Consider the following 55,877-nt stretch of genomic DNA (forward strand, 5'->3'; position numbering starts at 1 on the left):
GTGCCCCGGCCGGCGCGCTGGTGCGCATGAGCCAGGGCCTGCTGCTGATCAACGCCATCGGCTCGGCGCTCAGCCCTCCGCTGGTCTCGCCGGTAATGAGCCTGTTGGGCGATGCCGGTCTGTTCTGGGCGTTCGGCGCCATGGGGCTGTTCCTGCTGGCCTTCTTCGGCTGGCGACGCAGCGTGCGTCCGGCGCCGGTGCCGGTGGCGCCCTTCTCGCCCAGCACGCCGATGTCGGCGGCGGGAGCGGAGCTCGCGGTCACCGATGAGTGGCTGCAGGGTGCCATCGAGCACGAGCACGTCGAAGACCTCTCCGGGGTCGTGCCCGAGGTGGCGGTGGCTGAACCGCTGGTGGGGCCGCCACCGCCCAACGAGGCACACATCGCCTACTACGAGGATGGGTCGACCTCCGTCGCGGTCTCGCCGGATGACGAATCGTGTCCTCGCGATAGTCGCTAAAGGCCCAGGCGCCCGCCAACCCCAGGCGGGCGTCTTCGCGTCGACTTAGGGCTAATGGTTAACGAAAAGTAGGGAATCTACTATCGTGGCCTTATTTGACCCTGAGGTGATCCATGACGCCCTACGCTGCCCCCGTCCGCGATGTTCGCTTCGTGCTGGAGGAGATGCTCGAGCACGGCTCGCTGGCTCTGCCCGGTTTCGAGGAGTCCAGCCCCGACCTGGTCGAGGCCGTGCTGGAAGAGGCCGCCAGGCTCTCCGGCGAGGTCTGGGCGCCACTCAATGCCAGCGGTGACCATCAGGGCTGCAGCCGTCAGGACGACGGCAGCGTGACCCTTCCCGACGGTTTTGCCGAGGCCTACCAGGCCTACGCCGAGGGTGGCTGGAACGGCATCGGTGTCGCCGAGTCGCTGGGCGGCCAGGGGCTGCCCGAGGTAGTGGCCAGTGCCGTCCAGGAGATGCTTCACGGCGCCAACATGGCCCTGGGCCTGTGCCCCATGCTCACCGCCGGGGCCATCGAGGCCCTGGCCCACCACGGCAGCGAAGAGCAGCAGGCCATCTATCTGCCGAAGCTGGTGGAGGGCACCTGGACCGGCACCATGAACCTCACCGAGTCGCAGGCCGGCTCGGACCTTTCCAAGGTGCGCACCCGTGCCGTGCCGTGTCCTGAGGAAGAGGGCAATCACTATCGTCTGTTCGGCCAGAAGATCTATATCACCTGGGGCGAACACGATGCCGCCGAGAACATCATTCATCTGGTGCTGGCGCGCAAGCCGGACGCACCCGAGGGCAACAAGGGCATCTCGCTGTTCCTGGTGCCCAAGTTCCTGGTCAACGCCGACGGCAGCCTGGGCGAGCGCAATGACGTCACCTGCGCCTCCCTCGAGCACAAGATGGGCATCCATGGCTCGCCTACCTGCACCTTGAGCTTCGGTGAAGGGAAAGGCGCCATCGGCTATCTGGTGGGCAAGGAGGGCCGTGGCCTCAACCACATGTTCACCATGATGAACGAGGCGCGCCACAAGGTGGGCATCCAGGGCATCGGGGTGGCCGAGCGGGCCTGCCAGCAGGCCTTCGCCTACGCCCTGGACCGCATGCAGGGGCGCAGCCCACGCTCCGGCCGCAGCGACTGCCCCATCAGCGACCATCTCGACGTGCGTCGCATGCTGCTCTCCATGCGTGCCCGCACCGACGCCCTGCGCGCCCTGGCACTTGCCTGCGCCGCCCAGCTTGACCAGGCCCGTCATGCCAGCGATGCCAGCGAGCGTGCGGCCGCGCAGGCGCGAGTCGATGTGTTGATTCCGGTGGTCAAGGCCTTCTCCACCGACCAGGCGGTGGAGATTGCCTCGCTGGGCATTCAGGTACACGGCGGCATGGGCTTCATCGAGGAGGGCGGTGCCGCCCAGCTGCTGCGCGACGCGCGCATTGCCCCCATCTATGAAGGCACCAATGGAATCCAGGCCCTGGACCTGGCGGGGCGCAAGCTGCAGCGCGACGGCGGAGCGGCTCTGGCCGGCCTGATCGGCGACGTCGAGGCCACCGCGGCGGCGCTCGAGCAGACCCCTGAGCTGGCAGCGCTGGGCGAGAGCCTGGCGGCGGGCGCCGGTGACCTGCGCACCGCCATGGCCGAGGTGCTCAAGGCGGGCAGCGATGCCGAGCACGGCGCCGATGCCGTCCAGGCCTATGCGACCCCTTTCCTCAACCTGGCCGGCCACGTGCTGTGTGCCTGGCAGATGGGCGAGGCGGCCCTCAAGGCCAATGCCGCGATAGCCGAAGGCCGCGAGGGACCCGGAGGGCCGGACCCCTTCTACCAGGCCAAGCTGCAGAGCGCCGACTACGCCATTCGCCAATGGCTACCGGTGGGCCGCGCCCAGCGGGCGGTGATCGAGGCCGGCATGGCGAGTCTTGCCGCCTTCGACGCGGCCAGCCAGTGATCTTCCCGCCGCCGGCCTCGCGCCGGCGGCGTGCTTTCCAGACCACGCTACGGAGTCAACCATGAGCCAGAGCATCTTCGAGCAGGGCCTTCCCCGGACCCCCGCCAACTTCGTGGCGCTCTCGCCACTGACCTTCATCGAGCGCACCGCCTCGGTCTATCCGGACTATCCGGCAGTGGTCTACGGCGCGACCCGCCGCGACTGGGGCACCACCTGGGAGCGCTGCCGGCGGCTCGCCTCGGCACTGGAGCAGCGCGGTATCAAGCCGGGGGAAACGGTGGCCGCCATGCTGCCCAACGTGCCGGCCATGTTCGAGGCCCACTTCGGCGTGCCGCTGGCCGGCTGCGTGCTCAACACCCTCAACATCCGCCTGGATGCCGACGCTATCGCCTACATGCTCGAGCATGGCGAAGCGAAGGCGGTCCTCGTCGACCCCGAGTTCAGCGACGTCATCGAGGCCGCGGTGGCCAAGCTCGAGACCCCGCCCCTGATCATCGACGTGGCCGACGCGCAGTTCGTGCCCGACGGTCGCGCCATCGGTGAGCTCGAGTACGAGGCGCTGCTGGCGGAGGGCGATCCCGCCTATCCCTATCGGCTACCCGAGGACGAGTGGCAGGCGATCTCCCTCAACTACACCTCCGGCACGACCGGCAAGCCCAAGGGGGTGGTCTACCACCATCGCGGCGCCCATCTGAATGCCACCAGCAATATTCTGGTGTGGGCCATGCCCCACCATCCGATCTACCTCTGGACCCTGCCGATGTTCCACTGCAACGGCTGGTGCTTCCCCTGGACCATCGCCGCGGCCGCCGGCACCAACATCTGCCTGCGCAAGGTCGAGCCGAAGAAGGTCATGGACCTGATCGCCGACGAAGGGGTCACCCACTTCAGCGGTGCGCCCATCGTGCTCAATGGCCTGGTCAATCTGCCGAACGACGAGAAGCGCGACTTCGACCATCCGGTCAAGGTCACCACTGCCGGTGCCGCGCCGCCCGCCTCGGTGATCGCCGGGGTCGAGCAACTGGGCATCGACGTGACTCACGTCTACGGGCTCACCGAGGTCTACGGCCCGGTGACCTCCTGTGCCTGGCGCGAGGCCTGGGATGAGCTGCCGATGGAAGAGCGTGCCAAGCTGAAGTCCCGGCAGGGGGTTCGCTACCACATGCTCGAGGCGCTCTGCGTGGCCGACCCCAATACTCTGGAGCCGGTGCCCAAGGATGGCCAGACCATCGGCGAAATCCTGATGCGTGGCAACAACGTGATGAAGGGCTACCTGAAGAACGAGGTGGCCACCGAGCAGGCCCTCGAGGGTGGCTGGTACCATACCGGCGACCTCGCCGTGTGGCACCCGGACGGCTATATCGAGATCAAGGACCGCTCCAAGGACATCATCATTTCCGGCGGCGAGAATATCTCCACCATCGAGGTGGAAGACACCATCTACTCGCACCCGGCGGTGGAAGAGGCTGCGGTGGTGGCCAGACCCGACGAAAAATGGGGCGAGACGCCCTGCGCCTTCGTCAAGTTGAAGGTCGGCTACGATGAGGTCACCGAGCAGGAGATCATCGATCACTGCCGTAAGCACCTGGCGCACTTCAAGGCGCCGAAGACGGTGGTCTTCAGTGAGCTGCCCAAGACCTCCACCGGCAAGATCCAGAAGTTCGTGCTGCGCGACGAGGCCCGCAAGCAGTAACCCGACCAGCCTTTACCCCAATACGTAAAGGCTGCAGCGAGCGGCTGCAGCCCCATCAATGACATGAAGGAGAGGATGTAATGAGTGAGCAAGCGATCGGCGTGGTCGGCGCCGGCACCATGGGGCAGGGCATCGCCCAGGTCCTGGTCACCAGCGGTTTCGCCGTCAAGCTCTACGACGTGGCCGACGAGCAGCTGGAACGCGCGCGTGGCGCCATCGACAAGGGCCTTGGCAAGCTGGTGGCCAAGGAGAAGCTCAGCGACGACGACCGCAAGGCGGCCCTGTCGCGCCTGGATACCGCCACCGCGCTGGAGGCCCTGCGTGACTGCGAGGTGATCATCGAGGCGGCCCCCGAGCAGCCCGAGCTCAAGGAGAAGCTGTTTCGCGACCTGAGCCAGCTGACCAACGAGGCGATCCTGGCCTCCAACACCTCCTCACTGTCGCTGACACGACTCGCCGCCGTCTGCGAGCGCCCCGAGCGGGTGGTGGGCATGCACTTCTTCAACCCGGTGCCGGTGCTCAAGCTGGTCGAGGTGATTCGCGCCGAGCAGACCAGTGACGCCACCGTGGCGCGCATCGAGCAGCTGGCCGCCGACCTCGGCAAGACCGCAGTGCCGGTAGGCGACTCGCCCGGCTTCGCGGTCAATCGCCTGCTGGTGCCGATGATCAATGAGGCGGCTTTCCTGGTGCAGGAGGGCGCCGCCACCCCCGAAGCCGTGGACGAGGCCATGAAGCTGGGCGCCGCCCACCCCCTGGGCCCGCTGGCGCTGGCCGACCTGATCGGCCTGGACGTCTGCCTGGCGATCATGGAGGTGCTGCAGGAGGGCTTCGGCGACCCGAAATACCGCCCCTGCCCGCTGCTCAAGCGCATGGTCGATGCCGGCTACCTGGGTCGGAAGACCGGCCGCGGCTTTCACGTCTACTCCTAGGGCGTGCCGGTATCTTCTGTAGGAGTGCAGATTTTCTGCGCGAAGGCGCCGTCAGGCGCCCCCGCAGCAGATGCCTGGTCGGCAGGAATCCACCAAGGAAGCATTGCTGCCCAACCAAGCGTTCGCTAGGGTTGGGCGATACTGTCTTGCCTTCCTCAACGCAACAACAAGTCCCAGGAGCCCCCATGAGTGAAAAACTGATCGAGGTGGTCGAGAACGCCGGTATCGTGCGTCTGACCATCAGTCGTCCCAAGGCGCTGAATGCGCTGAACAGTGACGTGCTGGCCGAGCTGGGCAGTGTGCTGTCCGACCTGGAAGCGCGTGACGACCTGCGTGCCGTGCTGATCACCGGCGCCGGCGACAAGTCCTTCGTGGCCGGTGCCGACATCGGTGAGATGCGCGACAAGACCCCGGAAGAGGCGCGCGCCTTCGCCCGCCAGGCGCTGGCGACCTTCAAGCGTCTGGAGACCCTGCCGGTGCCCACCGTGGCGCTGGTCAACGGCTTCTGCCTGGGCGGCGGCTGCGAGCTGGCGCTGGCCTGTGACTGGGCAGTGGCCAGCGACAATGCCATCTTCGGCCAGCCGGAAGTGCTGCTCGGCGTGATTCCCGGCTTCGGCGGTACCCAGCGTCTGCCGCGCCGGGTGGGCCCCGCCATGGCCATCGACCTGGTCGCCACGGGACGCAAGATCGACGCCAGCGAGGCGTTGCGCATCGGTCTGGTCAACCGCGTGATGGCCCCCGCTGAACTCGAGGCCTATACCGAGGAGCTCACCAAGCAGCTTTCCGGCAATGGCCCCGAGGCCGTGCGCGGTGCCAAGCAGGCGGTGCACGATGGCCTGGATCAGGACCTCGAAAGCGCCCTGTCGCTGGAAACCAGCCTGTTCGCGCTGTGCTTCGCCGGCAAGGAGCAGAAGGAGGGCATGAGCGCCTTCGTCGAGAAGCGCAAGCCCAACTTCTGAGGGCAGCCAGCGTGTGACGCCAACGGCCGTGGCGGAAACGCCACGGCCGTTGGCGTCTGCGCATCAGCGCAGCGGGTCGACGCCCTGTCCGGAGAGCTCCGGGAAATCGTCGTGCATCGTCAGCGGCTCGATGTTGCCGCGCGTGGCCAGGAAGTCCGGCCGCCGTGAGGGGGCCGCATAGGGCTCGTCGAGCGCGTTGTCCACGCTGTTGTAGACGAAGAACAGGTTGGAGCGCGGCCAGGGCGACATGTTCTCGTTCGAGGCATGCAGCGTGTTGCACTCGAACAGCAGCAGCGAGCCGGCCGGCCCCTTGGGGGCCTGGATGCCGCCACGTTCGGCCAGGTCGGCCAGCGCCTGCTGGTCGGGCACGCCCAGCTTCTGGGCCTTCAGCGACTCCTGCCAATTCGCCTCGGGGGTCTCGCCCATGCAGGGTACGAACTGGCGGTGGGAGCCGGGAATCAGCATCAGCGGGCCATTGAACTCGCTGTTGTCGGTGAGCATCAGCGAAGCGCTCACCGCCCGCATGCGCGGCATGCCATCCTCGGCGTGCCAGGTTTCGAAGTCCGAATGCCAGTCGAAGCCGCTGCCCTGGAAGCCGAACTTGTCGTTGATACGCGACTGGTGGATATACACCTCGCTGCCCAGCAGCTGCCGCACCATGCCCAGAATGCGCGGGTCGCGGGTCAGGCGATCGAAGTGCTCCGAGAGCTGGTGCATGCCGAACACGGAACGAATGGCACCACTGTTCGGATCCTTGATGACCTGCTCGGAGTCCATCAGCGAATCGTCGTTGGCCATCTCCTTGAGCTCTTCGAAGAATGGCTCGATGCGGTCGCGCGAGAAGAAGCCGTCGAACCACAGGAAACCGTCTCGCTCGTAACGCGAGAGGGCCACCTCATCCAGCGGGCCCTCCCAGCGACGCTGGTTGCGGGCGTGCACCACCGGGTCCTTGCGGGGGAGTGGTGCGCGGTACTGGGTGAGACGCGTGGGGTAGGGGTCGTGACGGTCCACCATAGAGAAATTGCCTCCTGATCGCTGTCAAGTGACTCTCGTATGCAGTTACCCTCTGGTCGAGATCGCTGGAGTTCAACCCCTTCTCTCATCTGCACGGGTGGAACGGCCCTGCTCTGCCGGTTGCGCCAGTGTCTTGCGCAGCTGCGCCACCCGCTCCTCCATGCGCGCGACATGGCTGCCGTGCCAGTAGAGCTTGCCGCAGGCCTCGCACTGCAGAAAGTCGTCCACGTACTGACGCGTCAGCGGCTCGAGCCGGTCGATCACGGACGCCTTGTCGACGGTAACCAGGCGGCCATTGCAGTCCGTACAGCGGGTAAAGGGCGCGAACATCGGGGCGAGGTTGAACTCCCTGCACACCTCCTCGACCTGCTGCCAGGGTGCGTCGGCGCGAACGTAGTAGGCAAGCTGGATGCGCTTGCGCCTGAGCAGCAGGCGGTCGCGGGTCAATACCACGCGCTGCTGCTGCTCGGCCTGGGCCGCCAGCTTGGCGTCGCCGATGTCATTGTCGTACCGGCAGTCGAAGCCGAGCAGGCGCAGGTAGCGAGCCAGGCGGCCCAGTTGGGCATCCGCCAGGAAGCGCGGACAAGCGGGTGGGCGAGGGCGCAGGTGGCGAGCGGCCCTTGGGGCCGTCGTCCAGGGGTAGACCGCCACCCGCTCGCCGCCGCCGAGCATGTGCTCGAAGCCGACCGAGGCACCGTCGACCAGAATGACGTCCACCTCGGTATGCGGGACTCCCAGCGACTCAATGACGTCCTTGATGGCGGCCCGGCGTGAGGCGTCATGGGTCAGGGGCGTTCCGCGCGACGCTGGCGGCAGGAAATCGTTGAGCCGGTCATGGAACCGGAATTCGGCATGGGGCATGGCACTCCCCTTCGAGGACACTCTGCGACCAGTCTAGGCCATCCGACGGCGGCGTTGTCCGATCATGCGGGTGGCGATAGCGGTGCCGGTCAGGGTGATCGCCATGCCGGCGATGATCTGCAGGCTGAGGCTTTCGCCCAGCAGCAGGTAGCCCCATATCAGGGCGCTCACCGGCACCAGGAAGGTTACCGTGGAAGTGGCCGTGGCCCCGGCGCTGGCGATCAACCCGAAGTAGAGCAGAAAGGCCACCGTCGTGCTGAGCACGGCCAGCGCCAGAGCATTGGCCCAGGCCAGGCCGCTGATCGGCGCCTCGGGCCACAGCATCAGCCCCGGGACGAGCAGGATCAGCGCCGACATGGCGGTGCTGCCGGCAGCCAACACCCGCACCGGCAGGTGCGCGAGATAGGTCTTCGAGTAGTTGCCTGCCACCCCGTAGCAGAAGGTCGCGCCCAGTACCGCGAGGATGAACCAGCCGTCGCCGCCCAGGGCGAAGTCGAGGCGGTCGGCCGAGAGCACGTAGACGCCGAACAGCGCCATGGCGAGTCCCAGGTACTGCTGGCGCTGGATGGGCGTGGCGAAGAACAGCGCGCCGAGCAGGGCCGTGAAGATCGGCGTGGTGGCGTTGATCAGCGACGTGAAGCCCGCCTCCAGGCGAGTGGTGGCGAGCGCCAGCAGCGAAAAGGGCAGCACATGGTTGATCAACCCCAGCAGGAAGAGTCTGCCGGCATTCTCGCGGACCAGCGTTAAGTAGCGAACGCTCAGCAGCAGCGGCACCAGTAATGCCGCGCCCACCCCCATGCGCACCAGCACCAGCGAGACGGGCCCGAACTCGGGCGAGGCCACCCGCATGAAGATGAACGACAGGCCCCACAGCGAGGAGAGCAGGACCAGGCGCAGGGTATCGGCGGGTGACATTCGGTGTCCTTGAGGTAACGAAAGAAGGCGTAGCGCACGAAACAAGAGCAGGGAAACAGCAGGTTACGGTGATTGCGTGCAAAGAGGAAGTGACCCTGACCGCGCTGTTGCCCGACCGCCCGGGTGTGGGACCCGCGCCGGGACCGCCTCGATGTAACGTGCAGCAGGCGTGATATCTGCGTCATCTTACCTCGTGTTCAGGGCCCTGGCCGGGGGGTACCATGTTCCGGTCAAATGGAATCATTTTTCAGATCATCCTCCCGCCGGGTCGATGCCGGGTGCGGACGAGGCGTTTCCCGCGCGATGGCGTTGCCTGGCCCGATGAGTGCCCAACCCCTCTCTCAGCGAATGGTGTGACACGAGTGATCGACGCTTTCCTGCAACTTGATCCCGTCCTGCAAGCGCTTCTCGCCACCTTCTTCACCTGGGGCGTCACCGCGGCAGGTGCGGCCCTTGTGTTTTTCACCAGTGCTGTGAACCAACGGTTCATGGATTCGATGCTCGGCTTCGCCGCCGGTGTGATGATTGCCGCCAGCTTCTGGTCGCTGCTCGCTCCCGGTATCCAGATGGCCGAGAATCTGGGGCACATCCCTTGGCTCACCGCCGTCGTCGGCTTCATGGGCGGGGGGATCTTTATGAGGCTGACCGACAGGTTCCTGCCACACCTTCATCCCGGACTCGGCATGGATAAGAGCGAAGGGGTAAAGACGACATGGCAACGCAGCACCCTGCTGGTCCTGGCGATCACACTGCACAACATTCCCGAAGGCCTGGCCGTGGGCGTAGCCTTCGGAGCGGTGGCGGCGGATCTTCCCTCTGCCACGATCGGTGGAGCCGTGGCGTTGGCCATCGGTATCGGCATCCAGAACTTCCCCGAAGGCACGGCGGTGGCCATGCCCCTGCGGCGCGAGGGGATGAGCCGGCGGAAGAGCTTCTTCATGGGTCAGGCGTCGGGCTTTGTCGAGCCGATCGCCGGCGTCATCGGCGCGCTGTTCGTCCTGAAGATGCAGAGCGTCCTGCCCTATGCGCTCTGTTTCGCCGCCGGCGCCATGATCTTCGTGGTGGTGGAAGAACTCATTCCGGAATCCCAGGGCAGATATGAAAATATCGATCTGGTGACCATGGCCACCATGGGCGGCTTCTCGATCATGATGATCCTGGATGTGTCCCTCGGGTGAGGCCGCGTCGGCCAGTGGATGTTGCGCCCCTTGCTGGTACACTTCCGACATGACTGAGGTAGACGGAGAGACGATGGAAACGGAACTGAGTGAGTTCGAACAGCAGATGCGCCGCGAGATCAACGCCTTCATGGACAGCGAGCAGGAGACGCGGCGCAAGGCGGCGACGTCACCTCCCGAGTGGCCCGTGGAAGAGGGTGGCGAGCCCAAGACCAAGGCACCGCGCAGCAAGCCCGCCGGTGCCCCCAGGACCGGCCATCTGGTAAAGCTGGCGGTGCGCACCAAGCAACTCGAGATGGATAGCGTCTTCGAGCATGTCTCCTCCAGCATTTCCAAGGTCGAGGCCCAGCTGGAAGCCGAGAAGGCCGCCCGAAAGGCGGGCTATCCGATCATCGGCTACGTGGTCGAGACCCGCCGGCTCTAATACGACGCCAGCCCAGCCGTCATTCGGCGACCGCTCCGCACCCGCGAAAGGAAGCGACGATGGCCGAGATCCTTCGCGAATCGATCCTCACCTGCCCCGAGTGCGGGCACCGCAAGTCCGAGATCATGCCCACCGATGCCTGCCAGATCTTCTATGAGTGCGAGGCATGCCATCGCCTGCTCAGACCCAGACCCGAGGGTTGCTGTGTGTTCTGCTCCTGCGTCAGCGTGCCATGCCCGCCAGTGCAGCAGGGGGAAGCTTGCCCATAAGGGCGTCCGACCCGAGAACAGGAGCGTCATGTGAAGATCACCCAGCTCAATATCTATCCAGTCAAGTCGCTGGGTGGTATCTCCCTCGAACAGGCCGAGCTGGACGTTCGCGGCCTTGCCCACGACCGTCAATGGATGGTGGTCGACGACATCGGGCGTTTCGTCACCCAGCGACAGCTGCCGCAGATGGCGCAGGTGACGGTACGACTCGATGAGGACGCCCTGGTGCTGGAGCATCCGGCGACATCCGCCCTGCGGCTTCCGCTGCAGCGCGAGGACCAGCCCCGGCTGCCGGTGTATGTCTGGGACGACCAGTGCCAGGCCCTCGACGAGGGGGCTGCCGCCGCCGCCTGGCTTGTCGACGTGCTGGGCGACTTCAAGGGCAGCGGCTTGCGGCTGGTGCGCTTCGCACCCGACCAGCGGCGAGCGGTAGAGCCGCACTTCCTGTCGCCCGGTGAAATGGCGCACACGGGTTTCGCCGATGGCTATCCCTTCCTGGTGGTCAACGAGGCCTCGCTTGCCGAAGTGAACCGTCGGCTGGTGGCCAAGGGCGTGGATCCGGTGCCGATGAGCCGTTTTCGCCCCAGCATCGTGGTGGAGGGAGATACGCCTTTCGCCGAGGACGGCTGGAGCGCGATAGCCGCTTTCGACAAGCGCTGGCGGCTGGGGCTGCGCAAGCCGTGTCAGCGCTGCAAGATCACTACCGTGGATCAGCAGAGCGGCGAGATCGCCGTTCCCGGCGAACCGCTGCGCACCCTGGTGGAGATGAATACCCGCCTGGCCCCCGGGGGCTATTTCGGCCAGAACGCCATCCTGCTGGAGGGGGCGGGCCACGGGCTGCGCCTCGGCGATATCGTGACCGCGTGCTGAAACGGGCGGGAAGTCGCGTCGCGATAAATATGGAATAATTTTCCATTAAATTGTTGCTGCGATATCATGGCAGGACCCTTTGCTTTCCTTCAGGAGTCTGTAATGAGCTTTCACGTCTATCTCTCCGGCGAGATCCACACTGACTGGCGCGACGCGATCCGGCGCGGTGCTGAGGATGCGGGCCTCGACGTGGTCTTCACTGCGCCGGTGACCGACCACGACGCCAGCGATGCCGCCGGCGACCACCTTGGCGAGACGCCAAGTCCCTTCTGGCGCGACCACCAGTCCTCGAAGATCAACGCCATTCGCACCCGCACCCTGATCGCGAAGAGCGACCTGGTGGTGGTGCGCTTCGGCGACAAGTACAAGCAGTGGAATGCCGCCTTCGATGCCGGCTACTGCGCCGCGCTGGGCAAGCCCTACGTGACCCTGCATAGCGAGGACATCGTCCACCCGCTCAAGGAGGTCGACGCCGAGGCGCAGGCCTGGTGCACCAGCACCGATCAGGTCGTGGAGATCCTGCGTTACGTGCTCAAGGCCTGAACCGGGTTGGCTACACTGGGGGCGTATTCTCTGCCGGGAGCGCTGCCATGACCGTCAAGCCTTCCATGACCATCAAGCTGAAACGCGCCTTCGAGACACCCGAACGCAAAGATGGCTACCGGGTGCTGGTCGACCGGCTGTGGCCCCGCGGGGTGTCGAAGGCCGAGGCGCGGATCGACGCGTGGCCCAAGGAGGTGGCCCCCAGTGATGAGCTGCGCAAAGCGTTCCATGATGGGGAACTGGGCTGGGATGCGTTTCGTCGGCGCTACCTGGCCGAGCTCAAAGCGCATCGCGAGACCTTGCGGCCGCTGGCCGAGCGCGCCAGCCGCGACACCGTGACGCTTGTCTTCGCCGCGAAGGACGCGCACCACAACAATGCGGTAGTGCTCAGCCAGTACCTGAAGATGTTGCGGCCATAAGCGTCGGTGAGTCTGACCCCAAATCCGATCAGCAGAAGCTCAGCTTCCGCCATGAATGCAGGCCATCTCATCATGGTGGCCGCCGATCAATGACTGGAAGCAGGGCGATGCCTCGAGCAGCCGCCCGCCGACCTGGCGGAGGTCATCCACCTGCTGGGCAGGCAGGTCGAAGGTTGTCGGGATAGTGAGGTAGTGGTTGCGTGCCGCCTCGTCGGTCAACTGATCGAAACCGACATAGATGCGGTAAAGCTCGACCTGATGCATCGCCTCGCCGGCCGGTTCCCGCTCCCGGGATTCCCGCTGCGCATCGGCTCGTGTCCTCATGGTCTGCCTGAGCAGTTCGACGCTGTCGAAGGAATAATTGGCCATGGGCGTCGTGGCGATGCTGCTCACCACCGAACCCAGCCCCGGGGCTTGGGGGGAGCGGTCGAATGCCGAGACTTCCTGGTTCCTGGCATCGACGACGATGACCACGAGCTTGTCGATCTGTTCGAGGGCCATCTTGCGCGCCACGCTCCAGGCCAGGTCGTTGGAGCGCAGGGCGGTCAATGGCAGGCGAAGCCCGATGTTGTCGGCGACCCCACCATCGAGCAGATGCACATAGTCGCGCTGGGGCTCCTGGTAGGTTCTCAGGCTCTGCGCCCGATAGTAGCGCCGCGGATTGGCATCGAGGTCCCGTAAGCCGTTGGCAACCCAGCGCGGCTCCTGGAAGTCGCACTGACCGGGATAGCTGTTCAGGGTCAGCGGGGTGAAGGCCACCGGAAAGTTCGAGGAGGCTGCCACGGCGCGGGACAGGGTCACGCTCTCGAGGTCGGCACACAGGGGATCGAACTGGGACTGGATGAAGGTGAAGGTCGAGCCCTTGACCATGTCGGTGGCATTGATCAACAGGAAGGGCTTGCGGCCATGGGCGGCCAGGTCAGCAAAGCTGGCCTGATCGAAGAGCAACCCCTGGTAAACCTCATCGGCGAGGTCGATACGGCCGAAGGTCGGCGACATCAGGCGCGTCCAGTTGTAGGGGTTGAACAGTTGGCCCTTGAGCACGGCCTCGACGTCGCGGTAGAGGAAGTTGTTCTGAAAGCGGCCATTGGGCGCGAAGATGGCATCGCCATGCAGACCATAAAAGGCCGCCGTGAAGCTCCCGCCCGACACGGAAGAGATGACGTCGACCTCCTCGAGCAGATTGCGGCGCTCCCCGTCGATCTCGACCCAGCTGTCCCGCAATGTCTCCAGTACGCCATAGGAGAGTGCTGCGGCACGGGTGCCCCCACCGGAGAAGGTGAGGATCACGAACAGATCTTCGCCATTGCGGCCCTCATTCAGGTTGGCGTAGCGATACCCCGCTGAGGCGTCGACCTGCTCGAGGGGGCGGGTTTCCGGAAAGCTGGCGCAGCCGGCAAGCATCACGGCCAGCAGCGCGGCCGCGCCCCATGAGAGGACCCGGGACGAGCTCATGTGGGGGTGTCCGCGCGGGTGAATTCCAGCACCAGGGGGTCAGAGGGCAGCGTACCGGTCACCAGGAGATCATAGTATTCAGGCGAGAAGTTTCGTTTTCTGGCACCCAGGGCGATGGTGTGATGGCCCGTTTCGACCTGGCAGACACGATTCGTCCACGCCGATGCCACGCCATCGATCCAGACGAGTCGCCGGGTGGGGAAGACGACCTTGAGGTACTGATCCATGGCGATGCTCCCAGTCGGATCACCGTGACATTCGCTGTCAGGAGGTTGGAGATTCCAGCGCGAAGTCCAGAATGCGGGTCTTGCCCAGCCACACCTTGCCTAGATAGACCCCGGGCTCAACCTCGCGAATCTCGTCGCGTACGGCGCGAAAGAAGAAGGAGGTGGTCGAGTAGTCGATGACGATGGTCTCCCGCTCGTCCATCCAGCTCGGTGCGCGGTAGACCTTGGCGACCACGAAGGAGAGGCTTAGCGGGGTCACCTTGTTGACCAGCACCCCGGCCGAGCCATCCTCGGCGAACATGTCGAAGACCTTGCCCTGCCAGGCGAACAGGCGGGCGAAGCGGGCGTAGGCGCGCGCCAGGGAGCTGCCGGCGACGATGGGCGTGCCGCGGGTGTCGCCGTGGGGGATCTTGCCCGGTTCGGCCTGCCGATAGAGCTCGTCGAGCTGCTCGCGGGACATCGCCAGCCATTGTTGAACGGTGGGGCTCATCGCAGGGTTTCCTTTGCCGGTCAGGGCGTCTCGGTATCCGAGAGCGTCGCATTGTGGGTGGTGCGGTGTTCACCCGCGGCCTGATAGATGTCACGCCGCACGCGGTTGATGCCGCCCAGGGGGCGATGGGCCGGATGGGTGTTCCAGGGGTTGAAGGCCAGGGCGTCACAGCGCGCCAGGGCCTGTGGCGTGTCGATCGTCTGGGGTGGCAGTGTCAGCCGTGCCACCGGTCGGAAAGGCGAGGCCTCCTCATCCCAGACCACCGAGGCGTCCTCGATGGGCATGGCCTCGGGGTCGGTCTGGAACTGCACCTGGAATGACAGGCAGGCCTCGTCCTCGGCCAATTGGGCGGCCATGGCGTGACGCAGGTAGTCGGGATCGTCGTCGCGGATGCCTTCCGCCGCCTCCCCGTCGCGGCCGTCACACGGGCGCACGGCATATTTCACCGCCGAGGTCGCGTCGTCGCCGTAGCGATAGGGGGTCGTGCTGTAGTAGCTGACGGCGAGGGGGCTATCGGGCTGGCTGCGGGCGCGCAGCGCGATCCACAGCGACTTGGGCTGAGGTGCCAGGGGGTTGAGGAAGTACCACCAGCGCCGGCCGTCGGCCACTGCCGAGACGAAGCGGGAGAAGTCTTCCGGGGTACCGGCGAACAGCGCCGGATAGCTGTTGAACAGAAAGTCCTGTCGGCCGCTGGGGCCGTCGACGCTCTGGGCACCGTCCACGCCGGTGAGGCGTACCGACAGGCCGCGCAGGTCCTTCTCGCGGTCATCCTGCTGAGTGGCATTGGCGAAACGCAGGATCGCCTCATAGTCGCCGGGTTCGGCGAACAGCCCGCGAGACAACTCGCCCGTATGGCGCGGCACCGTGAAGGTGGCGCGGGCACAGGCGACCGTCTTGGGCTGGTTGAAACGTGGGATGGCCTCGCCCGCCGCCTGATGGCGCCGGCTGATCTCGAGAATGCGTGCCGTCATGGCGTCGGCCAGCTCGGCTTCGTTGGCGGCGATGTGCTCTTCGCCAAGCCCCAGCTTCGGGGTGTCGTCACCACAGCCGGCGAGCAGTACGACGCCAAAGGCGGCGACCAGCCTGCCAGCGGCGCGGTTATTGATCGAAGGCCGCATCGCTCTCGGCTCTCGGGCGCGGTGTCCAGTCCAGCGAGTAGTAGTCGCCACGGTCCCGGGCCCACGGGTCGAAGACATTGACCACTGGGTCGAGCTCGTCGGCGAGTTCCGGCATCGCGCGTTGCAGCACTCGCTTCATCGGCGACACCGGTTGCTCGTGTCCGTTACTGGTACGGGTCTCCATCACTACACCGTCGGGACCATTGTTCATTATCCAGTCGTGGCCCAGTTGCGTGTAGAACTCGGGACGGAAGCTCGAGGTGAAGAAGCGGTCGCTGAACAGCCGGCGCGAGGCGTTGAGGATGAACACCACGAACTGCGTCTCGGAGATGGCGTAGCCGTGGGGACGGACCGGCTCGGCGAGCCAGCCGACCACGGCATCGACGTCCTCGATGTTGTCCACCCGAGTACCGTCGGGATGGCCCAGGCAGTCATTCGGATAGTTCCCCGCGGCGTCACGCTGGGCGTGAGAGATGATCTTGCTGGCATCGCACACATGCTGGCCGTAGATCTCGCGCATCTTCGCGACCAGTGCCTCCTGGCGCTGACGTTCGGCGGAATCCGCCGGCAGGCTGCTATCGATGAAGTCATCGAAGCTGGTCAGCTGCTTGAGGCCATATTGGCGGCGAAACTCATTGAAGCGGGGCACGCCGCGTTCACGGTCGCGGATGATGTCCAGCGCGGCGATATCCAGGCGGCCCGATTCGCTGCCCAGGTGGCCCATCGCCAGGTTCTGCAAGAAGCGGCCGTGGTTGCCCAGGGTCAGCAGGCCCAGACGCTGGCGCCCCATGCTCAGCGCCCAGTCGCTGAGCCCTTCCTCGTGCAGCAGGTCGCTGGCGCCGGCGCGGAAGCCTTCCAGTGCCGGCACTTTCTTGACGACCTCGTTGGGGGCTTCGAGCTCGCGCACCTCCAGTAGGTCGGGGACCAGCGGATGGAGACGGTAGACGGTGATGAACTCCTCGGGGAAGTTGAACGGCGAACCGAAGTGGTTGGTGCCGCCGTTGACGTGCTCCGGTTTCTCCAGCGACCAGATGTCCTCGCGGCCGTTCAGCAACGTCGAGAACAGAGAGCGATCCGCGTAACGCTCGCTGCCCAGGCCGAAGATGCCGGGGCCGGCCGCCAGCACCGAGTACCAGGCGTTGGCATGGCGGTCATCGTCGGAATCGCGCAGCCGGTCGAGTACCCGCGACAGCGCGCCTTCGACCAATGCATGTTCGTGGAAGAGCCCGCTCCAGTTGGAATTCATGCCGCGGTAGAGCGGTTCGTCGTAAAGCAGCTGAGGGGTCCACTCGATGGTGTGAATCTTGGCGATCATCGCCGCGACCACCAGGCGCGCGGCCTCGTAGAGCTCGTCGTCGGTGACGTCGGCATAGCGGATGACCTGTTGCGGTGCGGCGGGGTCACGTAGCCCGGAGTCGGCGTCTGGCGTCGCCGCCGCCTGCTGGCGGAAGGTGTCGACGAAGGCGTTGTGCTCGCGGGCGAAGACGTTGTGGTAGAAGGCCGTGCCCACGGTCCAGTTGTCGGGGAAGGCGGTCGCCTCCTGGCCGCTCCAGGCCGGATGGATGCGGTCACAGGTGGCATCGCTGGTGGTCGTCTCGCAGGGCGGGCCAAAGCGGGGCAGATAGCCCGAGCCGCGGCCGTCATTCTTGACCAGTTGCAGCCGGGCGGGGTCCTCGGGGTCGCGCTTGACGCGGCTCGCGCTGGTCTCGTCGTAACCGTAGAGCTGCGAGGCATCCCACCAGGCGGTGACGTGGTTGTCGAAGGTGCGGTGGGCCCGTGTCAGGTAGGTCTCGCCCTGATGCTCGAAGGTCTCGGGTGGCGTATTCCTGGCGACCAGGCTGGGCTGGAAGGCGTCATCCGGGCGGCAGCCGACCTCCTCGGCCGGGTCGTCGTTGAGGTCGCAGCCCGCTGAGCGCAACGTCGAGGCGTCGTTGGCGCCTTCGTCCAGGTGAGAGAACCAGTCGTGGGTCATGAACTGGATCCAGAAGGCCGCCAGCACGTTGAAGAAGGGGGCCTCGTGGTAGTCGCAGTGGGCCTCGGCCGAGTGACCGGGCAGCCCGCGGCCCTCGTTGCAACGCTCGGGTTGCGATTGTTCTCGAGTGAACAGCGCCTGGCTGATGCGCTGAGGATCGGGCGTCATCAGGTCGAGTCGGTCGCCGTGGCGGGCCCGTGTCAGCGCGGTATGGCCCGCATCGGGGAAGGTCTCGTCCAGTTCGACATTGCGGGCGAACTCGGTGCCGGTGGCACCCATCAGCGGGTTGCGCAGATCGTTGCAAATGCCCGTCAGGGTGCGATGGCGGATCAGCTCGCCCTGGCACAGTTGCTCGTCGTCGCCGCCCACCGCCTGGTACTCGGGATGCTCGGGTGGCAGCCGCATCTCGTCCCAGCGGGTCAGGGTGGTGCCGGGGGCGCCGTCGCGACCCAGCACATAGTCGCGGTAGGTGTAATTATCGAAGAGGTTGAACTTGATCAGCTCGACCCGCTGGAATTCCAGGTCCATCAGGGCGCCATCGATACCGCGGTCGTTGGGGTTGAGATGCACCCACTCGCTGAGGCCGCCGACCAGATGGCGAATCCAGCCGCTGTCGTAGTTGGCGTTGCGCGATGCACCGTCACCGGTGGCCCAGTAGTACTGCCAGTCGACCCAGGGGGTGTCGCGACGTTGCGCCTCCACCGCGCGCTGGCCGCCGCGGCACCGGGCGGTATGCTCCTGCACCTTGCCGAGGAAGCGGTCGGCCCGGTCATCGGGTACCTCGCGCAGGCCGTCGCTTATCAGGCGCTTGCAGGCCCGCAGCGATGACCAGGTCTCCAGCCAAGAGGGCCTATCCGCCTCGGGGGAGAGGGCGATGGCGTCATCGTCAGCAACGACGGCGGCGGGCGTGGTCAGCAGAGCCAGCAAGGCGACGACGGCGAGCCCCTCTCGGCGATGCCAGCGTCGACGAGGCTGCTGTCGATGGTGGGGGGGCAGGGAATTAGTCGCTGAACTCATGACGGCGAGCCGCGTTCCCGGAAGCACAGTTGACATGCCGGCAAACCTCCCTGGGGAAGCGCGTCGGAGCGCGGGGCTCCCGGTGCGATTCCACGTTGATCGGCGATGGTTCGCAGCAAGTATAGTCAACGGATTTCTTACGCTGCCATCTCGACCCTTGACTAGACTGCGACGAAGCAAGGGGAGTGACCGGCATCGGACGCGCCAGCGACCCGCACCGCAGCGCCAAAACGTCGATGCACGGAGCGCATAGGCCGACAAGTCGCCGCACGTTTTCGCACAGAGCCAGAGGAGGGAGCGATGATCACCCAGTCAGCCCTCAACCTGGTCATGACCGTGAGACCCGGCCATGAGGCGTTGCTGCAGGCCCAGCTCGAGCGGCTGCGTGAGGACCCTGGCGGCAACGCCGTATTGCCTTTCGCCCGCCTCGAGGGGGTGCATTTCGCTCGGCTGGTGCTGCTGCCCGAGGCCCACCGCCGCGGCGGACTCCGCTATCCGCCGAAACTGGTGCTGACGACCAATGTCGACGGTGACCTCGACACCCACCTGCACGAACTTGTCGCGGTCGGCGGAGCCGGGCTGCGCGAGCTGCTTAGCCACTGCCGTGATTTTCCCGACGACGCGTCCGAGGCGCAGGTTCGCACCTTTCTTGCCGACCATCGCCAGCGGGTGGGGGCCTTCTATGTCAATACGCTGGGTCGCAGCCTGGCCCAGGTGAGCCTCGAGGCCCGCCTGCACGAAGCCCTGCAGCGCCACCTGGACGAGGGCGAGTGGCAGGGTCGCTCCGCCGAGCAGGTTCGCCGCGCCTTGATTAGCTTCGTCGACGAGCGCAGCGAGCTGCGTGAGGCACTGACCCCGGCGTCTGGCCCCGATCGCTGGCGCTGGCTCGGGGGCTGGCTGTTGCTGGGTGCTATCGCCCTGGCGGGGCTGGTGCTCGCGGTGCTGCTGTTGCCGTTGACCCTGCTGGCACTGTTGGTGCTGCGCCTGCACGAGATGGCCAATCCCCCCCACAACCGCCGCCCGCGGGACGCGCATGTGCGCCGACTCGAGGCCGACGAAGACCGCGGCGTGCACAACCAGCTCGCCGCCGTGGGTCATATCCAGGCGGGCCCCTTCCGGCGCCTGGTGTTGCACGTTGCCCTCTGGCTGCTGAACCTGGCCGCCTCGCGGGTCTTCTACCGCGGCAAGCTGGCCGAGATCGACACCATCCACTTCGCCCGCTGGGTGATCATCGACAAGGGCGAGCGGGTGTACTTCTTCAGCAACTTCGATGGCAGCCCCGAGAGCTATCAGGACGACTTCATCGAACGCGTCGCCTTCGGTCTCAACCTGGTGTTCAGCAACGGTGAGGGCTGGCCACGCACGCGCTTTTTGCTGTTCGGCGGGGCCTCCGACGAGCAGGCCTTCAAGGCCTACTACCGTGACCACCAGGTGCCCACGACGGTGTGGTACCGGGCGCCGGCGCTGGCCGGTTTGACGGCGGTCAACCTGGCCAACAACGCCGCTATCCGCGCCGGGCTCTCCGGCGCCATGAGCGAGGCGCAATGCCGCGCCTGGCTGCAGAGGTTCTAGGCCCATGTCACGCAACGACAGCGAGCTGGAGCTCGGCGATATCCAAGGCATTCTGGCCAGCGGCTATGGCGAGCTGCCCCACGCCAGCTTCTTGCTGCTGGCCTTTGACGACCCGGGAAGGGCCCGCGCCTGGGTGGGCGAAACGGCTAGGGGTATCGAGAGCGCCGCAGCGGGGCGTCCGCGAGGCGGCCAACGCCTGCACCTCGCCTTCACCTGGGCGGGGTTGGAACACTTGGAGCTCTCCTGGCAGGCGCTCAAGGGCTTCTCTCGCGAGTTTCGCGAGGGCATCGCCGGTTCGCCCCGGCGCAGCCGCATCCTGGGTGATACCGGCGAGAGTGCACCCGAGCACTGGCAGTGGGGGGGAACCGAGGGCGCGACACTCCATGCCGTGCTTATGGTGTACGCCGCGACCCCTCACGCACTCGAGGAACTTCTGGAGGCGCAGCGCCAGACCCTCGCCGAGGCCGGCATCACGGTGGTGAAGACCTTGGGGAGCCGCTCCCTGGCCGATGGCCGTGAGCATTTCGGTTTTCGCGACGGTATCTCCCAGCCCAAGCTGGCCGGCCTCAGCACCAGCCGCGACCCGCGGCACAGGGTGGCGTCCGGGGAGTTCATTCTCGGTTACCCCAACGCGCGTAATCAATTCACGATGGGGCCGCTGGTCGATCCCCTCGAGGATCCCGAGAACCTCCTGCCGGAGGTGACCCAGGACAGTGACCTGCACGACCTGGGGCGTAATGGCAGCTACCTGGTGTTTCGCCAGCTCGGCCAGGATGTCCACCGCTTCTGGTCGTGGCTCGATGACGCCACGCCCGATCGCCAGGCACGGCTGGCGCTGGCGGCCAGGATGGTTGGCCGTTGGCCCGATGGCGAGCCGCTGGTCAAGGCACCCGAGCGCCCAGCGGGGGAGGGCACCGACAACGACTTCGGCTACCACCATGAGGACGCCGAGGGACTCAAGTGCCCCCTGGGCGCCCATATCCGGCGCACCAACCCCCGCGACATGCTGCCACCCAAGCCGGGCAGCGAGGATTCCCTCGCCATCAACCATCGCCACCGACTGCTGCGGCGTGGCCGTGTTTATGGGCCGCCGCTGGCGGAGAGCCTGATGCCGGACGACCTGCTCGCCGCCGGCGACGACGGCCTCGAGCGTGGTTTGCACTTCCTGTGCCTGAATGCCGATATCAGTCGCCAGTTCGAGTTCGTCCAGCACACCTGGGCCGAGAACCCCAACTTCGCCGGCCTGCATGCCGACACCGACCCCCTGATCGGCGCGCGGGGTAACGGCCGGGCCACCTTCACCGTGCCGGACGAACCGGTGCGCCAGCGCTACCATGACCTGCCGCGTTTTGTGCGGGTGCTGGGCGGAGGCTACTTCTTTCTGCCGGGCCTGCGTGCGCTGCGCTACCTGGCCGTGCCACCGCCACGGCTGACCAGCGCCATCAGTGCCCCTGCCGCGCCGGCCACGCTGCTGCCGGATACCTGGTGGCTGCGCAGCGGACGCAGCCTCAATCGCGCGCTGGAGAACGGCATTGCCCTGGCGCGGCGCGCCACGCGATTGCGCAACGGTCTCGACCGCCTGCTCCAGCAGCCGGCCACCGACGCCCTGCAGAGTTGGATCCTGTGGCGTCGCCGCCGGCATGGCATCGACGCCGACCTGGCCATTGCCGAGGAGCGGCGGCTACCCGGCGAGGATGAGGTGACCCGACGCATCACCGAGCAGATGAGCGACTTCCTGCTGCGCACCTACCGCCACGGCACCGCCGAGCGCGCCGGCAACACCAAGACCTACGGCCTGCTCGCCGCCGAGTTCGAGGTGCTGGAACTGCCCGAGAAGCTACGCTGTGGCCTGTTCGCCGCGCCGCGCCGCTTCGAGGCCTGGGTGCGCTTCGGCGGCCCGGGGCCCAGGGTGACGCCGGACATCCGCAACAACGGCGTGCTCAGCCTGGGCGTGAAGGTGCTCGGCGTGCCCGGGGAGACCCTGCTCGAGGATGAGTCGCATACCCAGGACTTCTCGGCCATCAGCTCGCCGACCTTCACCACCCCGGACGTCTACGAGAACGCCAAGCTGCAGCGGCTGATCGGCGCCGGCATGCCGGTGTGGCACTTCCTCAACCCTTTCGATTCCCACTACCTCGACATGCTGCTGCAGGGCCTCTACGCCAAGGCGCACGGCAGCCCCTTCGAGGCCAGCTATTGGAGCTGCGTGCCCTACCTGTTCGGCAAGGGCCGAGCGATCAAGTACCGCTTCGTGCCATTAGGCGAGCGCCGCACCAAGGTGCCGCTGCCGGCTCCGGACAACTACCTGCGCCAGGCCATGGTGAGCACCCTGGCGGAAGAGGACGAGGTGGTCTTCGAACTGCGCCTACAGTTCCAGGAAGACCCGGTGACCATGCCCATCGAGGACGCCTCGGTGATCTGGACCTCCGAGGAAATTCCGGTGGCGCGGCTGCGTATCCCGCGTCAGGCATTCGACACCCCGGAGCGCGACCAACTCGCTCGCGAACTCACCATCAACCCCTGGCACGCCCTGCCCGAACATCGCCCGCTGGGCAACCAGAACCGCGCCCGTAAGTTGATCTACTACGAGACCTCGCGGGTGCGCCAGCGCATCAACGATGAAAAGCACTTCACGCCCTGAGTAGAGGCCGTTTGGGCATGCGCACCACATGTCTACGACTTTTTCACGAGGCCCCGGTTACGCAACCCAAAGAAATCCTTGGTAGTGTGGATGTTACCGGATGTTTCAGCGGGGATGCGTATTGCCGCCAAAGGACGGCTTTTCTATTCCGCAACGCCAGGAAGGCGTGACCCCGCGGGCCCGCCTAGCGGTAGCGTGCCCCAAGATCGGCCCGAGCACACCCCGAGCCGGGGAAGGTTTTTTTTGTAGAAGCGCTGCTTGCAGCGCGATAGAAGAAGGCGAAAAGATACGAAATCGCCGAAAATCCACGTCGCTGGTGCGCATGCACAGGTGGTGGGGAAGTGGTTGTCGATGCTGTCGACACCGGTGATCTTAAAGCGCTGCCGCATAGTACTGTCTGGGCGAATGGCGATATCCGCTATATTGCCATGCAGGTCAGTGGGTTAGATGCATTCCAGGGTCGGCCTCACGGATTCAGGTAGAGGGGAGGGTCAGTCGAATTACACTATACTGTTGTACAGCAGGTATAAAAGGTTTGTCCGGATGATTCTTGCGGGGCTGCTATTAGGAGCAGGTCATGAACAAAACGAAAATCATTGGTGCCATTTTGTTGACGCTGGGTTTGACGGGCAATGCCCTCGCAGAGAATGGCTTCTATGGTGGAGCGGGCATCGGGCAGGCAACCATCGATGCGTGTGATGGTGTCACCAGTTGCGACGATAATGATACCAGCTGGAAGATCTTCGGCGGTTGGGAGATGAATGCGAATATCGCCTTCGAGGCCGCTTGGATCGATTTTGGTGAGATCAGTGGATCCGTAGGCGGTTCGGCAGTCAGCGCTGAAGCGGACGGCTGGACACTCGCTGCGAAAGGCATTCTGCCGCTCAACGATCAGGTCGGCGTGTTCGGCAAGTTCGGCACGATTATCTGGGATGTTAAAGGGGGCGGTGCTGCTTCCGGTACTGACGACGATGGCACTGACCTCATGTATGGCCTCGGCGGTCAATATATGTTCACTGACCAGCTCGGCATTGTCGGTGAGTGGGAGTGGTATGATATTGACAATGACATTGATCTATTTTCCATCGGTGCATTGTTCAAGTTCTAAACTGCTCGATCACGCACCGAGTGGGAGGGGGTTGCCTCCCCCTTCCTCTCACATCACCGGGCAAGATTGACATCTGAAATCTGCACCTGTCATTTCCGGTGCCGGGTTCTGGTACACTTTTACTGTCGCCTTGTCACGCAATGAAGTTGGCAGTCCTTGATCCAATACTTCCAGAAGTCAGCTCACATCATTTCTCTTTAAATCGACACGTCCTTACGACGCCCGGTGGCTCAATCGTATATCAAATTTTATCAATCTTGCGCTTCTGGCCGATACGAGAATTTGAGGCTATGCTGATGAAAAGCTTCGTTAACCATCGATCCTAAGCTAGCTTTCCGGTAAAGACCGTATGCTCGTTCATCCAATGTCATAGCGTCTAATCTGATCACTGTTTGGCGCGAAGATGCTAGATCGAGGGCCGTATGGAGGCACTAAACTTCGTAAAATTATTGAGCTATGGGGCGATCGGTCTAGGCTGCATCTTGGCTATATTAGCATATCTTCTCCTCCGGGAGGAGCAGAGGCAGACCAGTCCAAGAAAGTCCATCCTGAATTCTATTTACGTTTTCATGGGCTTTTCGCTGGCCTTGAGCATCTTCGGTTTTGGCGCCGAATTTTGGAAAGACTCTCAGCTTACGTCGATCAGTGAGGTTCAGGAAGATCTAGACAATTCCAGAGAGACGATTGAGCGCCTTAGCGGGGAGTTGGACGAGGCGAATCAGGAGCTATCTCGAATCGATAGCAAATTATCTTCGTTGCGAGACGTGGTTAATGCTCTGATGGAGCAGAAAGAGGGTAAAGTGGCGCGCTTGAAAGAGCTGCAACCCGGAACTTCTGGCTATAGTGAACTCGTGGCGGAAATCCAAATGGATCTCGCGAGGATCGATGAAGGGATTCGAGACGCCATTAACGAATGATCGTGACACTTTTCCCTGAGGCGTCCGCTGAGCCAACCCTTGACCCTGACCGGTATGAGCGGCCGGGTTTTGCCATGACATCGAGCAGCGCAATGCCCGGGTGCGCGTTGAGGTATTTGCCAGGCTGTTTGGGGGGTGCATGGCGCGAGCTTCGCAAGGGTGCCTTGCGCCTGTCGAGGATGGTGCCTGTTAACCTCCATCAGCGCGGTGGCGAAGGGCTCACGTCGTCGAGCAAGGCGAGAATACCCCCTAACACCTCTCGATCGCGAAAATAGGCCTTATGGGTCACGCCCGTGAGTCGGTCGGCCAGCGGCGCTTCGCGTTCCAATCGATGGCTTTGCCGCAGCGGGTTCGGCCGGTCTGCCTCGAGCATTGCCGAGCACATCCAGTCCTGCTCGGAATAATAGTCATGCCACGCTGTTACCACCAGGCTGGCGATAGCGCGCTCGAGCGTCTTGCTCACCCAGCGCGAACGATAAGCGAGTACCCGTGCTGGCGAGCCCAGCGTGATTACCTGCAACTGTCTATCCTCGTGAGGCGATAACTCCGCGATCAGGTCGGCGGCAATCACGGTCCCAAAACTGTGCGCGACGATCACGGTTCGGTCGTAGCCTTGTGCATCGGTCTGTCTCAGCACGCGTTGCACACGGGCGCGGATGGCGTCGCGGATGCCTGTCTCGTTGGCACGGGACATGTTCGTCAAATAGCGCCGGGTGAAGCCGGCAATCGCCACCAGGGCATTGACCGGCAGCAGCGCGAGCACACCGGCCAGCGCCACCCAGATCGCATGACCGCCGACCGTATCGGCGAATGCCCGGGCGTGTTCGCTCAGCGCCCCGAGGCTGCCGTCGGCGCCGATCGCGGCCAGTCCCGCGGTCAGAATGCCGACATACCACAGCAGCAGCAGTGACGACAGCACCAGGCTCAAGGCGAGAAAGCGCGACTGCGTGAACGCCGGCCGGAGGCTGGGATGAAGCCAGTAGGCCAGCAGTTGAAAGCCTTCGAGGATGGCCCGCGCGGGCGTGTGTTGTTCGGGCCGCTCGACCAGATCTCCCCACCACGCCTCATAAACATGCAGCGTGGTCGTCTGCTCGCTCCCTTCTTCGACATGCAGACCGTCGACGTGCAGACCGTCGACGTGCAGAGAGACTACCCGCTCGCCGGGCACGCCGGCATCGCCGCGCTCGAGAACGCGGACCGTCTCTTCGACCGTGACGAGATTGCGCACGAGCACGTCACGGTAATGATCTTGCTGTGCCGGGTCGAGGCCGGGGATAAGGATCAGTGCGCACTTCATTGTCGGTTTCCGGTTTGGCGACAGTGGCGACAGTGGCGACTACGCGAATGGCGAAAGACACGGGGTGATTGCCGCGCCCCTTTCAAGGATAGGCAACAGATCGGTTGAGGGCATCTCTCTTGCCGGTCAGGAGCCTGAACGCACCACCGCATGCGTCATGCAGATGCGATGCACCCTCCCGCAACAAAAAGGGCCCGCGATCACTCGCGGGCCCTTCTGTTGCGGTGGCACGTGCCGTCTAATTAGGCACTGGCCTCCGTCTGGAAATTCTCACAGGCATAGTGATAGAGCACGCCTGCGTAGCCGTTGCGCTGCATGATCTTGAGGATCTTCGCCGGGTCGCCGGCATCCAGGGCCTTGTGCAGTTTCGCTCGCTGCTCGTCATCAAGATCTTCGTACCAGTGATAGGGCTCACCCTGAGCGTCGCCATCTTCGGCATTGCGCATCAGGTCGATCTCGACGCGTCCACCGTGGCGATACAGGATGTCATAGCCCTCCTGCAGTTCGACCTTCGGTACATCGCTCGGCTTCTCGAGGCCTTCCAGTACGTTGTAGTAATAGTAGCTCAGCGGCTGCATTTTGGCTCCTCCGGGGGTATGCCATGGATCCGTCCTTGGCGTGCTCTCCTGTTTTCATCCTGCCTGAGCCAGGGCGACGAGCTCAACTGAAAAATTGTTGCGCTTTGCGCACCCGCTCGAACCCTGGCGAAGGCCGATTTCGGCTAACCTTGTGCCCGCCTGATGCAGCAGCCCCATTAGGCGGGCTTACTCCGCGAAGATGTCCGGCCAGTGCTCATCCGCCGCCTCGATATAGCCGGGAATGTCGCGCTCCCAGCGCCATTGGATCCAGCGGCTGTAGTTCAGATAGAGCTTGTCGTCGACGATCTTCCACGCCTCGGGCACGGTCGAGGCGGCCTCGCCGCGGGCCGCTGCCCAGGCGCACCAGCCACCATACTGGGGGGCATAGGCCTCGGGGTTTGCCTCGAACCGCTGGCGATGCTCCGCCGAGGCGAAGTGCCAGGTGGCATTGCGCCACTCCAACTGATGTTCAGGTGAGCCCTCTACCGGCTCGCCCTGTGTGAAGTAGGCCACCGGGTCCGTGCCGCCGATGGCCAGGCCATCGCGAGTGAAGATACGTCCCTCGGCGGCCGCGCCCAGGGACCAGGCCAGGCTTACTACCAGGGCGACTGCCATCCATCCACGCCTGGGTGTCATGGTTCACCTCCTTTCGACCTTGCGGTCTTTCGTCTCGACATGATGGTGATGAGCTTCTGTCGAGAAACGGCCGCTGGCCTTACTCGGCCTTTTCCGCCGCTGCCTGGGAATCGGCAATCTCGGCAAGGAAGTCGTGCAGCACGCGCAGGGTCTTCTCGGGATGGCTGCGGGTCACCCAGTGGGAGCCGGGCAGGCGGGCGGTGCGCAGGTCGGTGGCGTAGTCGCCGAGGTTGGCATAGCCGGCCTCTGAGACGAAGGGGTCGCGCTCGGCGATGATCAGCTGCACCGGGCAGGTCACGCTGCCTTGCGCTGGCAGCGGTGGCGGATGGAGCACGTTCTGGCGGTAGAGCGCCATGGGGCCGAGCGCCATGTTGAGCACCTGCGCGCGGCTTTCCTCGAGCAGGGCGTCGCCCGCAGGGACGCCGGCAAAGCGCAGCACAGCTCGCCAGGCGTTCACACCACCGAGGCGCCATAGCGCCTCGCCCAGCGGCCAGATCAGCAGGGGCAGGGTGTAGCTGGCACGAAGCAGCTGGGCGATTACCGGCCAGGCGCGGCGCGGGTCGAGGCTTCTCAGCTCGTCGAGGCCCCATTGTCGCCAGATCGCCAGGTGGGGGCCGGAGATGAAGCTCCAGCTGAGTACCCGCTTGCCATATTCGGGGTGAGTGACATAGGACCAGCCGATGCTAGCCCCCCAGTCGTGGCCGACCAAATGCAGGCGTTGTGCTCCCAGCGCCTCGATGACCGCCTCGATGTCGCCGAGCAGGGCGTCGATCCGGTAACGGCGCGCTGGCTGGCGGGGCTCTCCCGCCGGCACGCCGGGCCAGTCCAGGCTAGCCACCCGGTAGCGGTCGGCCAGCGCCATCATGGTCGCCTGCCACATGCGCTGGCTGTCCGGGTAGCCGTGCAGGAAGAGCACCAGGGGGTGCTCGGGGTCGCCGCCATGGCGCACGCGAAGTCGGTAGCCGGAGCGCTCGACCCAGCGTTCGGCGAGCTCACTCATGGCGGTGCCGGCAGGGCGAAGGCGACGATGGCATCGCCGGGATCGGAGAACACGTGTCCGCCCGCGGCCACCACCAGGAACTGGCGCCGGTCGGGGCCGAGTCGGTAGGTCAGCGGGGTGGCGTGGGCGGCGTAGGGCAGATCGGCGCGCCATAGGGTTTCGCCGCTCGCCAGGTCGAAGGCCCGCAGGTAGCGGTCCGGGGTGGCGCCGATGAAGGCCAGGCCGCTGGCAGTGACGATGGGGCCGCCGATGTTGGGCACCCCCCACTCCAGCCAGAAGGGCCAGGGGGCCAGGCCCCGAGTGGAGCCGAGCGGGACTTCCCAGCGAATCTCGCCGTCGTCGAGGTCGACGGCGGTCAGCGTTCCCCAGGGCGGCGCGCTGCATGGCATGCCCAGTGGCGAACTCAACAGCTCCACGCTGACCGCATAGGGGGTGCCGCGCATCTCGCTGTAGAGCCGGTTGTTGCCGGCCAGGCCGCCGGCGTCGGTGCGGGTTTCCTCCTCGGGCAGGGCAGCGTACTCGTCGCGGGGAATCAGGCGCACGCCGGTGGGCACGCGCGACTGGTTGACCACCATCAGATTGCGGTGCGGATCGATGGCCCCGCTGCCCCAGTTGATGCCCCCGGTGGCGGCGGGAAAGACCACTGTGCCCTGCAGGCTGGGCGGCGTGAAGATGCCTTCGGCGCGTCGCGATTCGATCTGGCGACGGCAGCGGCCGCGATCCCAGAAGGTCAGGCCCCAGGCATCGTCCGGGGTCAGCTGTGGCGGGAAGAGCGTGGGCGGTGTGACCGGGAAGGGTTGCGTGGCGGAGAGCGTGTCGCCTGGTGCCGGATTGCCGGGAACCGGACGCTCCTCGACCGGGTGCAGCGGCTCGCCGCTCTCGCGGTGGAGCACGAACACGTGGCCGGTCTTGGTCGAGACCACCACCGCGGGTGCCGGGCCCGCCTCGGTGTTCAGCTCGATCAGCGACGGCTGGGCGCCCACGTCATAGTCCCAGAGGTCGTGGTGGACGGTCTGGAAGTGCCAGGCAACGCTGCCGGCCTGCTCGCCGCGGGTGTGCAGGGCGACGACCGAGGAGGCGTAGTAGTCGAGGCCGTTCCGCTGACCGCCGAAGTAGTCCGGCGGTGCGTTGCCGGTGGGCACGAACAGCAGGCCACGTTCGGCATCGGCGGCCATTGGCGCCCAGACATTGGCGGTGGAGCGGCGATAGGGGCCCTCGGTCGGGGTGTCGGGCTGGTCGGGCGGAACGGGATCCCAGGCCCAGGCCAGTTCGCCGCTGCGGGCATCGAAGGCACGTACCACCCCCGGCGGGGCGTTGGTGCGCACGTTGTCAGCCACCAAGGCGCCGATGATGACCAGATCGTCGACCACCAGTGGTGCCGAGGTGGGGTAGTACTCCCAGGCCGGGACATCCTCGCCGAGGGCGTCGCGCAGCGCCAGCCGACCGGCCTCGCCGAACCCGGGGCAGGGCCGGCCGGTGGCGGCGTCCAGGGCGATCAGTTCGGCGTCCTGGGTGCCGGTGAAGACCCGCTCCCGGCATTCGCGGGCCTCGCCGTCATCGGCCTCGGCGTTTTGCCAGTAGGCGACGCCTCGGCAGATCATCGGATAGGCACCATGCAATCGGCGCAGCTGCAGCTCGGGGTCGAACTGCCAGAGCTCCTCACCGGTTTCCGGATCCAGGGCGATCACGCGGTTGTAGGGCGTGCAGAAGATCAGCCGCTCGCCCACCACGATGGGCGTGACCTGCAGCGAGGTGCGGGTCTGGTTCTCGTCGCCGAGGGAGAAGTCGCCGCTCTGGTAGCGCCACACCTCCTCGAGGTGGCCGACGTTGTCGGGGGAGATCTGGTTCAGCGGCGAGTAGCGCAGGCCATCGAGACCTTGACCGTAGTGGGGCCAGTCGCCCGTTGGGCCGCGCATCTCGAGAGGCGGGGGAGAATCGTCGCAGCCGGCCACGCCGAGCAGTACGGTGGCGAGTACGCCTCGGGCAATCCAGTTCGCGCGCATGGGCGGCGTCTCCCGGCAGAGGCCTTGGGTATCCCTGTTTTGAAGCTAGTCCATGGCGATGTCATCAGCGAGCGAGGGGGCGGCAGGGTTGGGCTATGCTGAACGGGATAAGGCATCGATCATCTGCTATCCGTCGGTGCCCGGGAGGAGCCATGGCCATTACCCTGTCTGCGGCACTGCGCCGAGAATACGATCAGCTCTTCGACACCTGCCGCGTGCGTCCCGAGCGGCGGGACGATGTGGAGTGGGTGGTCGACAAGCTGGCCGCCAACCGATCCCGCTACGCGGCCGTCACCGAACGGCGAGGGGTGCCCTGGGCCTTCGTGGCGCTGGTACACCAGATGGAGAGCGGGTGTGACTTTGCGTCCCATCTGCACAATGGCGACCCGCTCGACGCCCGAACCGTCCGCGTGCCCGCCGGCCGCCCGCGTGGCGGCTCGCCGCCTTTCAGCTGGGAGGAGAGCGCGGCCGATGCCATGGCTCTCAAGCGCTTGAGTAGCAGCACCGACTGGAGCCTGGCTGGCATGCTCTATCAGCTCGAGCGCTACAACGGCTGGGGATATCGCAAGTATCACCCCGAGGTGCTGTCGCCTTACCTGTGGAGCTTTTCCGAGCATTACACCGCCGGCAAGTACGTCGCGGACGGTCGCTGGTCGGACACGGCAGTCTCACGACAGTGCGGGGCGGCGGTGGTATTGCGGCGGATGGCCGAGAATGGCCTGGTGGATTTCATCGATCGCCCGGGCGCCACCCCGGACACCGACACCGCGGATGAACCGCGCACACAGGAGCCGCTGGTTTCGCGGCATGCCATGCGGCGTGCCGCGCAAGCCGCAGAGGCACAGCGGGCCGAGGAATTGCAGCGCTGGCTGAACACCTTTCCTGGCATCTTCCTGCGCGCCGACGGCATTCCCGGCGACCGGACCTCGGATGCCTTTCGCCGTGTCACCGGTAGCTACCTGCCAGGCGACCCGCGCATCGCCTGATCGGGTGTCGAACCTGAGGCTTCAACGCCAGCAGCGGAGGGCGTCATGACCACGAGTCGCCTCAACCCGATCATTTACGTGCGTGGCTTTGCCATGCGCGAAGACGAGATCGAGGACACCATCAACACGCCCTACATGGGCTTCAACCTGGGGTCGACGCGAATCCGTCAGGATCCGGACCGCTCCTTCACCCGCTACATCTTCGAGTCGCCGTTGATCCGGCTGATGAAGGAGTATGGCTACCAGGACGTCTATCATCAGGGGGCAGTCAACCAGGCGCGGCTGCCGCGAAAGAGTGTCGTCATCCATCGCTACTACGAGCAGGAGAGTGGCGAAGGGCGGCGTCCCTCGCTCATCGAAGCGGCCGAGGAACTCGGGTCGCTGATCCTGTGGCTGCGCGATCGGGTATGCGGTGACGACGACCAGGCCCGGGCGGACTTCAAGGTCTACCTGGTGGCGCACTCCATGGGCGGGCTGGTGGTCCGTTGTCTGTTGCAGAACATGGCCGTGGCCACCAAGCAGGTGCGGGACTGTGTCGACAAGGTGTTCACCTACGGCACGCCTCATAACGGCATCGAGATGGGCGGCTTCAATGTGCCACGCGCCCTCGGCATCTGGGACATCAACAACTTCAATCGCGAGAACATCGCCAAGACTCTGGACCTGGCGCCCCGGAACGGCCGGGTCAACCACCTCGATGGGCACTTTCCTCCTGAGCGTTTCATGTCGTTGGTGGGCACCAATCACAAGGACTACAACCTGACGCGCTATGCCGTGGGCAGCATGAGCGACGGCCTGGTGAAGATCGAGAACGCCTACATCGAGAGCGGGCCGCGGGTCTATTGCTACCTGAGCCACAGCGGCTACTACGGGATGGTCAACGCCGAAGAGGGCTATCAGAACCTGACCCGTTTCCTGTTTGGCGATACCCGGGTGACCGGCCGGATGGTGGTGGAGGCGTTACCGCTGCCACCTTCGGTGGCCAAGGCCCGCAAGAAGGGACAGACCATCGAGGGCTCCTACCTCTTCGAGTGTACGGTGACCCCGCGCATGCATCCGCCGATTCCGTTGTCGGACCGGCGCGCCGAGCACGGCTCGGCGATCTTCCGGCGCTTCGATGAGATGTTCCACCCCGACCGCACCGGTCATGCCCATGCTCGCCATCCGGTGCTCTTCTCGGTGTTTCTCGATACCCGCAAGATCCAGACGGGACGCACCATGGTGTTCGTGGCGGATGTCGCGGTGCGCAGTACCGAGTTCAAGGTCGACGGCCTGTGGTTCCTCGACCAGCGCATCCCCGACGAGAACCTCTACCGCGACAAGCTGGTGCTGAGGGCGACCCGCGGCACCAATGGCTGGACGCTGCGCTACGTCTCGGCCGACGAGCGCTGGGGGGAGAACCGCGGTAGTGAGCTCGAGCAGGACGACCAGGGCCGATACGTACCGCTCGACAGCCCCAAGGGCTTTCGGGCCAAGCTGTACCTGGACGTCACGGCCTGGGAGTAGGCGCTCAGCGCTTGCATGGGGTTACCCCAGTGGTATGCCATGGCCCGTTCGCCCGTGACGGTGCGGCTTTCCCGCCGTCATGGCTGGAGCGGAGGTGGCGAGCGCAAGGGTGAGGGCCGAGCGCGCGTTCATCTTTACCGCGCCGGGTCCACCAGGCCACCCAGCGAGGCATTACGCCGGAACCAGCCGGCGATGCTGGCTCGCGGCAGGCGGGTGGCCAGCACCTCATGGGGCACGCTCTCGGAGAGAAAGCAGGCGAAGGTGCCGGCCTCGGGGTGTACCCGGGCCAGCTCTCGTTCGGGCGCGTCGGTGTCGAAGATCACCATCTCGCCGCCGCCGTCGGCGGGCCAGTCGGGGTTGAGGTAACCCACCGTGGAAACCACCCGGTTGGCGCGGCCGCGGAAGCTGTCGAGATGTTGCCGGTAGAAGGCGCCGGGCGGGTAGTGGGCGAAGTGCGCCTCGTACTCGAAGAGCCCCAGAAAGAGCGCCCGGTTGAGTTCCTGCTGCAATTCACCCATGGCCTCCAGGTAGCGGCGCCGGGCTCGGCTCTCGCGGTCCAGCCAGCGAATGGCATCGCCACGAACATCCCGGCGCAGTGCGTGGGCCTGGCCGCGGCCGATGCCGGCAGCCTCCAGGGCCTCATGGTCGGCCATGGCGGTCACTTCCTGGTAGAGCTCGGCGCACAGATCGGCGGGAAGGAAGCCCTTGCCGACATACCAGCCCTGTTCCACCAGGGCATCGACCAGCTCGGCCAATCGTTCGCGGGGCAGGGCGGTGTCGCAGAGCGGAGTGGTCGTCATCATGGGTTGGAAACCCGACTCTCGGGGCGGTAGAGCAGTTCGCCCGGCGGGCGCTCGAAGAGGCTGATGGGCATGGCGAAGCCTTCGGCGAGCAGTTCCACCAGCATCATCGCGGAGAGTCCCCAGATCACGTGGCCGTCGGTGCGGTAGCTGGGCACGTAATAGTCACGCCCGTCCACCCGAATCACGTCGGTGTGGGTGCGCTGGTCCTCGAGGAAGTGCGACAGCGGCACCTCGAAGATGGCATCGAGCTCGCTGGGGTCGGGGACAAGTGGCAGGTCGGGCGGGATCAGCCCCACCCAGGGGGTAACGCGCAGCCCATGCAGGGAAACCACGTCGGAAAGCCGACCGAGCAGTTCCACGCGCTCCGGTGGCAGCGCGATTTCTTCCTGTGACTCGCGCAGTGCCGTGCCCAGCAGGTCGGCGTCCTGGGTCTCGCGCTTGCCGCCGGGGAACGCCACCTGCCCGCTGTGGGTGTTGAGGTGGGCAGCGCGGCGAGTGAACAGCAGGGTGGGCTCGGGGCGGTCGACAATGGGCAGCAGCACCGCGGCCTCGGGCAGGCGCAGACCCACCCGGCGTGGCCGGTGTGCTTGCAGGCGTTTACGAAGGTTCTCTAACATGGGGCTTCCATCGGGTTTGATTCCTTCTACTCGGCCGCCATGAGCGGCGTCAAGCCCTGACCGGGTAGCCGTCATGCCGCCCGCCAGCCTGCCTGCCAAGGAGCGCCATGAACTTCTGCAGTCACTGTGGCCACACCGTGCGCTTCGCGATTCCCGACGGGGACGATCGGCCGCGCTACTTCTGCGACGAGTGCGGCACGATCCACTATCAGAACCCGCGCATCGTTGCCGGTACTCTACCGGTGAGCGGCAGCCGCGTGTTGCTGTGCCGCCGCGCCATCTCCCCGCGCAAGGGCTACTGGACCCTGCCGGCGGGTTTCATGGAGAACGCCGAGACCACCGTGGAAGCGGCCGCCCGCGAGACCCGCGAGGAGGCCTGTGCCGAGGTCGCGATCCACGGGCTCTATACCATGATCAACCTGCCGCACATCGACCAGGTCTACATGATCTTTCTCGCCGATCTCGCCGGCGACTTCGCGGCGGGACCCGAGAGCCTCGAGGTAGCGCTGTTCGAGGAGCACGAGATTCCCTGGGACGAACTCGCCTTCCCCACCATCGAGCGCACCCTGCGTCACTTCTACGACGACCGGCAGGATGCCGCCTTCCCGCTGCACGTCAGCGACATCACCGCCGAGGATCGCGAGCGCTACTTTGGCAGTGCCTGACGGGGGCAGTGCCTGAACGCCTCAATCCCGGTCGATGGTGAACGGCGACCAGCTCTGGCGCGTCGGCATCACCTCCAGCCGATTGATGTTGATGTGGTCCGGTAGCGTTGCCACATAGAAGATCTGCTCGGCGATGTCCTCGGCCTGCAGCGGCGTGGTGCCGCTGTAGAGGGCATCCGAGGCGGCCTGGTCGCCCTTGGTGCGCACCAGGGTGAACTCGGTCTCGGCCATTCCCGGCGAGATGTCGGTGACCCTGACGCCGGTACCCTTGAGGTCGCAGCGCAGGTTGTAGCCGAACTGTTCGACGAAGGCCTTGGTGGCGCCGTAGACGTGGCCACCAGGGTAGGGCCAGCTGCCGGCTACCGAGCCGATGTTGATGATGCTGGCCCCCGCCCCGGTGGCGATCAGCCGTGGCAGCATGGCATGGGTGACGTTCACCAGTCCGGTGACATTGGTATCGATCATGGTGTGCCAGTCGGCGAGGTCGACCTCCTGGGCCGGCTGGGGCGCCAGCGCCAGGCCGGCGTTGTTGACCAGGCAGGTGACCTCGCGAAACTCGGCGGGTAACGCCTCGACCGCCTGGGCCACCGCCTCGGCGTCTCGCACGTCCAAGGTGAGGGTCAGCACCTCCACGCTGTCACCGAGCTCCTGCTCGAGTTCCTTCAGCCGCTCGCTGCGGCGGCCAGTGAGGATCAGCGACCAGCCAGCGGCGGCAAAGCGGCGGGCGGCGGCGCGGCCGAAGCCTGAGGTGGCACCGGTGATCATGGCGATGGGCATAGTAACTCCTCGTCGGAAAGTGGCGCATTGAACCCCGCATGATAGGCCGGGCGGCCATGCGTCTCCAGTGGTCGGGCCCCCCGGCGCATGGTCCGACACCTGGCATTGTGCCGGGAGGCGGCCCCGGTATCATGGAAGCCGGACCCGGGCGTAACCAGGAGACCAAGGTCATGGACAAGTTCGAACGCAAGCTGGACCAGGCCGCACGCGCCGCCTGGATGTCCTATGTGGGGGGCATCACCCAGGATGAGATCGCCCAGCAGCTGGGTGTCTCCCGCCCCGGGGTCCAGCGCCTGCTTGCCCTGGCGCGCCAGGAGGGGCTGATCAAGGTGCGTATTGATCACCCCATCTCGGCCTGCATGGCCCTGGCCGCGGCGATCCGTGACCGCTATGGCCTCGATTACTGCGATGTGGTGCCGGCCGAGCCGGACGCGCCCGACGGTGCCGCCTACTACCTTGCGGCGGCCGGCGCGGAGCGCATCTCCCGCCTGGTGGAGCGCAGCGAACCCCTGACTCTGTCGCTGGGCACCGGGCGTTCGGTGCGTGCCACCGTGGAGGCCATGAGCCGCCATGACCGCCCGCAGCACCGTTTCGTCTCGCTGGTCGGCAACGTGGCACGTGACGGCTCCGCCAACCGTTATGATGGCGTGGTGGTGCTGGCCGACAAGACCGGCGGCGAGCGCTTCCTGCTGCCGACCCCGGTGGTGGCCGACTCGGTGGAGGAGAAGCAGGCGATGCTCGGCCAGCGACTCTTCCAGGCCATCACGGAGGTGGCTAGGCAGGCGGAGGCGGCCTTCATCGGCGTGGGGCGCATCGACCGTCAGGCGACCCTCTTCCAGGACCACTTCATCGGCCAGAGCGACCTCGAGGAGCTGCTGCGGCTCGAGGCCGTTGGCGAGCTGCTGGGCTGGCCACTGGACCGCGAGGGTCGTGTCATCGACTGCTCCATCACCCGTCGGGTTACCAGCCTGCCGTTGGAGATGCTGCGCGACCAGCCCCTGGTGGCCCTGGCCGGCGGCCGGGAGAAGGCGCCGGCGCTGCTCGCCGCGCTGCGGGGTGGCTGGCTTAAGGGTCTGGTCACCGACGAGACGGCCGCGCGCTGCATCATCGAGCCGTCGTGACGCAGCGCATTATTCGTAACGACTGATTCTTTGGGCCAAAGTCTAAGGGTGAATCTTTGCTTTTTTTGGCGCCCTGATCGATCATTTGATCGAAGGTTGATCAATATGATCAATATAACAATGCCAAGACATCCCTAGAGGATTCCGCTATGAGAGTCATCCGCCATCTCCCCCTGACGACCCTGACCGCGGCCATCGCCTTCGCCGGACAGGCCCAGGCGCAGACCGAGATCACCGTCGGTACTGTCAACAACAACGACATGGTGATCATGCAGAGCCTGACCGACGCCTTCGAGCAGGCGCATCCGGACATCACGCTGGACTGGGTGGTGCTCGAGGAGAACGTGCTGCGCCAGCGCCTGACCACCGATATCGCCACCCAGGGCGGCCAGTTCGACGTCATGACCATCGGCACCTACGAGGTGCCTATCTGGGCCGAGCAAGATTGGCTGACACCGCTCGACGACCTTCCTGCCGACTACCAGATCGACGACCTGCTGCAGTCGGTCCGCAAGGGCCTCAGCTACGACGGCACCCTGCATGCGCTGCCGTTCTATGCCGAGAGTTCGATGATGTTCTACCGCCAGGACCTCTTCAGTGATGCCGGCATCACGATGCCCGAGCAGCCGACCTGGCAGCAGGTACGTGACTGGGCTGAGCAACTCCATGACCCGGCCAACGAGACCTATGGCATCTGTCTGCGTGGCAAGCCGGGCTGGGGCGAAAACATGGCCCTGGTCTCCACCATGGTCAACACCTTCGGCGGACGCTGGTTCGACATGGACTGGAATCCGCAGATCGATTCCCCGGCCTGGCAGGAGGCGGTCGGTTTCTATGTTGATCTGTTGAACAACTATGGCCCACCCGGCGCCAGCTCCAATGGCTTCAATGAGAATCAGGCACTGTTCTCTCGCGGCAACTGTGCCATGTGGGTCGATGCCACCTCCGCGGCCGGACGGATCTTCGATCCCAGTCAATCTCAGCTGGGCTTCGCCCCGGCGCCGATCGCCGAGACGCCGAAGGGCTCTCACTGGCTGTGGTCCTGGGCCCTGGCGATCCCGGCGTCTTCCGACTCCAAGGATGCGGCTCGCGAGTTCGTCACCTGGGCGACGTCTCAGGAATATGTCGAACTGGTGGCGAAGGAGAAGGGCTGGGCCAGCGTGCCCCCCGGCACCCGCGTGTCTACTTACGAAAATCCTCACTATCAGGAAGCCGCGCCCTTCGCCGACTTCGTGCTGAACGCCATCCAGGGTGCCGACCCCACCGACTCAACCCTTGAGCCTTCTCCCTACGTTGGCGTGCAGTTCGTGGGTATCCCCGAGTTCCAGTCCATCGGTACCCAGGTCGGTCAGATGGTGGCCGCGGCCCTGACCGGTGAGACCTCCGTCGAGCAGGCCCTGCAGGCGGCTCAGCGCGCCACCGAGCGCACCATGCAGCGCGCCGGCTATCTGGATTGATCCGTGTGAGCCGGCCGGGGAGCCCCGGCCGGCACCTTCTTCTTGAACCCTCACGGTTACCGATATGAACAAGACCAGAACTTCCGGGCGCACCATCGGAGGGTTGCGTACCCTCTCGCTGCAGGCGCCCGCCGTCTCCCTGCTGTTTCTGTGGATGATCGTGCCGCTGGCGATGACCGTTTGGTTCTCGCTGCAGCGCTACAACCTGCTGATGCCCGGCATGACGGGCTTCGCCGGTCTCGAGAACTACGAGTATCTTTTCACCGACCCGGCGCTGTGGTCGGCCATGGGCACCACCCTGCTGATGGTCAGCTGGGTACTGGTGATCACCGTGGTCGGCGGCACCCTGCTGGCGGTGCTCTTCCAGCAGGAGTTCATGGGCCAGGGCATCGCCCGGGTGCTGGCGATTTCGCCCTTCTTCGTCATGCCCACGGTCAGCGCTCTGGTATGGAAGAACATGATGATGCACCCGGCCAACGGGGTGCTGTCCTGGGTGGCCGAACTGTTCGGACTGCCCGCGGTGGACTGGTTCTCCTCGCTGCCGCTGACCTCGATCGTCATCATCGTCGCCTGGCAGTGGCTGCCCTTCGCCCTGCTGATCCTGTTGACCGCCATGCAGTCGCTGGATGAGGACCAGGTGGAGGCCGCCCGCATGGACGGCGCCGGCCCGATCGCCATCTTCTTCTTCATCACCCTGCCGCACCTCAAGCGGGCGATCAGCGTGGTGATCATGATCGAGATGATCTTCCTGCTGACCATCTTCGCCGAGATCTTCGTCACCACCTCCGGTGGCCCGGGCCTCGCCACTACCAATCTGGCCTACCTGATCTACATTCGCGCCCTGCTTGACTTCGACGTGGGGCTGGCCTCCGCCGGCGGAGTGATCGCCATCATCCTCGCCAACATTGTCGCCATCTTCCTGGTCCGCATGGTGGCCAAGAACCTGGAAAGCTGACGCGGGAGCGCCTTATGACGACTGCAAGAACTAAATCCCTGTCCGGGGCCGCCGTCCCCGCGGTGCAGCGGTCTCCCCTGACCGATGCCCTGCTCAATCGGCGCCTGTGGTTGACCGTGCTCGGCTGGACGGTCGCCGTGCTGATCTTCTTCCCGATCTTCTGGATGGTGCTGACCGGCTTTAAGACCGAGACCGAGGCCATCGCCGAGCCCTCGCTGATCTTCTCGCCGACCCTGGAGAGCTATGCCGAGGTCCAGCAACGCGCCGGCTACGCCAAGTTCGCCCTCAACAGCGTGGTGGTGGCCTTTGGCTCGACCCTGCTGGCGCTGCTGATCGCCATTCCGGCGGCCTACTCCATGGCCTTCCTACCCACCAAGCGCACCAAGGGAACCCTGCTGTGGATGCTCTCCACCAAGATGTTGCCGCCGGTGGGCGTGCTGGTGCCGATCTACCTGCTGTTCCGCGACACCGGGCTGCTGGATACCCGCACCGGGCTGATCATCGTCTATACGCTGATGAACCTGCCGATCGTGGTGTGGATGCTCTACACCTTCTTCAAGGACATGCCCAAGGACATCCTCGAGGCGGGGCGCATGGATGGGGCCAGCACGCTGCAGGAGGTGCTCTACCTGCTGCTGCCGCTGACACTTCCCGGGATTGCCTCCACGGGTCTGCTGTCGGTGATCCTGAGCTGGAATGAGGCCTTCTGGAGCCTCAACCTCACCTCATCGAATGCAGCACCGCTAACCGCCTATATCGCCTCCTTTTCCAGCCCCGAAGGGCTGTTCTGGGCCAAGCTTTCCGCGGCCTCGACCATGGCCATCGCGCCGATCCTCGTCTTCGGTTGGCTGACCCAGAAGCAGATGGTACGTGGCCTGACCTTCGGCGCCGTCAAGTAAAGGAATTTCAATATGGCAACGCTACAACTCAAGCACATCACCAAGAGCTTCGGCGAGACCGACGTCATCAAGGGCGTTGATCTCGAGGTCAAGGACCGGGAGTTCGTGGTCTTCGTCGGCCCCTCTGGCTGCGGCAAGTCGACCCTTATGCGCATGATTGCCGGGCTCGAGAGCGCCACCAGCGGCGATATCCTCATCGATGGCCAGCGCATGAACGAGGTGGGGCCCGCTGACCGGGGGTTGGCCATGGTCTTCCAGAGTTATGCGCTCTATCCGCACATGACGGTCGAGGACAACATGGGCTTCAGCATGCGCCTGGCCGGCGTGCCCAAGGAGAAGCGGCGTGAGAAGGTCCTCGAGGCCGCCAGAATCCTGGAACTCGAGCCGCTGCTGGACCGCAAGCCCAAGGCCCTCTCCGGCGGCCAGCGCCAGCGCGTGGCGATCGGCCGCGCCATCGTGCGCAAACCCAGCATCTTCCTCTTCGACGAGCCGCTTTCCAACCTCGACGCCGCCCTGCGCGTACAGATGCGCATCGAGCTTGCCCGCCTCCACGAGGAGCTCGACGCCACCATGATCTACGTCACCCACGACCAGATCGAGGCCATGACCATGGCCGACAAGATCGTGGTACTGCAGGGCGGCGAGATTGAGCAGGTCGGCTCGCCCATGGAGCTCTACCACCATCCGCGCAACCGCTTCGTGGCCGGTTTTATCGGCTCGCCGAAGATGAACTTCCTGCCCGTCGAGGTGGTGGAGGCCGATGCCAAGGGCGTCAGCGTCACGCTGCCGGGAGGCGGCGTGAGCAAGGTGGCGGTGGATAGCCAGGGCCAGCGTGCCGGTGACGCGCTGGAGCTGGGCATCCGACCTGAGCACCTGGTGCTCGATGACGACCAGGGACCGCTGACTGGCGAGATCCAGGTCCTCGAGCGCCTGGGCGGGCAGACCTCGCTGTACGTCCAGATGGATGACTTGATGGTGACCATCATGGCCGATGGCGATGTCACGCACCGGGTGCACGACAAGGTGCGCTTCGGCTTTGCCCCCGGCCGCGCACACCTCTTCGACGCGGAGGGCTTGGCCCTGCCGAGCCTGGAGCAGCACCCACTGGCCGGCCTGCGTCGTCAGGACAGTCGTGCCTCCGACGCCGTCGGCCAGTGAGGAGCGGCGCATGGACAGCCTGATCTTTGATTGCGATGGCGTGCTGGTGGACAGCGAGACGATCGCCGAGGCGACGTTGGTGGAACTACTGGGCGAGTGGCTGCCAGACCTGGACGCCGACACCGTCCTCAGACAGGCACTGGGCATGACGACCGCCAACATTCTGAATCACCTTGAGAGCCTGAGCGGACACCGGCTGCCGCCGACCGCCGTCGATCGGGTGGACGAGACCATCGAGGCGCGCCTGGCACTTGAGCTGCGTGCCATCGATGGCGTCGCCGAGGCCATCGAGGCACTCACGCTGCCGCTGGCGGTGGTCTCCAACAGCCGTCGGCAGCGGGTGCTGGCCTCGCTGTCCACCACCGGCCTCGAGTCCCGGTTGAGCGCGGTGCCGATCTTCACCGCCGACCAGGTGGCATACCCCAAGCCAGACCCGGCGATCTATCGCCTTGCTGCCGCCGAACTCAAGTGCGCCCCGGGCAACTGCCTGGTGGTGGAGGACAGCGTCTCCGGCGTGACCGCGGCATGCGCCGCCGGCATGACGGTGATCGGCTTCATCGGAGCCAGCCATGTCGAACCGGGGCAGGAGCGCCGACTGATGGCCGCGGGTGCCTGGCGGGTTCTCGAGCACATGCACGGGCTGGCGTCGCTGGTCGATGACTGGCGGCGGAGCCGGATGCGCGCCACAACCCGATGACCAGCATGACCCCACGGACAGAGCAACAGGACGACAAGATGAAACTCGACAACAAGACCAGCGTCATCACCGGCGGGGCCCGAGGCATCGGCCTGGCTATCGCCCAGCGCTACCTGGCCGAAGGCGCCAATGTTGTGGTGGCCGATATCGACCCGGGCGCCATCGACGAGGCCCTGGCCACGCTGCGGGGGGAGGGGCATGGCGACGAGCAGCTGATGGGCGTGCGCCTGGACGTCTGCGACCGGGCCTCGGTCGACGCCATGGTGGAAGGCGTCAACGCCCGTTTCGGCGGCATCGACATCCTGGTCAACAACGCCGCCGTCTTCGGCATGGAGCCGGTGCTGGAGGTGACCGAAGCCAGCTACGACAGGCAGTTCGCCGTCAACGTCAAGGGGCTGTTCTTCACCCTCCAGGCCGTGGCCAGGGCGATGGTGGCGCGGGGCCGGGGGGGCAAGATCATCAACATGGCCTCCCAGGCGGGGCGCCGTGGCGAGGCTCTGGTGAGCACCTACTGCGCGACCAAGGCGGCGGTGATCAGCCTCACCCAATCTTGCGCCCTGGACCTGATCGAGCATGGCATCAACGTCAACGGCATCGCCCCGGGCGTGGTGGACACCCCGATGTGGGAGGAGGTGGATGCGCTCTTCGCCCGCTACGAGAAGCGCCCCCTCGGCGAGAAGAAGCGCCTGGTCGGCGAGGAGGTACCGGCCGGGCGCATGGGGCGGCCCGACGACTATGGCGGCGCCGCGCTCTTCCTGGCCAGCGACGACAGCGACTACGTGGTCGCCCAGACCCTCAACGTCGACGGCGGCAACTGGATGAGCTGAACCATGTGCGAACTCGCGACCCGTGGCGCGCTCAGCGCCGAGCCGTGCGACCGATGTGATAGACGAGGATCGATGCTATGACCTCCACTCCCCGCGCCGACTCCCTCGCCGAAGTGACCCGGCGAATCCTCGCCGCCGCCGAGGGACGCCAACGCCTGCTGGTGGCCCTGGCCGGGCCGCCCGGCGCCGGCAAGTCCTACCGCGCTGAGCAGCTGCTGCAGGCCATCGACGACGCCCTCCCGGGGCAGGGGGTGGTGGTCCCCATGGACGGCTACCACTTCGACAACGCGTTGCTCGGCGAGGCCCTGCTGCCGGTGAAGGGCGCGCCCCATACCTTTGACGCCGAGGGCCTGAGGGTCGACCTGGAACGCATTCGCCGCGCGGATACCACGGTGGCGGTGCCGGTGTTCGACCGGCCCCTGGACCTCGCCCGTGCCGGGGGCCGGCTGGTTACCCGCGAGCACCGCATCGTCATCGTCGAGGGCAACTACCTGCTGCTCGACCAGGGGCCCTGGCGCGCCCTGCATGGCCTCTTCGACCTGAGCGTGATGCTCGAGGTGGACGACGCGACCTTGGAGCAGCGCCTGATCGAGCGCTGGCTGGCCATGGGCCGCGACGCCGAGGCCGCCCGTCGCAAGGCCCTCGACAAGGACATGCCCAACGCCCGACTGATCCAGACCACATCCATCCCGCCCGACCTGGTGTGGCGCTGACGCCGTGCCGTGGTCGGTCGCGCCGAGCACGACTCGGCAGGAGACCCCGCATGATCCGACTCAACAACGACAATCTCGCCAGGCTCCCCGCCGAGGTCCCCGCGCCATGCCTGGACCGCAAGGCCATCACCGCCGGCATCGTCCACTTCGGCGTCGGCGGCTTCCATCGCGCTCATCAGGCCATGTACCTCGATGCGCTGATGAATCGTGGCGAGGCCCTGGACTGGGGCATCGTCGGCGTCGGCGTGATGCCGGGCGACCGCCGCATGCGCGATGCCCTGGCCGCCCAGGACCACCTCTACACCCTGGTGGTCAAGCATCCCGACGGCCGCCGCGAGCCGCGGGTCATCGCCAGCATGGTCGACTACCTCTTCGCCCCCGACGACCCCTCGGCGGTGGTAGAGCGCCTGGCCGACCCGGCGATCCGTATCGTCTCGTTGACCGTCACCGAGGGGGGCTACAATTTCCACCCGGTGAGCGGGGCGTTCGACCTGGAGGCCCCCGACATCCGCCACGACCTGGCGCACCCCGAGACGCCGCGCACCACCTTCGGGCTGATCGTCGAGGGCCTGGCACGGCGCCGCGAGCTTGGCATTGCCCCCTTCACCCTGATGTCCTGCGACAACATCCAAGGCAACGGCGACGTGGCCAGGGAGACCTTCACCGCCTTCGCCCGCGCCCGGGACCCGCAACTGGCCGCCTGGATCGAGGCCGCGGTGGCCTTCCCCAATGCCATGGTGGACCGCATCACCCCGGTCACCAGCGAGGCCGATATCGCCGAACTTAGCGAGCGGTTCGGCGTCGAGGACGCCTGGCCGGTGGTCTGCGAGCCCTTCACCCAGTGGGTGCTGGAGGACCACTTCGTCGCCGGTCGCCCGCCGCTGGAGCGTGTCGGGGTGCAGTTGGTGGACGACGTGGTGCCCTACGAGATGATGAAGCTGCGCTTGCTCAACGCCAGCCACCAGGCACTGGCCTACCTGGGCTATCTCGCCGGCTATCGCTACGCCCATGAGGTGTGCCAGGACCCGCTGTTCGTGGACTTCCTGCTCGGCTACATGCGCCACGAGGCCTCGCCGACCCTGGCCCCGGTACCGGGCATCGACCTCGAGGAGTACCGCCGGACCCTGATCGAGCGCTTCGCCAACCCCGAGGTACGAGACACCCTGTCGCGGCTGTGTGCCGAGAGCTCGGATCGCATTCCCAAGTGGCTGGTCCCGGTGATCCGCCAGCAGCTCGAAAGCGGCGGCGAGATGCATCGCAGCGCCGCGGTGGTGGCCAGCTGGGCGCGCTACGCCGAGGGCGTCGACGAGCAGGGCGAGCCCATCGAGGTGGTGGACCGGCTCAGGGAGGAGCTGATGGCGTTGGCGAAACGACACCACGAGCGGCCCACGGCCTTTATCGAGAACCGCGAGCTGTTCGGCGACCTGGCCGAGCAGGCTCGCTTTCGCGACGCCTATGTCGCGGCCCTGACCTCGCTGCACGAGAAGGGCGCGCGTGCCACCCTGGAGCACCTGGCGGCGATAGGAGGAGCGTCCTGATGTACGTCGGCGTGGACTGCGGGACCCAGAGCACCAAGGTGATGGTGCTGGACCCGGAAGGCGAGCGGATCCTCGGCGAGGCGAGTCGTCCCCACCGCCTGGACGAGGGGGAGGGCGGTCGACGCGAGCAGGCGCCCGCCGACTGGATCGCGGCCTTCTGCGGCGCGTTCGGGGAGGCCGTGGCGAAGTCCGGCGTCGACGCCGGGGCGATACTTGCCCTGGGCGTCTCCGGTCAGCAGCACGGGCTGGTGGCGCTGGATGCCGCAGGGGAGCCGGTGCACCCGGCCAAGCTGTGGTGCGACACCGAGACCGCGCCCTGGAACGTCGCCCTGGTCGAGCGCCTGGGCGGCGAGGCGGGCTGCCTCGAGAAACTGGGCCTGGTGCTGCAGACCGGCTATACCGCCTCCAAGCTCGCCTGGCTGCGGGAGGTCCATCCACAGGCCTATGCGCGCATTGCCACCCTGATGCTGCCTCATGACTACCTCAACTTCTGGCTCACCGGCGAGCGGGTGGCCGAGGCCGGCGATGCCTCCGGTACCGGCTACTTCGATACCCGCACCCGGCGCTGGCGGCACGACGTGCTGGCCGAGATCGCCCCGGAGCTCGATCCCGGCCGGGTGCTGCCGCGGCTGATCGCCTCCCGGGAGCCGGCCGGCAGGGTGCGCCCCGCGGTGGCCCGCGAGCTGGGGCTGGCCGACGACGTCCTGGTCTCAAGCGGCGGCGGCGACAACATGCTCGGCGCCATCGGCACCGGCAACACCCGCCCGGGGCTGGTGACCCTGAGCCTCGGCACCTCGGGCACCATCTGCGCCCATTCCCCGGAGCCGGTGGTGGACAACCCTCTGGTCGCCAACTTCTGTGCCAGCCACGGCGGCTGGCTGCCGCTGGTCTGCACCATGAACGTCACCTCGGCCACCACCCGGATCCGCGAGCTGCTCGGCCTCGACCTCGCCAGCTTCGGCGAGCGGGTGGCGGCTGCCCCCATCGGCGCCGAGGGGGTGACGATGCTGCCCTTCTTCAACGGCGAGCGGGTACCCATGCTGCCCGAGGCCAGCGCCAGCCTGGATGGCCTCACCAGCGTCAACACCACCCCGGCCAACCTCTGCCGGGCGGTGGTGGAGGGCGCCACCCTGGGCCTGCGCTATGGCCTCGAGCAGTTCGGCCCGCTGGCCGAGGGGGTGAGCGAGATCCGCCTGATCGGTGGCGGCTCGCGCAGCCCGGTGTGGCGCCAGATGCTGGCCGACATCACCGCCAGCCGAGTGGTGTGTCCCCAGGTCACCGATGCCGCGGCCCTGGGCGCCGCCCTGCAGGCGGCCTGGTGTCATCGCGCGGGGGCCGGAGACGGCGAGCTGGCCGAGCTCTGCACGCGCCTGGTGCATCTCGACGAGAGCTCGCGGGCCGATCCCGACCCGGCCAGTGTCGCCGCCTACGACGAGGTCCATGCCCGCTATCGCCGGTGCCTGGCCGAGCGTCACTCCATTACCTGATCGCATTGCATGATGCATTGCACCACAAGAGAGGAGTCCCTCATGACGACCCGACTCGACAGCCTCAAGACCCATTCCCTGGTGGTCGCCGACACCGGTGACCTGGACGCCATCAAGCGCTACCGGCCCCACGACGCCACCACCAATCCCTCGCTGCTGCTCAAGGCCTTCGACCTGCCGGGCTACCAGGCGCTGATCGACGAGGAACTCGCCGCCATCAAGGCGGAGGTCGCCGACCCCGAGGCGCGCCTGGAGCAGGCGGTGGATCGCCTCGCCGTGGCCAAGGGGGCCGAGATCGCCCGGCACATTCCCGGGCGGATCTCCACCGAGGTGGCCGCGCGCCTCTCCTTCGACGAGGAGGCCAGCGTGCGCAAGGCCCATGAGCTGGTCGAGCGTTACGACCGGCGCGGCGTGGGCCGTGATCGCGTGCTGATCAAGCTGGCCTCTACCTGGGAGGGCATCCGCGCCGCCGAGCGCCTCGAGCGCGAGGGCATCCAGTGCAACCTGACCCTGCTGTTCAGCGAGGCCCAGGCCCAGGCCTGCTTCGACGCCGGGGTCTTCCTGGTCTCGCCCTTCGTGGGCCGGGTCACCGACTGGTACAAGAAGGAGACCGGCAAGGAGTATGCGCCGGACGAGGACCCGGGCGTGCTGTTCGTGCGCGGTGTCTGCGAGCGGGCTGGCCGCGGCGGCTATGGCACCGTGGTGATGGGGGCGAGCTTCCGCACTGTCGGCCAGGTGCTGGCGCTGGCCGGTTGCCCGCGACTGACCATTTCCCCGGCGCTGCTCGAGGAGCTGGCGGCGGAGGAGGGCGAGGTGACCCCGGCGGTGACGATCCCCGCCGCCGGCGAGCGCTCCGCGCCCCTTGACGAGCCCGCCTTCCGCTGGGGCCACAACCAGGACGCCATGGCCAATGACAAGCTGGCCGAGGGCATCCGCCGCTTCGACGAGGACCAGCGCACCCTGGAGGCGCGCCTCGCCGAACGGCTCGGGTAATCGCGGAAGGGCAAGCGTTGAGCAAGGGTGCGCCTTCGGCCGGATGTGCGGATAATGACAGCGACCGACGTCGCCCGGCCCGCTGCAGGGTCAGGAGGAGATCCCATGGCGCTGCCACTCTCGCAGCAGACCCTTGCCGCCCTCGGCCAGGACGTCGGGGTGCCGGCCTATGACCGTCGCCGGCTGCGCCCCGGGGTCCTGCATATCGGCCTGGGCAACTTCCACCGCTCGCACATGGCGTCCTATCTGGATCGCCTCTTCACGCGGGGCGAGGCCCTCGACTGGGCGGTCATCGGCGCCGGCGTGATGCCGGCCGATGTGCGGATGCGCCAACGCCTGCACAGACAGGACTGGCTCTCCACGGTGGTCGACCTCCACCCCGAGGGGAGCTCGGCGCGGGTGGTGGGGGCCATGGTCGACTTCGTTCCCGTGGCCTCGGCGGCCATCGTTAGGGCCCTGGTCGACCCCGGCGTGCGCATCGTCTCGCTGACCATCACCGAGGGGGGCTACTTCCTCGATCCCGCCACCGGCCGCTTCGACGCGGCCCATCCGCGGATCCTCGCCGACGCCGCCGACCCGCGGCGCCCCGGCACCCTCTTCGGCATGCTGGTCAAGGCGCTGGCCGAGCGTCGGGCCAGGGGGCTTGGGCCCTTCACGGTGCTCTCCTGCGACAACCTGCCCGGCAACGGCCAGGTGACGCGTAGCGTGGTGGTCGGCCTCGCCGAGCGGGTCGACCGCGACCTTGCCACCTGGATCCGGCGGGAGGTGAGCTTTCCCAACGCCATGGTCGACTGCATCACGCCGCGCACCACCGCCCGCGAGCGCGAGCTGGTCAGCCGCCGCTTTGGCATCGAGGATGCGGCCCCGGTGGTGTGCGAGCCCTTTCGCCAGTGGGTGGTGGAGGATCGGTTCTGTGCCGGTCGTCCGCCGCTGGAGCGAGTCGGCGTCGAGTTCGTCGAAGAGGTCTCGGGCCATGAGACGATGAAGCTGCGCCTCCTCAACGCCGGTCACGCCAGCATCGCCTATGTCGCGGCCCTGCTGGGCTACCGGCAGGTGCATGCCGCCATGGGTGACCCGGACATCCACGACTGGCTGGGCGCGCTTCAGGAGCGCGAGATCCTCCCCGTGCTCCGGCCAGTCGAGGGCCTGGACTACCGCGCGTACCGCATGCGGATCGTCGAGCGTCTGTGCAACGCCGAGATGGGCGATACTGTCTCGCGGCTCTGTGCCAACGGGTCGGCGCGACAGCCCAAGTTCATCTTGCCGGCGCTGCGCGATGCCATCGGACGTGGCCTGCCCGTGGCGGGCCTCGCCCTTGAGTTGGCGCTGTGGTGCCACTATTGCCGAGTGGCCGACGACACGCCGGGGATGCCGCCGCTCGCCGACCCCCTGGCCTCACGCCTGAGGTCGGGGGCACGGGAGGCCGCCAGGGCGCCCCAGGCCTTCCTGGAGATCCGGGAGGTGTTCCATGACCTGGCCGAGTCCCCCGGACTGCGCAAGGCCTTCGCCGACTGGCTGGCGGTGATCGAGGCCTGGGGGCCGCGGGCGACGATCCGGCGCTATGTCGACCAGGGCTGGCACGGCGTCGACAGCCGCCAGGCATCGAAGGCCGGCTCTTCCTAGGGAGGGGCCGCCTTCAGGGTGGCCAGCTCCGCGCCGACCTACGGATTCTCGCAGACACGCTCCACCTGGTATTCCCAGTTGGTCGCCGGCACCGAGCCGAGAGGCGGGACGGGAACAATGTCCATGAGCCGGGACAGGCGTATCGCATCTCTTTGGCAGTCCAGATATCTCGTGTCTGCTTGCGACCTCCAGGCGCGCTGCGACGACATGCTCGCGAGGCGGCCGCGAGGGGAGGTCGCTGGCAGATGGCATCAAAGCTGGTCGAATATAGCGGACCGGCGTCATTTATAAGCTAAAATCTTGTCGTTAATCCCTTAATAGAGGCGTTATCGACCAATTTGTCTTTCCTGAGGCGTCGATTGACCGGGTGTCAGGCGGGCGGTAAACAGTTCCTGCCAATCACAACAGCTAGCGAGACACCGTCATGACGCCTCAGCAGAAGGGGACTCTGTTTCCCGCCCTTACCGCTCTCTCCGCCGCCCTGCTGCTCGCCGGCGCGCCCCTCGATGCCGAGGCGGCCAAACTGCGCCTGGCCACCGATTCGGGCACCCAGGGCTCTCCGGCGGGCGATACCCTCGACGAGTGGAGCCGGCTGATCGAGGAGAAGTCGGGCGGCGATCTTGAGGTCGAGGTCTACTACCAGAACGAGCTGGGTGGTCAGCAGGAGGTCTTCGACCTGCTGGTGGCGGGCGGTATCGACATGATGCTCAGCTGGCCGATGACCTCCTACGACAAGCGCATCGGCGTCATCTATACCCCCTACATGACGCTGTCCTGGGACGAGGCCGTGCAGGCCTACAGCCCCGAGGGCTGGGTCAACGAGCTTCTGGGCGGCATCTTTGCCGACATCGGCCTGAAGTTCTTCGGCCCATGGCCCGAGGGGTTCAACGGCGTGGCGTCGCGTGACCGCTACGCGCTCGACGTCGAGAGCGCCGATGGCCTGACCGTGCGCACCATGCCGGTATTCCCGGCGCCGCAGACCATGCAGGCACTGGGCTACCAGACCGCCGCCATCGACTGGGGCGAGGTCTACACTGCGCTGCAGACCGGCGTGGTGGATGGTGAAGCGGGCAACGTCATCTACTGGCCCTACGAATACTTCCGCGACACCCTGGACTACTACGTCCACACCAAGCACTTCTTCATGACCGGCATCCTGACCATGAACATGGACAGTTTCGAGCGTCTGAGTGACCCGCACCAGCAGGTGGTCAGCGAAGCGGCCCGCGAGATCATGGAACAGCAGTTCGTCGATGCCCGGGAGCGCGACGAGCACTACATCGCCAAGGCTCAGGAAGACGGCATGGAGTATTTCGCCCTGCCCGAGGAAACCCTCGATACCTTTGCCCGCCGCGCGCGCGAGCAGGTCTGGCCGCTCATGGAGGAAGAGCTGGGCGCCGAGATCATGGACACCATCCGCGCCAACGCCACGCCGCTTTGACGTTTTCCTGCTGAATCTCGGCGCCGGCCCGTTTCGGGCCTGCGCCCCTGTGGCGAGGGCCATCTCATGCAACCCTTTCTCAAGGCCCTGGACGAGAAGGTCGGCTGGCTGCTGAATGCCGTCGCCTTCGTGACGAGTCTGCTCGTCATGGGGCTGATGCTCTTCCTGATCCTGGCGCGCTATGTCTTCGGCTGGTCGCTGGTCGGTATCCTGGAACTGGTGATGCTCGCCGGCATGTGGCTGTACATGACCGGAGCATTGATCGCCAGTCGTCGCCATGAACACCTGGTGGTGGACTTTCTCGAACTGCAGCTGCGCGATGCCCATCTGAAGGCAATGCACAAGACCCTGGTGGCGGTGATCGTTACCGTCATCAGCGCCTGTTTCGTCTTCTGGGCTCTGCGCATGCTGGCCTGGGGCGTGCAGCGTCCTCAGCACACCCCGGAGCTGTCGATTCCGCTGTGGGTCTCCCAGGCGGCCATCATGGTCGCCAGCGTCGGCTGCTTCTGCTACGCGCTGCGTGATGTGTGGCAGGGAGTCGCGGAGTGGCGCGCGGCCCGTTCCGGCCATGCGCTGGCCGGGGAGGAGTCCTGATGGAAGGCTTGTTCGCTATCCTGTTGTTGCTGCTGCTGATGGGGCTGGGCGTGCCCGTCGCCTGGTCCTTTGCCGGCGTGCTGGCCTACCTGGCAGTGGCCTACGATGCCAACCTCGATACGTTGATGATGCAGGGCTTCCGCTCGGTGGACTCGGTGATCCTGATTGCCCTGCCGCTGTTCGTGCTGACCGGCTACCTGATGCAGAGCGGCGGTATCGCCAGTCGCCTGGTGACCTTCATCGAGACGCTGGTCGGCAAGCGGCGCGGGGGCATGGGTGCCTCCATGGTGCTGGCCTCCGGCGTGTTCGGCGCCATCGCCGGCACGGCCACGGCGGCGGTGGCCTCCATCGGCACCATCATGATCGTCCCGCTCGAGCAGCGCGGCTATCCGCGCGGCTATGCCTCGGCGCTGCTCGGCATTTCCTCACTGTTGGGTATCCTCATCCCGCCCTCCATCACCATGATCCTCTTCGCGGTGGTGACGCGGCAATCGGTGGCGGCGCTGTTCGCGGCCACGGTGGGGCCGGCGCTATTGCTGATCGTGGGACTCATCCTGGCCAATCGCTTGGCTTGCGGGCGACTCTTCCAGGAAGTGGCCGGCGAGACCCAGGGCAGCGCCAAACCGCTCTCCAAGGGACGGGCGACCTGGCGGGCGCTGCCGGCGCTCAGCCTGCCGTTCATCATTCTGGGCGGCATCTACGGCGGGGTATTCACCCCTACGGAAGCGGCAGCCGTAGCCGCCTTCGCCGCCATGGCCATCGGGTTTCTGGTCTACCGTGACCAGTCACTCACTCATTTCTCGCGCAGCGTGGTGGCTGCCGCCGAGACCACCGGCTCGATCATTCTGATACTGCTCTTTTCCTTCATGATTGGCCGCATCCTGGCCTTCGAGCGCGTGCCGCAGGACCTTACCGAGCTGATCACCACGCTGATCCAGAATCCCTTGCTGATCCTGATCGCCGTGAATGTCTTCCTGATCCTGGCCGGCGCCATTCTCGATGACGTTTCGGTGACGGTGGTGGTGGCGCCGCTGTTCCTGCCGTTGATGGTGGATACCGGCATTCATCCGGTACATTTCGGTGCCATCGTGGCTTGCTCGGTGGTGATCGGTGCCAACAGTCCGCCCGTGGCGCCGATCCTCTACATGGCCTGTCGCATTGGCCGGGTGTCGATCCACAAGACCTTCGCGCCGGCGCTGCAGCTGATTGCCTTCGTGGGTATCCCGGTCATGCTGGTGACCACCTTCGTACCCGAGCTGTCGCTGTTCCTGCCGCGCCTGCTGGGCTTTATCTAAGTTCATGACCTTGCGAGACCCGCGCAGAGGGTAAGATTCTGTGACGGCAGGCGCCCATCTACTGTTCAGGGCGATACCTCAATCGCTCAGGCCCCCAAGTGATCCGCCTGCGCTGCCCTTCGGGGCAGCGCAGGCGGATCCTGACGATTTAGCCTTCGTCAGCGGGGCCGGAGGGTTGCCGGTCATGCCTCCGTCGAGGGGCTCTCCCCATTGCGTAGCTGCCAGTAACGACGCAGCACGGCATCGTTGATGGCCCGCTCCAACTCGAAGGCGCTGGGTGTGGGGCAGAACAGCGTGACGCCGATACGCTGTTTGCCAATGTCCGTGGTGGTAAGGGATACGCGAGGGTGGGGTTCGGCGATATCGATGCCGGTTCGCTTCCTGATCAGTGCGCTGTAGCGTTGGGCCAGCTCAGCATGTGGGGCGTGCAACGTCGCCACCTCCTGCTCCAATGCCGGGAGCTCCGACCGCATGTCCACGTTGGGCTCCAGGACGACGCAGACTTCGAGATACACCCACTTCTTGAAGAAGTTCTGGTTCTGGACTGGGGTAGTCAGGAAGACGCTGTTAGGAACCACGATGGTCTTGCCCGAGTATTCAAAGCGTCCCACGGGCCCGCCGATTTCCTGAAGGGTCGTTGCCAGCATGGTCTCGTCGACCACCTGGCCGCGCAGGTTGCCGATCTCGATCCAGTCGCCGATCTCGAAAGGCTGGTTGACGACGCGCAGGACGGTGCCCGACAGACAGAGAATCAGCTCCTTGGTCGCGATCACCAACGCGACGGCGAAGGCGGTAAGGGACAATGCGAAGGTGTGAAGGGAGGGCAGCCAGATTAGCACCAGGCCGGCCAAGGCGAAGACCACGGTGGCGTTGCGGATGCGGGCCAGCCACGCGCGACGGGAATCGGACAGAATTTCTTTCCGGCCGCGGATGACGCGCACCGCGAGGATGCGCAGCGTGACGAGAACAGCCACCAGCGCTAACGAACTCACCCCACGGTTGCTCAGCAGTTCCACCCAGAAGGAAGCCTCAGGCATGGCGGATTGTCTCTCCTCCGTGCAGATCAAGGGTCAGGAATGACCATCGCATAGCGACGCTGCGGCGTCGATCGACGGAGCCGGCATCATATTCAGCGTGTTCGGGGCGCCCGCAGGTTGCGGAACGTCAGCAGAACCAGCGTCAGCGCCGTGATCGGTAATACGACGTAGAGCATCACCATGCCGAATTCAGGCAGGGTTACTGCGATTATCACCGGCTGGTCGAAACCGATCATGGGCGACGAGAGGGCGATGACCGTGGCGTTTGCCGTTACAGGTCTGCCAGCCGCCAGATATCGAATGCCGGTTCCTCGTAGGGGTGGGCCCTCTTCAGGGCGGCCAGCGCCTCGCTGATCAGCGTATCCTCGCAGACCAGTTCGACCTTCAGCTCTTCCACCTGCTCGAGGTCGCCGACCCGACCGATGTGCGGGTTGGCGCCTGCCAGCGGCCGGAACTGCCCGGTGCCCCGGGTCTGGAAGCAGCACGCCTCATAATCGCCGATACGCCCGGCTCCGGTGGCGAAGACCGCCTCCTTGACGGGCTCGGCCTCCGCCAATGGCACATAGAAGGCCAGCTTGTACATAGTCCTTACTCCTCTTAGCGGTTGAACGCCATCTCGTTGTGCCATATCGCAACGCTGACGTCAGCCCGGATGACCCTCTCGCAGGGGCTTGTTGGCCGCCCAGCGTTCTGCAGGGAAGCGGCCGAGGAAAATAATACTTGTCCAATATCTATACACAGTCTAGCTTGTGTATAGGTCGATACCGAAGGCGGTTACTGACCTGAGCGACACACCCCACCGGACGCGCGGCGTCCGGGGTCAGCCAAAGAGGACAAGTGCCCCATGAAGACCTTCACTACCCCTGTTTCACAGTTGATTGGCGCTGGCATGTTGAGCCTGATGCTCGTGGGCGGTGCCCACGCCGATAACCACGGCATGAAGAAGGACATCGTCGATACTGCGGCAGGTGCGGGTCAGTTCGAAACCCTGGTAGCTGCAGTCAAGGCGGCCGACCTGGTCGAAACCCTCAAGGGCGAAGGTCCTTTCACCGTGTTCGCGCCCACCGATGAGGCCTTTGGCGCGCTGCCGGAAGGGACCGTGGCATCGCTGCTCGAGCCCGAGAATCAGGAGCAGCTTCAGTCGATTCTTACCTACCACGTCGTGCCCGGTAAGATCATGGCCGAGGACGCCATGGCGGCCGACAGCGCCACTACCGTGCAGGGTCAGGACATCACCATCACCACCATGGACGGCAGCGTGATGATCAATGACGCCACCGTGGTCCAGGCCGACATCGAGGCCAGCAATGGCGTCATCCACGTGATCGATAGCGTGCTGATGCCCGAATAACCTGGCCCGGCCGCATAGCCTACTGTCACTGCTTGAATGCCCCCTTTCTGGCCGCCTCCGGGCGGTTTTTTTTCGTTCCCGCTTTGACAGCCTCGGGCCCGGCTGGCGACCCTCATGACATCGAGTGAAAGGAGCCTTGCCGCATGCCCATCAACGAGAGTCTTGCCTCATTGCTGAACGACGCCGGGCTGACCCCGCGCGGCCAGCCAACGCCTTTGGGTGGGGGTGATATCGCCGAGGTTTCGCGCCTCGTGACCGACCAGGGCGAGGTAGTGGTCAAGCGTGATGCCCCCGAACGGCTGGCCGGCGAGGCCGACGGCCTGCGGGCGCTGCGCGAGGCTGGCAGCGGACTGGTCGTGCCCGAGGTGCTGGCCGAGGGTGACGGCTGGCTGGTGATGGAGGCGTTAGAGAGTGGCCGCGCACGAGGCGATGAGGCGAGCCTCGGCGAGGGGCTGCGCCGACTTCATGCGGTAACCGGTGAGGCTCATGGCTGGCCGCGGGACAATGCCTGCGGCCACACACCTCAACCCAATGCGCCGCTCGCCGACGGTCGTGCCTTTCAACGGAAGCGGCGCCTGCTGCCACTGGTTGATGCCTGCCAGACGCGAGGGCTGATGGATGCTCGGCTTCGGGCGCGCGTGGAAACCGTCGCGCATGGTCTGGAGATCTGGCTGCCGGACGCACCGGCGAGCCTGGTGCACGGTGATCTCTGGTCCGGCAATGTGCTCTTCACCCCGAGCGGGCCGGCGATCATCGATCCGGCGGTCTATCGCCACTACCCGGAGGTGGACCTCGCCATGCTGACGCTGTTCGGCGCGCCGGGCGAGGCCTTCTTCGAAGCCT

54 protein-coding genes (2 of these 54 cut by a window edge) are annotated in these 55,877 nt (G+C 65.8%); 35 read left to right on the top strand and 19 right to left on the bottom strand.

The window, feature by feature from the left end; genetic code table 11:
• From FHR95_RS14355 to FHR95_RS14375, 5 genes are all read left to right on the top strand, one after another.
• Positions 1-458, top strand: the final stretch of a protein-coding gene (locus FHR95_RS14355) for an MFS transporter (RefSeq protein ID WP_183314931.1). It extends 949 nt beyond the left edge of the window; the window shows 458 of its 1,407 coding nt (coding positions 950-1,407); its start codon lies beyond the left edge, outside the window; the stop codon is at positions 456-458.
• A gap of 113 nt (positions 459-571) precedes the next feature.
• Positions 572-2,389 (top strand): acyl-CoA dehydrogenase, encoded by a 1,818-nt coding sequence (locus FHR95_RS14360; RefSeq protein WP_183314932.1) that lies wholly within the window; start codon positions 572-574, stop codon positions 2,387-2,389.
• A gap of 61 nt (positions 2,390-2,450) precedes the next feature.
• Positions 2,451-4,082 carry an acyl-CoA synthetase gene (locus FHR95_RS14365; RefSeq protein ID WP_183314934.1) on the top strand — a complete coding sequence of 544 codons (1,632 nt, stop codon included), beginning with the start codon at positions 2,451-2,453 and terminating at the stop codon, positions 4,080-4,082.
• 80 nt (positions 4,083-4,162) lie between these two features.
• Positions 4,163-5,011, top strand: coding sequence for a 3-hydroxybutyryl-CoA dehydrogenase (locus tag FHR95_RS14370; protein ID WP_183314935.1), 849 nt, complete (start codon positions 4,163-4,165; stop codon positions 5,009-5,011).
• Positions 5,012-5,196: 185 nt separating this feature from the next.
• Positions 5,197-5,970, top strand: a complete 774-nt coding sequence (locus FHR95_RS14375; RefSeq protein ID WP_183314936.1) for an enoyl-CoA hydratase-related protein — start codon at positions 5,197-5,199, stop codon at positions 5,968-5,970.
• Positions 5,971-6,033: 63 nt separating this feature from the next.
• On the opposite strand, the gene thpD is transcribed toward FHR95_RS14375, so the two are convergent.
• The 3 genes from thpD to FHR95_RS14390 all read right to left on the bottom strand — a co-directional run bounded on the left by thpD (position 6,034) and on the right by FHR95_RS14390 (position 8,760).
• Positions 6,034-6,984, bottom strand: a complete 951-nt coding sequence (gene thpD / locus FHR95_RS14380; protein ID WP_183314937.1) for an ectoine hydroxylase — start codon at positions 6,982-6,984, stop codon at positions 6,034-6,036.
• A gap of 72 nt (positions 6,985-7,056) precedes the next feature.
• Entirely contained in the window at positions 7,057-7,845 is a 789-nt protein-coding gene (locus tag FHR95_RS14385; RefSeq protein WP_183314938.1) for a Mut7-C RNAse domain-containing protein, read from the bottom strand.
• A 33-nt stretch (positions 7,846-7,878) separates the two neighbouring features.
• The gene (locus FHR95_RS14390) at positions 7,879-8,760 is read right to left on the bottom strand and encodes a DMT family transporter (protein WP_040185814.1); all 882 of its coding nucleotides are present in this window, start codon (positions 8,758-8,760) and stop codon (positions 7,879-7,881) included.
• 362 nt (positions 8,761-9,122) lie between these two features.
• On the opposite strand from FHR95_RS14390, the gene FHR95_RS17355 reads away from it, so the two are divergent.
• The 6 genes from FHR95_RS17355 (at position 9,123) to FHR95_RS14415 (ending at position 12,463) form a co-directional block, all read left to right on the top strand.
• A complete protein-coding gene (locus FHR95_RS17355) occupies positions 9,123-9,938 on the top strand; it encodes a ZIP family metal transporter (RefSeq protein WP_183314939.1) in 816 nt (271 codons plus the stop codon).
• 73 nt (positions 9,939-10,011) lie between these two features.
• Entirely contained in the window at positions 10,012-10,362 is a 351-nt protein-coding gene (locus FHR95_RS14400; RefSeq protein ID WP_040185816.1) for a hypothetical protein, read from the top strand.
• 59 nt (positions 10,363-10,421) lie between these two features.
• A complete protein-coding gene (locus FHR95_RS17310; protein WP_040185818.1) occupies positions 10,422-10,631 on the top strand; it encodes a GDCCVxC domain-containing (seleno)protein in 210 nt (69 codons plus the stop codon).
• 30 nt (positions 10,632-10,661) lie between these two features.
• The gene (locus FHR95_RS14405; RefSeq protein ID WP_183314940.1) at positions 10,662-11,501 is read left to right on the top strand and encodes an MOSC N-terminal beta barrel domain-containing protein; all 840 of its coding nucleotides are present in this window, start codon (positions 10,662-10,664) and stop codon (positions 11,499-11,501) included.
• Between the two features lie 102 nt (positions 11,502-11,603).
• Positions 11,604-12,044 (top strand): YtoQ family protein, encoded by a 441-nt coding sequence (locus FHR95_RS14410; RefSeq protein ID WP_040185821.1) that lies wholly within the window; start codon positions 11,604-11,606, stop codon positions 12,042-12,044.
• Positions 12,045-12,091: 47 nt separating this feature from the next.
• A complete protein-coding gene (locus FHR95_RS14415) occupies positions 12,092-12,463 on the top strand; it encodes a DUF488 domain-containing protein (protein ID WP_221199344.1) in 372 nt (123 codons plus the stop codon).
• 39 nt (positions 12,464-12,502) lie between these two features.
• Here FHR95_RS14415 and FHR95_RS14420 read toward each other — a convergent pair whose 3' ends face one another.
• Genes FHR95_RS14420 through FHR95_RS14440 form a run of 5 tightly spaced genes read right to left on the bottom strand, consistent with a single transcriptional unit; the run spans position 12,503 to position 18,778 of the window.
• On the bottom strand, positions 12,503-13,918 hold the full coding sequence (locus tag FHR95_RS14420) for a patatin-like phospholipase family protein (protein WP_183314942.1): 1,416 nt from the start codon (positions 13,916-13,918) through the stop codon (positions 12,503-12,505).
• Positions 13,915-14,145, bottom strand: a complete 231-nt coding sequence (locus FHR95_RS14425) for a hypothetical protein (RefSeq protein ID WP_183314943.1) — start codon at positions 14,143-14,145, stop codon at positions 13,915-13,917. The genes FHR95_RS14420 and FHR95_RS14425 overlap by 4 nt, the downstream gene beginning before the upstream one ends.
• Positions 14,146-14,182: 37 nt before the next feature.
• On the bottom strand, positions 14,183-14,635 hold the full coding sequence (locus tag FHR95_RS14430; protein ID WP_183314944.1) for a hypothetical protein: 453 nt from the start codon (positions 14,633-14,635) through the stop codon (positions 14,183-14,185).
• Between the two features lie 20 nt (positions 14,636-14,655).
• Positions 14,656-15,753 (bottom strand): catalase family protein, encoded by a 1,098-nt coding sequence (locus FHR95_RS14435; protein WP_183314945.1) that lies wholly within the window; start codon positions 15,751-15,753, stop codon positions 14,656-14,658.
• Positions 15,734-18,778, bottom strand: coding sequence for a peroxidase family protein (locus tag FHR95_RS14440; protein WP_221199345.1), 3,045 nt, complete (start codon positions 18,776-18,778; stop codon positions 15,734-15,736). Before FHR95_RS14440 ends, FHR95_RS14435 begins: the two co-directional genes overlap by 20 nt.
• A gap of 264 nt (positions 18,779-19,042) precedes the next feature.
• Between FHR95_RS14440 and FHR95_RS14445 the strand changes: the two genes are divergently transcribed.
• The 4 genes from FHR95_RS14445 to FHR95_RS14460 all read left to right on the top strand — a co-directional run bounded on the left by FHR95_RS14445 (position 19,043) and on the right by FHR95_RS14460 (position 24,980).
• On the top strand, positions 19,043-20,314 hold the full coding sequence (locus tag FHR95_RS14445; RefSeq protein ID WP_183314946.1) for a hypothetical protein: 1,272 nt from the start codon (positions 19,043-19,045) through the stop codon (positions 20,312-20,314).
• A gap of 4 nt (positions 20,315-20,318) precedes the next feature.
• Positions 20,319-22,955, top strand: a complete 2,637-nt coding sequence (locus tag FHR95_RS14450) for a Dyp-type peroxidase (protein WP_183314948.1) — start codon at positions 20,319-20,321, stop codon at positions 22,953-22,955.
• A 577-nt stretch (positions 22,956-23,532) separates the two neighbouring features.
• Entirely contained in the window at positions 23,533-24,063 is a 531-nt protein-coding gene (locus FHR95_RS14455) for an outer membrane beta-barrel protein (protein ID WP_183314949.1), read from the top strand.
• A gap of 422 nt (positions 24,064-24,485) precedes the next feature.
• Entirely contained in the window at positions 24,486-24,980 is a 495-nt protein-coding gene (locus tag FHR95_RS14460) for a hypothetical protein (RefSeq protein WP_183314950.1), read from the top strand.
• A 199-nt stretch (positions 24,981-25,179) separates the two neighbouring features.
• On the opposite strand, the gene FHR95_RS14465 is transcribed toward FHR95_RS14460, so the two are convergent.
• The 5 genes from FHR95_RS14465 to FHR95_RS14485 all read right to left on the bottom strand — a co-directional run bounded on the left by FHR95_RS14465 (position 25,180) and on the right by FHR95_RS14485 (position 30,494).
• A complete protein-coding gene (locus tag FHR95_RS14465; protein WP_183314951.1) occupies positions 25,180-26,277 on the bottom strand; it encodes a lipase family protein in 1,098 nt (365 codons plus the stop codon).
• A gap of 242 nt (positions 26,278-26,519) precedes the next feature.
• Positions 26,520-26,855, bottom strand: coding sequence for a hypothetical protein (locus FHR95_RS14470; RefSeq protein ID WP_040185829.1), 336 nt, complete (start codon positions 26,853-26,855; stop codon positions 26,520-26,522).
• 186 nt (positions 26,856-27,041) lie between these two features.
• On the bottom strand, positions 27,042-27,491 hold the full coding sequence (locus FHR95_RS14475; RefSeq protein ID WP_183314952.1) for a YHS domain-containing (seleno)protein: 450 nt from the start codon (positions 27,489-27,491) through the stop codon (positions 27,042-27,044).
• 79 nt (positions 27,492-27,570) lie between these two features.
• Positions 27,571-28,491, bottom strand: coding sequence for an alpha/beta fold hydrolase (locus tag FHR95_RS14480; RefSeq protein ID WP_183314953.1), 921 nt, complete (start codon positions 28,489-28,491; stop codon positions 27,571-27,573).
• On the bottom strand, positions 28,488-30,494 hold the full coding sequence (locus FHR95_RS14485) for a pyrroloquinoline quinone-dependent dehydrogenase (RefSeq protein ID WP_183314954.1): 2,007 nt from the start codon (positions 30,492-30,494) through the stop codon (positions 28,488-28,490). The genes FHR95_RS14480 and FHR95_RS14485 overlap by 4 nt, the downstream gene beginning before the upstream one ends.
• 152 nt (positions 30,495-30,646) lie before the next feature.
• Between FHR95_RS14485 and FHR95_RS14490 the strand changes: the two genes are divergently transcribed.
• Positions 30,647-31,480 (top strand): hypothetical protein, encoded by an 834-nt coding sequence (locus FHR95_RS14490; RefSeq protein ID WP_183314955.1) that lies wholly within the window; start codon positions 30,647-30,649, stop codon positions 31,478-31,480.
• Between the two features lie 45 nt (positions 31,481-31,525).
• Positions 31,526-32,986, top strand: coding sequence for a lipase family protein (locus FHR95_RS14495; RefSeq protein ID WP_183314956.1), 1,461 nt, complete (start codon positions 31,526-31,528; stop codon positions 32,984-32,986).
• Positions 32,987-33,120: 134 nt separating this feature from the next.
• Here the strand turns inward: FHR95_RS14495 and FHR95_RS14500 are convergent, their stop codons facing one another.
• Together FHR95_RS14500 and FHR95_RS14505 are read right to left on the bottom strand one after the other, a co-directional pair.
• Complete coding sequence (locus tag FHR95_RS14500; protein ID WP_183314957.1) at positions 33,121-33,789, bottom strand: 2OG-Fe(II) oxygenase; 669 nt, start codon at positions 33,787-33,789, stop codon at positions 33,121-33,123.
• Positions 33,786-34,406, bottom strand: coding sequence for a CoA pyrophosphatase (locus FHR95_RS14505; RefSeq protein WP_183314958.1), 621 nt, complete (start codon positions 34,404-34,406; stop codon positions 33,786-33,788). The genes FHR95_RS14500 and FHR95_RS14505 overlap by 4 nt, the downstream gene beginning before the upstream one ends.
• Before the next feature lie 107 nt (positions 34,407-34,513).
• Here FHR95_RS14505 and FHR95_RS14510 point away from each other — a divergent pair, with 107 nt between their 5' ends.
• Entirely contained in the window at positions 34,514-35,071 is a 558-nt protein-coding gene (locus tag FHR95_RS14510) for an NUDIX hydrolase (protein ID WP_040185837.1), read from the top strand.
• 21 nt (positions 35,072-35,092) lie between these two features.
• Here FHR95_RS14510 and FHR95_RS14515 read toward each other — a convergent pair whose 3' ends face one another.
• Complete coding sequence (locus FHR95_RS14515) at positions 35,093-35,848, bottom strand: SDR family NAD(P)-dependent oxidoreductase (protein WP_183314959.1); 756 nt, start codon at positions 35,846-35,848, stop codon at positions 35,093-35,095.
• Between the two features lie 170 nt (positions 35,849-36,018).
• On the opposite strand from FHR95_RS14515, the gene FHR95_RS14520 reads away from it, so the two are divergent.
• The 15 genes from FHR95_RS14520 (at position 36,019) to FHR95_RS14590 (ending at position 52,646) form a co-directional block, all read left to right on the top strand.
• Positions 36,019-36,969: a sugar-binding transcriptional regulator gene (locus FHR95_RS14520; protein ID WP_040185839.1), complete on the top strand. Its 951-nt coding sequence runs from the start codon at positions 36,019-36,021 to the stop codon at positions 36,967-36,969.
• A gap of 149 nt (positions 36,970-37,118) precedes the next feature.
• Positions 37,119-38,426, top strand: a complete 1,308-nt coding sequence (locus FHR95_RS14525) for an ABC transporter substrate-binding protein (protein ID WP_183314960.1) — start codon at positions 37,119-37,121, stop codon at positions 38,424-38,426.
• A gap of 64 nt (positions 38,427-38,490) precedes the next feature.
• Positions 38,491-39,381: a carbohydrate ABC transporter permease gene (locus FHR95_RS14530; protein WP_183314961.1), complete on the top strand. Its 891-nt coding sequence runs from the start codon at positions 38,491-38,493 to the stop codon at positions 39,379-39,381.
• A 14-nt stretch (positions 39,382-39,395) separates the two neighbouring features.
• Complete coding sequence (locus FHR95_RS14535) at positions 39,396-40,280, top strand: carbohydrate ABC transporter permease (RefSeq protein WP_221199346.1); 885 nt, start codon at positions 39,396-39,398, stop codon at positions 40,278-40,280.
• Between the two features lie 12 nt (positions 40,281-40,292).
• Positions 40,293-41,438 (top strand): ABC transporter ATP-binding protein, encoded by a 1,146-nt coding sequence (locus FHR95_RS14540; RefSeq protein WP_183314962.1) that lies wholly within the window; start codon positions 40,293-40,295, stop codon positions 41,436-41,438.
• A 10-nt stretch (positions 41,439-41,448) separates the two neighbouring features.
• Positions 41,449-42,135 (top strand): HAD family hydrolase, encoded by a 687-nt coding sequence (locus FHR95_RS14545; RefSeq protein WP_183314963.1) that lies wholly within the window; start codon positions 41,449-41,451, stop codon positions 42,133-42,135.
• A gap of 38 nt (positions 42,136-42,173) precedes the next feature.
• A complete protein-coding gene (locus tag FHR95_RS14550; protein ID WP_183314964.1) occupies positions 42,174-42,962 on the top strand; it encodes an L-iditol 2-dehydrogenase in 789 nt (262 codons plus the stop codon).
• Between the two features lie 77 nt (positions 42,963-43,039).
• Positions 43,040-43,675 carry a nucleoside/nucleotide kinase family protein gene (locus tag FHR95_RS14555; protein ID WP_183314965.1) on the top strand — a complete coding sequence of 212 codons (636 nt, stop codon included), beginning with the start codon at positions 43,040-43,042 and terminating at the stop codon, positions 43,673-43,675.
• Between the two features lie 50 nt (positions 43,676-43,725).
• Complete coding sequence (locus FHR95_RS14560; protein WP_183314966.1) at positions 43,726-45,213, top strand: mannitol dehydrogenase family protein; 1,488 nt, start codon at positions 43,726-43,728, stop codon at positions 45,211-45,213.
• Positions 45,213-46,700, top strand: coding sequence for a xylulokinase (gene xylB, locus FHR95_RS14565; RefSeq protein WP_183314967.1), 1,488 nt, complete (start codon positions 45,213-45,215; stop codon positions 46,698-46,700). Before FHR95_RS14560 ends, xylB begins: the two co-directional genes overlap by 1 nt.
• 42 nt (positions 46,701-46,742) lie before the next feature.
• Positions 46,743-47,693 carry a transaldolase gene (gene tal / locus FHR95_RS14570; RefSeq protein WP_183314968.1) on the top strand — a complete coding sequence of 317 codons (951 nt, stop codon included), beginning with the start codon at positions 46,743-46,745 and terminating at the stop codon, positions 47,691-47,693.
• A gap of 105 nt (positions 47,694-47,798) precedes the next feature.
• Entirely contained in the window at positions 47,799-49,316 is a 1,518-nt protein-coding gene (locus tag FHR95_RS14575; RefSeq protein ID WP_183314969.1) for a mannitol dehydrogenase family protein, read from the top strand.
• Between the two features lie 424 nt (positions 49,317-49,740).
• Positions 49,741-50,757, top strand: a complete 1,017-nt coding sequence (gene dctP / locus FHR95_RS14580; RefSeq protein ID WP_183314970.1) for a TRAP transporter substrate-binding protein DctP — start codon at positions 49,741-49,743, stop codon at positions 50,755-50,757.
• Positions 50,758-50,823: 66 nt separating this feature from the next.
• Positions 50,824-51,351 (top strand): TRAP transporter small permease, encoded by a 528-nt coding sequence (locus tag FHR95_RS14585; protein ID WP_040185882.1) that lies wholly within the window; start codon positions 50,824-50,826, stop codon positions 51,349-51,351.
• Positions 51,351-52,646 carry a TRAP transporter large permease gene (locus FHR95_RS14590; protein WP_183314971.1) on the top strand — a complete coding sequence of 432 codons (1,296 nt, stop codon included), beginning with the start codon at positions 51,351-51,353 and terminating at the stop codon, positions 52,644-52,646. The genes FHR95_RS14585 and FHR95_RS14590 overlap by 1 nt, the downstream gene beginning before the upstream one ends.
• A gap of 182 nt (positions 52,647-52,828) precedes the next feature.
• Here the strand turns inward: FHR95_RS14590 and FHR95_RS14595 are convergent, their stop codons facing one another.
• The 3 genes from FHR95_RS14595 to FHR95_RS14605 all read right to left on the bottom strand — a co-directional run bounded on the left by FHR95_RS14595 (position 52,829) and on the right by FHR95_RS14605 (position 54,266).
• Positions 52,829-53,683, bottom strand: coding sequence for a mechanosensitive ion channel family protein (locus FHR95_RS14595; RefSeq protein ID WP_183314972.1), 855 nt, complete (start codon positions 53,681-53,683; stop codon positions 52,829-52,831).
• 92 nt (positions 53,684-53,775) lie between these two features.
• Positions 53,776-53,919, bottom strand: a complete 144-nt coding sequence (locus FHR95_RS14600) for a hypothetical protein (protein ID WP_183314973.1) — start codon at positions 53,917-53,919, stop codon at positions 53,776-53,778.
• A gap of 35 nt (positions 53,920-53,954) precedes the next feature.
• Complete coding sequence (locus tag FHR95_RS14605) at positions 53,955-54,266, bottom strand: YqfO family protein (RefSeq protein ID WP_183314974.1); 312 nt, start codon at positions 54,264-54,266, stop codon at positions 53,955-53,957.
• Positions 54,267-54,527: 261 nt separating this feature from the next.
• Here FHR95_RS14605 and FHR95_RS14610 point away from each other — a divergent pair, with 261 nt between their 5' ends.
• Positions 54,528-55,034 (top strand): fasciclin domain-containing protein, encoded by a 507-nt coding sequence (locus FHR95_RS14610; RefSeq protein ID WP_183314975.1) that lies wholly within the window; start codon positions 54,528-54,530, stop codon positions 55,032-55,034.
• 143 nt (positions 55,035-55,177) lie between these two features.
• Positions 55,178-55,877 carry the 5' portion of a fructosamine kinase family protein gene (locus FHR95_RS14615; protein ID WP_183314976.1) on the top strand. The gene runs 143 nt beyond the window's last position, so 700 of the gene's 843 nt are visible here — the first part of the coding sequence; its start codon is at positions 55,178-55,180; its stop codon lies off the right edge, out of view.

Origin of the sequence: Halomonas fontilapidosi, assembly GCF_014192285.1 — a bacterium.
GTDB classification, from domain to species: Bacteria; Pseudomonadota; Gammaproteobacteria; order Pseudomonadales; family Halomonadaceae; genus Halomonas; species Halomonas fontilapidosi.

Bases quoted from the DNA above. Each gene is read 5' to 3' on its own strand.
- FHR95_RS14360 (WP_183314932.1), top strand. From the start codon at position 572: ATGACGCCCTACGCTGCCCCCGTCCGCGATGTTCGCTTCGTGCTGGAG.
- FHR95_RS14365 (WP_183314934.1), top strand. From the start codon at position 2,451: ATGAGCCAGAGCATCTTCGAGCAGGGCCTTCCCCGGACCCCCGCCAAC.
- FHR95_RS14370 (WP_183314935.1), top strand. From the start codon at position 4,163: ATGAGTGAGCAAGCGATCGGCGTGGTCGGCGCCGGCACCATGGGGCAG.
- FHR95_RS14375 (WP_183314936.1), top strand. From the start codon at position 5,197: ATGAGTGAAAAACTGATCGAGGTGGTCGAGAACGCCGGTATCGTGCGT.
- thpD (WP_183314937.1), bottom strand. From the start codon at position 6,984: ATGGTGGACCGTCACGACCCCTACCCCACGCGTCTCACCCAGTACCGC.
- FHR95_RS14385 (WP_183314938.1), bottom strand. From the start codon at position 7,845: ATGCCCCATGCCGAATTCCGGTTCCATGACCGGCTCAACGATTTCCTG.
- FHR95_RS14390 (WP_040185814.1), bottom strand. From the start codon at position 8,760: ATGTCACCCGCCGATACCCTGCGCCTGGTCCTGCTCTCCTCGCTGTGG.
- FHR95_RS14400 (WP_040185816.1), top strand. From the start codon at position 10,012: ATGGAAACGGAACTGAGTGAGTTCGAACAGCAGATGCGCCGCGAGATC.
- FHR95_RS17310 (WP_040185818.1), top strand. From the start codon at position 10,422: ATGGCCGAGATCCTTCGCGAATCGATCCTCACCTGCCCCGAGTGCGGG.
- FHR95_RS14410 (WP_040185821.1), top strand. From the start codon at position 11,604: ATGAGCTTTCACGTCTATCTCTCCGGCGAGATCCACACTGACTGGCGC.
- FHR95_RS14415 (WP_221199344.1), top strand. From the start codon at position 12,092: ATGACCGTCAAGCCTTCCATGACCATCAAGCTGAAACGCGCCTTCGAG.
- FHR95_RS14420 (WP_183314942.1), bottom strand. From the start codon at position 13,918: ATGAGCTCGTCCCGGGTCCTCTCATGGGGCGCGGCCGCGCTGCTGGCC.
- FHR95_RS14425 (WP_183314943.1), bottom strand. From the start codon at position 14,145: ATGGATCAGTACCTCAAGGTCGTCTTCCCCACCCGGCGACTCGTCTGG.
- FHR95_RS14430 (WP_183314944.1), bottom strand. From the start codon at position 14,635: ATGAGCCCCACCGTTCAACAATGGCTGGCGATGTCCCGCGAGCAGCTC.
- FHR95_RS14435 (WP_183314945.1), bottom strand. From the start codon at position 15,753: ATGCGGCCTTCGATCAATAACCGCGCCGCTGGCAGGCTGGTCGCCGCC.
- FHR95_RS14440 (WP_221199345.1), bottom strand. From the start codon at position 18,778: ATGTCAACTGTGCTTCCGGGAACGCGGCTCGCCGTCATGAGTTCAGCG.
- FHR95_RS14445 (WP_183314946.1), top strand. From the start codon at position 19,043: ATGATCACCCAGTCAGCCCTCAACCTGGTCATGACCGTGAGACCCGGC.
- FHR95_RS14450 (WP_183314948.1), top strand. From the start codon at position 20,319: ATGTCACGCAACGACAGCGAGCTGGAGCTCGGCGATATCCAAGGCATT.
- FHR95_RS14455 (WP_183314949.1), top strand. From the start codon at position 23,533: ATGAACAAAACGAAAATCATTGGTGCCATTTTGTTGACGCTGGGTTTG.
- FHR95_RS14460 (WP_183314950.1), top strand. From the start codon at position 24,486: ATGGAGGCACTAAACTTCGTAAAATTATTGAGCTATGGGGCGATCGGT.
- FHR95_RS14465 (WP_183314951.1), bottom strand. From the start codon at position 26,277: ATGAAGTGCGCACTGATCCTTATCCCCGGCCTCGACCCGGCACAGCAA.
- FHR95_RS14470 (WP_040185829.1), bottom strand. From the start codon at position 26,855: ATGCAGCCGCTGAGCTACTATTACTACAACGTACTGGAAGGCCTCGAG.
- FHR95_RS14475 (WP_183314952.1), bottom strand. From the start codon at position 27,491: ATGACACCCAGGCGTGGATGGATGGCAGTCGCCCTGGTAGTAAGCCTG.
- FHR95_RS14480 (WP_183314953.1), bottom strand. From the start codon at position 28,491: ATGAGTGAGCTCGCCGAACGCTGGGTCGAGCGCTCCGGCTACCGACTT.
- FHR95_RS14485 (WP_183314954.1), bottom strand. From the start codon at position 30,494: ATGCGCGCGAACTGGATTGCCCGAGGCGTACTCGCCACCGTACTGCTC.
- FHR95_RS14490 (WP_183314955.1), top strand. From the start codon at position 30,647: ATGGCCATTACCCTGTCTGCGGCACTGCGCCGAGAATACGATCAGCTC.
- FHR95_RS14495 (WP_183314956.1), top strand. From the start codon at position 31,526: ATGACCACGAGTCGCCTCAACCCGATCATTTACGTGCGTGGCTTTGCC.
- FHR95_RS14500 (WP_183314957.1), bottom strand. From the start codon at position 33,789: ATGATGACGACCACTCCGCTCTGCGACACCGCCCTGCCCCGCGAACGA.
- FHR95_RS14505 (WP_183314958.1), bottom strand. From the start codon at position 34,406: ATGTTAGAGAACCTTCGTAAACGCCTGCAAGCACACCGGCCACGCCGG.
- FHR95_RS14510 (WP_040185837.1), top strand. From the start codon at position 34,514: ATGAACTTCTGCAGTCACTGTGGCCACACCGTGCGCTTCGCGATTCCC.
- FHR95_RS14515 (WP_183314959.1), bottom strand. From the start codon at position 35,848: ATGCCCATCGCCATGATCACCGGTGCCACCTCAGGCTTCGGCCGCGCC.
- FHR95_RS14520 (WP_040185839.1), top strand. From the start codon at position 36,019: ATGGACAAGTTCGAACGCAAGCTGGACCAGGCCGCACGCGCCGCCTGG.
- FHR95_RS14525 (WP_183314960.1), top strand. From the start codon at position 37,119: ATGAGAGTCATCCGCCATCTCCCCCTGACGACCCTGACCGCGGCCATC.
- FHR95_RS14530 (WP_183314961.1), top strand. From the start codon at position 38,491: ATGAACAAGACCAGAACTTCCGGGCGCACCATCGGAGGGTTGCGTACC.
- FHR95_RS14535 (WP_221199346.1), top strand. From the start codon at position 39,396: ATGACGACTGCAAGAACTAAATCCCTGTCCGGGGCCGCCGTCCCCGCG.
- FHR95_RS14540 (WP_183314962.1), top strand. From the start codon at position 40,293: ATGGCAACGCTACAACTCAAGCACATCACCAAGAGCTTCGGCGAGACC.
- FHR95_RS14545 (WP_183314963.1), top strand. From the start codon at position 41,449: ATGGACAGCCTGATCTTTGATTGCGATGGCGTGCTGGTGGACAGCGAG.
- FHR95_RS14550 (WP_183314964.1), top strand. From the start codon at position 42,174: ATGAAACTCGACAACAAGACCAGCGTCATCACCGGCGGGGCCCGAGGC.
- FHR95_RS14555 (WP_183314965.1), top strand. From the start codon at position 43,040: ATGACCTCCACTCCCCGCGCCGACTCCCTCGCCGAAGTGACCCGGCGA.
- FHR95_RS14560 (WP_183314966.1), top strand. From the start codon at position 43,726: ATGATCCGACTCAACAACGACAATCTCGCCAGGCTCCCCGCCGAGGTC.
- xylB (WP_183314967.1), top strand. From the start codon at position 45,213: ATGTACGTCGGCGTGGACTGCGGGACCCAGAGCACCAAGGTGATGGTG.
- tal (WP_183314968.1), top strand. From the start codon at position 46,743: ATGACGACCCGACTCGACAGCCTCAAGACCCATTCCCTGGTGGTCGCC.
- FHR95_RS14575 (WP_183314969.1), top strand. From the start codon at position 47,799: ATGGCGCTGCCACTCTCGCAGCAGACCCTTGCCGCCCTCGGCCAGGAC.
- dctP (WP_183314970.1), top strand. From the start codon at position 49,741: ATGACGCCTCAGCAGAAGGGGACTCTGTTTCCCGCCCTTACCGCTCTC.
- FHR95_RS14585 (WP_040185882.1), top strand. From the start codon at position 50,824: ATGCAACCCTTTCTCAAGGCCCTGGACGAGAAGGTCGGCTGGCTGCTG.
- FHR95_RS14590 (WP_183314971.1), top strand. From the start codon at position 51,351: ATGGAAGGCTTGTTCGCTATCCTGTTGTTGCTGCTGCTGATGGGGCTG.
- FHR95_RS14595 (WP_183314972.1), bottom strand. From the start codon at position 53,683: ATGCCTGAGGCTTCCTTCTGGGTGGAACTGCTGAGCAACCGTGGGGTG.
- FHR95_RS14600 (WP_183314973.1), bottom strand. From the start codon at position 53,919: ATGATCGGTTTCGACCAGCCGGTGATAATCGCAGTAACCCTGCCTGAA.
- FHR95_RS14605 (WP_183314974.1), bottom strand. From the start codon at position 54,266: ATGTACAAGCTGGCCTTCTATGTGCCATTGGCGGAGGCCGAGCCCGTC.
- FHR95_RS14610 (WP_183314975.1), top strand. From the start codon at position 54,528: ATGAAGACCTTCACTACCCCTGTTTCACAGTTGATTGGCGCTGGCATG.